The sequence below is a fragment of the Polaromonas sp. YR568 genome (assembly GCF_900116715.1).
In the GTDB taxonomy this organism is placed as follows: domain Bacteria; phylum Pseudomonadota; class Gammaproteobacteria; order Burkholderiales; family Burkholderiaceae_C; genus Polaromonas.
In genome coordinates, this window is record NZ_FPBM01000001.1 from 846,938 (window position 1) to 902,634 (window position 55,697).

The window sequence follows — 55,697 nt, forward strand, 5'->3', positions numbered from 1 at the left end:
CAGTGTCCCCGTTGGCCATCGCATCGATCCAGCTTATGACAGTGCCGCCTTCCAGCACCGGCAGCGCATGCCGCGTGCCCAGCCATTCGCGCCAGGCTTCGGGCATGGCGGCATCGTTGCCGTCCTGCCCTTTGCCTTGCGTCGGCATATCAAAAGCATCGCTGTAATGCGTGACCACCACGTGCGCCAGCCTCTCAGCAGGCGCCAGTTGCGCATTGGCATTGGCCAGCTCGGGCGCCAGGTCGGCGGTGGTGATGGCCACTTTGGCGTCAGGGTCGGTGATGTAGTGCTTGAGCTCTTCCGCCCGGTTCATCGGGTTGACCGGCACCACCACCGCATTGGCCCGCAGGATGGCAAAGTGCGCGATCACCCACTGCGGGCAGTTCTGCATGTTGAGCACCACACGATCACCTTGGCGCACGCCCAGGCGGTGCAGCGTGGCGGCCAGGCGTTCGGCCTGCCGCAGCACTTCGGCGTAGCTCAGCACGCGATTAAAGAAGACCAAGGCGGGCTTGTCCGGAAAGCGCAGTGCGCTGACCGCCAGGTTGTGCCACAGCGACGTAGCCGGCGGTGTGATGCTGTGCGGCAACCGCTTGGGCCAGACCTGATAGTGCAGGTTGTGCGGGGTGGGGATGGCGGGGGGAACAGCGGACAAGAAGGACTCCAGAAAGCACAGGCAAGAAGAAACTCCGGCACAGCCTACCCCGAGATTGTGCGGCTCACATCCGGGAAGCTCCCGATAAAACACTGTCACTTGAGCGACCCGCGCTCACTATGATGAAGCTGCACCCGCACGGCAGCCCGCGTGAGGCCACATGCTTTCGCTTGTACGGCGGAAATCATTGCGGCGTCACTGCTTACACGCCGAAACAAAAACAGAACACATCCAGGAGACTCCATGAACCGCTCGTTCGCATCTTTCACCCTTCGCCGCAAAACCCTGATGTCGGCTTGCGCGCTGGCCTTCACGGCACTGGCCTCCTCCGCAGCCATGGCGGCCTTCCCCGAAAAGCCCATCCGCGTGGTGATCGGCTTTCCGGCCGGCGGCCCGCTGGACCAGCATGCCCGCCTGCTGACGGAACGCCTGCAGGCCGTGCTGGGCCAGCCCATCGTGATCGACTACAAGTCCGGCGCCGGCGGCACCGTGGGCGCGCAAGACGTGATGAAGGCCGCACCCGACGGCTACACCCTGATGTTGGCCAACACCGGCGTGATGGTGATCAACCCTGCCCTCTACAGCAAGCTGCCCTACAACACGCTCAAAGACTTCACGCCGATTGCGCGCACCGCGATGCAGCCGCTGGCCTTGCTGGTCAACCCCAAGCTGCCGGTCAACAACCTCAAGGAATTCATCGCCTACGCCAAGGCCAGGCCCGGGCAGGTCAACTACGGCTCGGCCGGCAATGGCGGCATCAGCCACCTGGTGCCCGAGATGTTCAAGAATGCCGCCGGGCTTTTTATGGTGCACATCCCCTACCGCGGCAGCGCGCCCGCCTTTACCGATTTGATGGCTGGCCAGGTGCAGTTCATGGGCGAGTCGATTCCGCAGGCCGCCAGCTATCACAAGCAGGGCAAGGTGCGCGCCCTGGCAGTGACCAGCAAGGAGCGCAACCCGGCGCTGCCGGACATCCCGACCGTCATTGAATCAGGCATCAAGGGTTTTGAGGTGGTGGGCTTTTACGGCTTCCTCGCCCCCGCAGGCCTGCCCAAGGACGTGGCCGCCAAACTCAGCGACGCCTTCAAGCAGGTGATGAGCAGCCCGGACATCCGCAACCGCATGGTGACGCAAGGGGCCGACCCGGCCTTTATGGGCAGTGACGAGTTCGCGCAGTTTCTGACTGCCGAGATGCCGCGCTGGGCTGCAGCGGTAAAGGCTTCGGGCGCCAAGCTGGACTGAAGGCGCGGACCGAACGGCGGCGCTCCCCGTCCTGGTGCGGCGCGCCGCCCAAAAGCCGCAGCCCGGTGCACGGGAACGCCAGACAGGTGCGCAAAACTTGTATACCAGTTGATTAAACCAGCCACCAGGGCTGGCACGGCTTATGCACTACAGGGTGCATGGCCACCGCATCCGACATCAGCAACCGCATCATTGAAGCCGTGATGGCGCAAAAGCTCGCGCCGGGCGCACGCCTGGGCGAGCAGCAGTTGGCCATGCTGTTTGACTGCAGCCGCACCATCGTGCGCGAGGCCCTGACCCGGCTGGCGGTGCGCGGCATCGTCACCGTGAGCAGCCGGCGCGGCTGGTATGTGATTGAACCTTCGCAGGAAGAAGCGCGCGAGGCCTTTGAGGCGCGTCGCGTGATCGAGATGGGCCTGATCCGCTGCACCGGCGACGTGAGCAAGGCCGCTATCAAACAGCTCAAAAGCCACCTCACCCGTGAGAAAGCAGCGGTGAAGGGCGACGACGTGGGCCTGCGCAGTTTTTTGCTGGGCGACTTTCATGTCTGCCTGGCCGAATGCCTGGGCAACAGCCTGCTGGCCGACACGCTGCGTGACTTCACCGCACGCACCACCCTCATTGCCATGCTCTACCAGTCGTCGCACGACGCGGCGCAGTCTTGCGAAGAGCATGTGCAGATCGTTCAGGCGCTTGAAAAAGGCGACCTGGCGAAAGCCGAAAAACTCATGCAGGCCCATATCGGCAGCGTGCAGGCGGCGCTGAAGTTGCAGACCGGCGGCGGTGACCCGCTGTCGCATCTGCGCAGTGCTTTGAGCCCGCTGGACGCGCAGCCGCTCAAAACCGCGTCGCCCAAAGATTCATCCCGTGTTCGCAAAGCCGGCCGTGCTTCGGCCAAACCCACCGACGACTCTTCCACTTACCTAGGAGCCCTGCTATGAAGTCCAGCAAACGCGTTTTCTCTTTAGCCCTTGCCGCAGCCGCCGTGCTGGGCGCCGCCGGCGTCCATGCGCAAACCGCGCTCGACGACATCATGAAGGCCAAGGAAATCAAGATCGCCATTCCGACCGACTTTCCGCCCTACGGCATGGTTGGCACTGACCTGAAACCCCAGGGCCTGGACGTCGAGATGGCCGGCTACATCGCGCAAAAAATGGGCGTGAAGGTTGAACTGGTGCCGGTGACCAGCGCCAACCGCATCGCCTACCTGCAGACCAAAAAGGCAGATCTCGTGATCTCCACGCTGGGCAAAAACCCGGACCGCGAAAAAGTCATCGACTTCACCGCCGCTTATTCGCCCTTCTTCCAGGCCGTGTTCGGCCCCAAGAGCCTGAGCATCAAGTCCTTTGCCGACCTGAACGGCAAAACCATCAGCGTGACGCGCGCCGCCCTGGAAGACCAGGAACTGACCAAGGTCGCACCCAGCGGGGCCGACATCAAACGTTTTGAAGACAACAACACCACCGTGTCGGCCTACACCGCCGGCCAGGTGCAGCTGATTGCCACCGGCGCTTCGGTGGCTGGCAACATGATGGCCAAGAACCCGCAGCTCAATACCGAATACAAGCTGCTGCTCAGCGACAGCCCCAACTTCATCGGCGTGGCCAAGGGTGAAGACAAGCTGCGCCTGAAGGTCAATGAAGTGATTGCCGAAGCCAAAAAGAATGGCGACCTGGACAAGATCGCGATGAAGTGGCTGGGCCGCCCCGCCGGAAATCTCCCTTAACCCCCGTTGCGGTTCGCTTCGCGTAACCGCCTCCCCCCTTGCAGGGGGCGCCGCTGGTGGCCCGGCAAAGCCGGTTCCACTGCGGCTGCTGGTATGACAGAAGCAGGCAGCGCCTTATCAACAGGAATGTGATCCATGCGTATTGAGCTTGATTTCATGGCCGTCCTCAGCCAGTGGCCGTTGCTGGCTGTTGGCGTCGCGTGGACGCTGGGCCTGACGGCGATCTCGTCGGTGCTGGGCATGTTCATGGGCATGGCCTTTGCCTGGGCGCGGGCCAGTGGGCCGACGTGGTTGCGCTGGGTGGTGGGCACCTATGTGGAGCTGATCCGCAACACGCCTTTTATCGTGCAGCTGTTTTTTATCTTCTTTGGCCTGCCGGCAGCGGGCTTCAAGCTCTCACCTGAGACGGCTTCTGTGCTGGCGATGGTGATCAATCTTTCGGCCTATGCGACCGAGATCATTCGCGCCGGGGTCGAGGCCACACCGCGCGGCCAGATTGAAGCGGCCGAAAGCCTGGCACTCAACCGCGTGCAGATTTACACCCGCGTGGTGCTGCCACCGGCGCTCAAGAAAGTCTGGCCCGCCATGGTGAGCCAGATCATCATCGTGATGCTGGGCTCGGCCGTCTGCGGACAGATCTCGACGCAGGAACTGTCTTACGCCGCCAACCTGATCCAGGGCCGCAACTTCCGGGCGTTTGAAGCTTTCATCATTGCGACGCTGATTTACCTGGTGCTGTCCATCGCCGTGAGAAAGCTTCTCAACTGGATGGGCCCGAAATTCCTTTTTGGTCGCTAACTGGAAAGGCTGGGCAACACGATGATCGAATTCTCCATTTGGGACATCTTCCGCAACCTGCTGCTGGCGGCACGCTGGACTGTCGTGCTTTCACTCGTCGCCTTTATAGGCGGCGGCATTGTCGGCATGCTGCTATTGGTGGGCAGGCTCTCCGCCACCCGCGCTGTGCCGGGCGCACAAAAGGCCGCGCTCATCACGCGCCGCGCGCTGGACGGCTATGTGCTGCTGTTCCAGGGCACGCCGCTGCTGATGCAACTCTTCCTCGCCTATTTCGGCCTGGCGCTCTTTGGCATCAATGTGCCGGCCTGGGTGGCGGCTGCGGTGGCGCTGACGCTTTACACCAGTGCCTACCTGGCCGAGATCTGGCGCGGCTGCGTGGATGCCATTCCCAAAGGCCAGTGGGAAGCCGCACAAAGTCTGGCGCTCAACTTCGGCGAGCAGCTCAAATACATCGTGCTGCCGCAGGCCGTGCGCATTGCCGTGCCGCCCACTGTGGGCTTTCTGGTGCAGGTCATCAAGGGCACGGCGCTGGCCTCGGTGATCGGTTTTATCGAGCTGACCAAGGCCGGCACCATGATTACCAATGCCACCTTCAAACCCTTTGTGGTGTACAGCTGCGTCGCGCTGATGTACTTCGCGCTGTGTTTCCCCGTCTCCCTGTATGCCCGCAAGCTTGAGAGGAAAGCCCGCAATGGACGCTAATGTCGCACCATCCCCCGCCGCTACAACAACAGCGTCTGACCGCACACTGGTCGAGATCAACCAGCTGCGCAAGAGTTTTGGGGCCAATGAGGTTCTCAAAGGCATAGACCTCGAAGTCAAGGCCGGCGAAGTGATCGCCATCATTGGCAAAAGCGGCTCAGGCAAAAGCACGCTGCTGCGCTGCATCAACGGCCTGGAAGTGTTTCAAAGCGGCACGCTGCGTGTGGACGGCAAACACTTGCTGCACGACAACCCGCAGGTCATGCGTGAGCTGCGCCAGCGCGTGGGCATGATCTTTCAGAGTTTCAACCTGTTCCCGCATCTCACCGTCGGCAAAAACATCATGCTGGCGCCCACGCTGGTCAAAAAGACGGCCGGCGCGCCCGCTGCGGAACATGCGAAGGCCTTGCTGCAGCGCGTCGGCCTGGCTGAAAAATTCGAATCCTGGCCCGACCAGCTTTCCGGCGGGCAGCAGCAGCGTGTGGCGATTGCGCGTGCACTGGCCATGCAACCTTCGGTACTGCTGTGCGACGAGATCACTTCGGCGCTGGACCCTGAGCTCGTGGGCGAGGTGCTGCAGGTGGTGGAAAGCCTGGCCGCCGAAGGCATGACGCTGCTGATGGTGACGCACGAGATGAACTTCGCGCGCAAGGTCTGCGACCGGGTGGTCTTTATGCACCAGGGCCGCGTGCATGAGATCGGGCCGCCCGACGAGGTGTTCTCCAACCCGCAAACCGCCGAGCTCAAACAGTTCCTAGGCATGATCCAGTAAGCCCCTTATCCCATGACCGCATCCGCCCCCTCATCGGCTCCACCCCGAACACTCCACATTCCCGCCGGCCACGGCAAGGCCGTGCGCCTTCAGGCCGGCCAGGCCGTGAAGGTGGTCAACACCCACGGCACCCAGGTGGTCGATTGCTGGGCTTTCAACGCCTACGACCTGAACGAATTCATGTGCATGGAAAACACCCGCGTGTGGAACCAGCGCCTGAACCCCATCGTGGGGGATTCTTTCGTCACCAACCAGCGGCACCCCATCCTCACCGTGGTCGAAGACACTTCGCCCGGCGTGCATGACACCTTTATGGCCGCCTGCGACCGCCGCCGTTATGAGCTGCTGGGCGTGAAGGGCTACCACCGCAATTGCTGCGACAACATGTTTGAAGGCATGTTCGCGCTGGGCCTGACGCCACCGCGCGCCATCCTCGCCTCGTTCAACATCTTCATGAACATCCAGGTGCAGCCCGACGGCATCACACTCAAGACGCTGCCCACGGTGACCAAGGCCGGCGATTCGATCACACTGCGCGCCGAGATGGATTGTTTTGTGGCGTTTTCCGCCTGCCCGCAAGACATCGTGAAGATCCAGGGCGCGGGCGACAACACACCCAAACCGGCCGACCTGGAAATCCTGCACAGCGCGCCCGGCCTGCCGGTGAACGGGCCCTGGGTTCCGCAGCCCTGAGCCGGCGCGTGGCCGGGCCGGCTCAGGCGGGACGGGTTCTTACAATCGGGGCATGACACCTCAACACCAGCTGGACGCCATCAGCACCGCCTTGCAACAGTTGCGCAGTGACACCCTGGGCGCGGCCGCGTTCTCGCAACTGGCGGCGCAGCAGCACATCCTGGCGGCCGCCCTGCCCGGGCGCTTTAATGACGTGCTGTCGCAGTTGCTCAACGGGCTGGAGTCCAGTGCGCTGTTCTCCGAAGAAAGCTGCTCCTTCAGCCAGAAGGATTTGCTGGACAGCCTGCAGCTGTGGGTCGACAAGGCCGGGCTGCAGCTGCAAAAGAACTGAACAGCGTCCATTCGACAGGAACTTTTCCGGCCCACGCCGCTCAGTCATCACCATGCGCCACCTGCTCCTCGCCCTTTTGATTGCCCTGCTGCCTTTGCGCGGCTGGGTGGGCGACGCGATGGCCACGCAGATGGCGGCCGGACAGATACAGCATTCGCAATCCCAAGAACAGGGCCAGCACCACGGCGCCTTGGCGGCAGACCATTCTGGCCATGAAGAAACGGCGGAGGCGCCACAAGCGCCACAGGCAGCCGAGCCGGACTGCGCAGGCCACAGCTCGGGCGAAAGCACCCACATGGCCGACGGCCACTGCGAGTCCTGCGCTGCTTGCCAGGCTTGCAACACGGTGGCGCTGTCGCTGATGGAGACTAGCCCGAACCCCGTTTTCAAATCCACGGCCCAGCCCCGCCTGGCTGCCGACTCATTTGCCAGTGCCGACGCTGCACTGCGCCAAAAACCACCTATTTCCTGATCTCCAGGCCCGTAGTGGGTCTGTACTTGCCCTCCAGCGCAGCCCTTTGCGGCTAAACGCGCTGGCCCTGCGATGCCCGCCATCGCACCCGCATGTATTTCAGGAGATTTTTGTGAACACTCACGCCTCTATTTTTAACCCGCACGCATGGCTGCTGGCCGTGCTGCTGCCCGCGGGGGCTGCCCATGCGCAGACTCCCACAACCTATCCCCGGCTCGACCCCCGGCCCACCGAGCTGGCGGCCGACCCCGCCGCGCCGGCGCCGCCGGCCTTGTACACGTCGGCCTTTGCCGGCCTCCCCAGCGGCGTGGAGCCGGCCCTTGATGACTGGAAAAAAGCCAATGCCGCCGTGGGCCAGTTCCCGCGAGGCCATGCCGACCTGCTGAAGTGGGAGCAGGCCCAAAGCGCCCAGCCCGCGGCGCCCGCCGCCCAAAAACCATGAGGCCGGGCATGAATACCTTCTTCATTCGCGGCCGCACCAGGCTGCGGCAGCCCGGCGCGCTGGCCTTGCTGTTTCTGACACTCACGGCACGCGCGGCCGTGCCTTTCGACGGCGGCGTGAGTGGCCTGGAAGCGCTGGCCCAGGGCCAGGCGTCCGGCCCTGTGGCCATCGCGCGGCCGGGCATGGATTCTGGCGCGGCCATCGCACCCTTGCTGGCGGCCGGCCCGCTCAGCGCCGACACGGCGGTGCGCATTGCCCTGCTCAACAACCCCGGTCTGCAGGTTTCGCTGGCCGCGCAAGGTGTCAATATCTCGGATGCCGCGCTGCCCGGCAGCCCGGACAGGCGCAAGGCCGGCCAGGACATCCTTTTGCTGTCGGCACAGACGCGCAAAGCCTGGACACGCGCCGTGGCGGCCGCACAGATAGCCCGCCTGGCGGCCGAGGCCAAAGACAGCGCCGGAGCCGCAGGCGAACTAGCCCGCCGCATGGCGCGCGCCGGCAACTGGAGCAAGCTGCAGCAGGCGCGTGAACAACTGCTGCTGACCGATGCCGCGGCACAGCTCGCGCGCGCCCGGCAGGCGGCGTTCAGCGAGCGTGAAAAACTCATCGTGGTGCTGGGCCTGTGGGGCGCACAAACCGGCTTTGAGCTGCCGGACCGCCTGCCCGACCTGCCGGAACAGCCCCTGGAATTGCCAGGCGTGGAAAGCCGCGTGCTGCAGCAGCGCCTGGACCTGCAACTGGCGGCTGCGCAGTGGGCACAGCAACGCAGGGCCAGGCGCGAACCCGGCGCCGAGGCGCTGTGGGATGCAATGGGCAATGCAGCCCGCGTGCGCGAACTGGCGGTGAAAGCCCGCAGCGAGGCACGTGAGGCCTACCAGGCTTATCGCACGGCTTGGGACCTGGCGCAGCACTATGAAAAGCAGGTACTGCCTCTGTCGTCCTTCATCAAGGACGAGACCCTGCTGCGCTACAACGGCATGCTTGCCAGCGTCTTCGAGTTGCTGGCCGAGGCGCGCGCACAAACCCAGGCCGCGGGCGAAGCAGTCCAGGCCAGCCGCGACTTCTGGCTCGCCGACGCCGACTTGCGCGCCGTGCTGGCCGGTGCGCCTTACGACGCGGGTTCCGGCGTGCCGGCTGAGCGTCCATCCACCAACGCAGCGGCCGCGCACTGAAGCCGGGCGCCACCCACCGAATCCCAAGGACTTTTTATGAACCGACGACATTTTTTCAACCGCGCGGCGACGGCAGGCATGAGCGCCGTGGCCGCCGCCTCCGTCAGCAAGGCGGCCATGGCCGCGCTGCCCGAGCCGGCCGCCATGGCGCATGCCAACACCGCCGCACCCCTTATGCCGCCCAATGGCCGGCCTTACAACCCGGTCGTCACCCTCAACAGCTGGACCCTGCCCTGGCGCATGAACAAGGGCGTGAAGGAATTCCACCTGGTGGCCGAACCCGTGGTGCGCGAAATGGCGCCCGGCTTCAAGGCCAATATGTGGGGCTACAACGGCCAGAGCCCCGGCCCGACGATTGAGGTGGTGGAAGGCGACCAGGTGCGTATCTTCGTCACCAACAAGCTGCCCGAACACACCACCATCCACTGGCACGGCCAGCGCCTGCCCAATGGCATGGACGGTGTGGCCGGCTTGAACCAGCCGGCCATTCCGGCGGGCAAGACTTTTGTCTACGAGTTCACGGCGCGCCGCCCCGGCACTTTTATGTACCACCCGCACGCCGACGAGATGACGCAGATGGCCATGGGCATGATGGGTTTCTGGGTAACGCACCCCAAAGAAAAGCATCCGCTGATTGAAGAAGTGGACCGCGACTTTGTCTTTCTGCTCAATGCCTACGACATCGAACCCGGCAGCATGACGCCAAAAATCATGACCATGCTGGACTTCAACTTGTGGAGCTGGAACAGCCGCATCTTCCCGGGCATAGACCCGCTGGTGGTGCGCAAAAATGACAAGGTGCGCATTCGCGTGGGCAACCTCACCATGACCAACCACCCCATTCACCTGCATGGCCATGAATTCACCGTGACCGGCACCGATGGCGGGCCTACGCCCCGAGCGTCGCGCTGGCCGGAGGTGACGGCCGACGTCGCCGTGGGCCAGATGCGGCAGCTGGAGTTTCTGGCCGACGAGGAAGGCGACTGGGCCTTCCATTGCCACAAGAGCCACCACACCATGAACGCCATGGGCCACAACGTGCCCACCATGATCGGTGTGGACCACCGCGGCCTGGTCCGGCAGATCCAGAAATCCGCGCCCGACTACATGGTGATGGGTGAGCGTGGCATGGCCGACATGGGTGAGATGCAAATGCCCCTGCCCGACAACACCACACCCATGATGACGGGGACGGGCCCGTACGGCGGCGTCGAGATGGGCGGCATGTTCAGCATGCTCAAGGTGCGCAAGGACCAGAAGCCCGGCGACTACAGCAACCCGGGCTGGTACCGGCAGCCGCCCGGCACACAGGCCTTTGAATGGACAGGCGGTTTGCCTGAGCCAGAGCGCGCCAGGGCGGGCAGCGCCACAGCGGCGCCGGCTGCCGAAGTCCAGATACGCAAGCCTTCAGGCCATGGCAGCCACTGAACCGATTCATCCAACCGACTCATCCGCTCTATATTCATCACTGATCAAGGAACACCATGAAATTTCAATCCGCGCTCAAACTGATAACCGCATGTGCTTTATCCATCCTGGCTACGGCCGCTTTTTCTCATGGCGATGAAGCCCATCCGGCAAAACCGCCCGCCGCGGCCAAAAAAGAACAAAAGCCCTGGGGCATCGCCGGTGACGACAAATCGGTCACGCGCACTGTGACGCTGACCATGACAGACAACATGCGCTTTTCGCCTGACAAGCTGTCCTTCAAGCAGGGTGAGACCGTGCGCTTTGTAATCCGCAACCAGGGCAAGCTTTTGCACGAGCTGGTGATAGGCACCAAACCTGAGCTCGACGCGCACGCCGCGATGATGGTGAAGTTTCCGGGCATGGAGCATGACGAGCCCTATATGGCTCATGTGCCGGCCGGCAAGTCGGGCGGCTTGGTCTGGACTTTCAACCGCGCCGGCGATTTCGACTTTGCTTGCCTGATTGCCGGCCACTATCAGGCGGGCATGGTGGGCAAGATCACCGTGACGCCCCGCTGATTTCATAAAGAACAAGGAGTACACAAGATGCAAAGACGGCAACTTATTCAGGCGATGGCCGCCCTGACCGGCGCCACGGCCATCACCCCGACGCTCTTGGCCCAGGCCAAAACCCCGGTCGAAGTCTGGAAAGACCCCGACTGCGGCTGCTGCAAGGACTGGGTCGCGCACCTGGAGGCCAACGGCTTTGAGGTGCGCGTGCACGACAGCGGCAACACCGCCGCCCGCACCCGCCTGGGCATTCCGCAAAAGCTCGGCTCTTGCCACACCGCAGAAGTCGGCGCAAAAGGAAAGCGCTATGCGCTGGAAGGCCATGTACCGGCCCGCGAGATCCGCCGCCTGCTGAAAGAGCGCCCGCCAGCCATAGGTCTGGCCGTGCCCGGCATGCCGGTCGGCTCGCCGGGCATGGACGCGCCCATTTACGGCGGGCGCAAGGACCCGTATGACGTGCTGCTTGTCAGCCCCGACGGCAGCAGCCGTGTGTACCAAAGCTATCACCGCGGCTGAAAGGATTCACCATGAAACGTGTTCATCAAATCCTCGCCGCACTGCTGGCCACGCTGGCGGCATCTCTTGCCCTGGCGCAAGCCACGCTGCCGCCGACAGAAGGCGAAGTCCGCAAGGTCGACAGGGAGGCCGGCAAGGTCACGCTCAAGCATGGAGAAATCAAGAACCTGGACATGCCGGGCATGACCATGGTGTTTCAGGTGAAGGACACTGCGCTGCTGGAGAAGGTCAAAGCCGGCGACCAGGTGAGCTTCACTGCGGACAAGGTCAACGGCGCCTATACGGTGATGTCCATCGAACCCCGTCAGTAGCCAGACTCGCCAAAAGGGTCTCAGAACGATCTGGTTCATTTGCTATTCTTTTGGTAGCTGCTTACGCCTGTATCTATTGGTCTATGGGTCATTTTTACCAATAGAAAAGCTTTAAAAGCCCGGCTGACACCCCCGCATGCTATGGTTCAGCGCATGCCAAAAACCATACGCTACACCTTGCTGTCGCTGCGCGATCTGTGGGTCTCCGCCGGGCCTTTTATCCTGCTGGCCGTCGCCTTGCTGGCGCTGGCCTACTGGTGGCTGGACCCGAACCCGCCCAAGCGCGTCACCCTGGCCACCGGCCCGGCGCAAAGCGCTTATGAAGAATTCGGCAAGCGCTACGCCAAGGCGCTGGCGGTTGAGGGCATTGAAGTCGTCCTGAAACCCTCGGAAGGCTCGGCCGCCAACCTGCAGCTGCTGCGCGAAGGCAAGGTCGACGTGGGTTTTGTGCAGGGCGGCACCAGTGACTACACCGACCAGGACGAAGAAGACCTGGCCTCGCTTGGCAGCCTGTTTGTGGAGCCGCTGTGGCTGTTTTACCGCGAAGACGCCGCCCGCAAAGTGGCTGCGGCTGCGCGGGCCGCCAAAGCGCCCGGCGCCCGTGCGGCCGGCAAGGCCGATCCGGCCGAAGACGCCAGCCTCAGCGCGCTCACGCAACTGCAGGGCCTGCGCGTCAACCTGGGCACGCCGGGCAGCGGCGTCCCCAGCCTGATGGGCAAGCTGCTGGAAAGCAACCGCATCGATCCGGCGACGCTGAAGATATCGCGGCTGGAGCAAACGCCCGCCACCGTGGCCTTTCTGGGCGGCGAGCTGGATGCCATCGTGTTCGCATCAGCCCCCGAATCGCTGATGGTGCAGATGCTGCTGCAAACGCCCGGCGTGAAGCTGATGAACTTCTCGCAGAGCGAGGCTTACTCCCGGCGCTTTGCCTTCCTCACCCCCACCCGCCTGCCGCGCGGTGTGGTGGACCTTGCGGCCAATATTCCGCCCGACGACGTGCAACTGGTGGCGCCCACCACCTCGCTCATCACACGCACCGGCACCCATCCCGCTCTGCAGCAACTGCTGGCCCAGGCCGGCAATGACATCCATGGCGGGGCCGGCTGGTTCAAGAGCGCCCGCGAATTCCCCAACCGCGACAACAGCGAGCTGCCGATCGCCAAGGAGGCCGAGCGCGCCATCAAGAACGGCACGCCGGTGCTGCAGCGTTACCTGCCCTTCTGGGTGGCCAACCTGGTCGAGCGCATGTGGCTGGTGATGGGCATCATCATCGCCGTGATGCTGCCGCTGTCGCGCATCATCCCGCCGCTGTACGCCTTTCGTGTGCGTTCGCGCATCTTCCGCTGGTACGGCCAGTTGCGCGACATTGAAACCCGCGTGGACAGCAGCGGCGACAACAGCAGCACCAATAAAGCCCTGCTGGAAGAACTCAACAAGCTGGAGAGCCGGGCCGAAAAAATCACCGTGCCGCTGTCCTACACCGACGAGCTGTACGCGCTGCGCGCCAACATCCACCTGGTGCGCAAAAAACTGCTGAGACTTTGAGCCGGGGCGGGGCATCGCAGGCTGCGGCGCACCCGCACTGAAAAAGGCGGGGCGGCCCCGGCATGGGGCACGCGTGACAAATCAGAGACAAATCGGGCTGAAAACGAGGGTGAAAATTGCCGCGAAGGCGAGTTTCTTTAGCCTTGAAGTAAACCCTGTGTCGGCACAGCAATTGCTCTGCTAGCATCGTCCGATACTTTTTTCCTTGACTTCTAAGCTAATGTTTGCTTTTGTTTTGCGCCGGCTGATCCAGGCCGCGATCGTCATGGTCGTGGTCGCCCTGATTGCCTTCATGCTGTTTCAGTATGTGGGCGACCCGGTGGTGTTCCTCCTGGGGCAGGACGCCACACCCGCGCAAATCACGCAGCTGCGCGCCGACCTGGGCCTGGACCGGCCTTTCATCGTGCAGTTCTGGCATTTCCTGGTCAATGCGGCGCAAGGGGAGTTCGGCCTTTCTCTGCGGCAGGGCGCGAAGGTCTCGCGCCTGATTGCCGAGCGCTTTCCGGCCACGCTGGAGCTGGCGGCCGTGGCGGCCTTGATGGCGCTGCTGATCGGCATCCCGATGGGCGTGTATTCGGCGCTGCGCCGCGGCTCCTTCCTGAGCCAGGTGTTCATGACGGTCTCTTTGCTGGGCGTGTCGCTGCCGACCTTCCTGATCGGCATCCTGCTGATCCTGGTGTTTGCCGTGGGCCTGGGCTGGTTCCCGAGCTTCGGCCGCGGCGAGACGGTGCAGATCGGCTGGTGGACCACCGGCCTGCTCAAGGCCAAGGGCTGGCACCACATCGTGCTGCCGGCGGTGACGCTGGCCATCTTCCAGCTCACGCTGATCATGCGGCTGGTGCGCGCCGAAATGCTGGAAGTGCTGCGCACCGACTACATCAAGTTTGCCCGCGCCCGCGGCCTGCCCAACCGGGTCATCCATTTCGGCCATGCGCTGCGCAACACGCTGGTGCCGGTGATGACCATCACCGGCCTGCAGCTGGGCGGGCTGATCGCCTTTGCCATCATCACCGAGACCGTGTTCCAGTGGCCGGGCATGGGCCTGTTGTTCATCCAGGCCGTGACCTTTGCCGACATTCCGGTCATGGCGGCCTATCTGTGCCTGATTGCGCTGATTTTTGTGGTCATCAACCTGGTCGTCGACCTGCTGTACTTCGCGGTCGACCCCAGGCTGCGCATGACCACCGCCGCAGGCCACTGATTCAGGCCACTGATGCCGCCGGCCGCAAACCACCTTTTTTACCCCCGCAAGTCCTCAGCCTTTTCCATAGCTTCCATAAGGAGTTCCTGATGAAATTCAAGCCTAGCCTGTTCTCAGCCGCCGTGTTCTGTGCGGTAGCCGCTACAAGTTTTGTAGCGTCCGCGCAAACCCTGCGCGTCGCCAACCAGGGCGATTCGCTGTCGATGGACCCGCACTCGTTCAACGAGTCGCTGCAACTCAGCGTAACGGGCAATACCTATGAAGGCCTGGTCATCCGCAACAAGGACCTGAGCCTGGCGCCGGGCCTGGCAACGTCATGGAAGCAGACTTCGCCCACCGTGTGGCGCTTTGAATTGCGCAAGGGCGTGCTGTTCCACGATGGAACGCCGTTCACCGCCGACGACGTGGTGTTCAGCTTCAACCGCACGCAGGCGGAAGGCTCGGACATGAAGAGCTACACCAATGATTTCAAGGAAGTCCGCAAGATCAACGACCACGTGATCGAGATTGAAACCAAGACGCCCTTCCCCATCCTTCCGGACGTGATTTCACTGGTCTACATGATGAGCAAGAAGTGGTGCGAGACCAACCAGGCCACGCGCCCGGTGGACCGCCGCAAAGGCATTGAAAACGCCGCTTCCTTCCGTGCCAACGGCACCGGCCCCTACCGTGTACGCGAACGCCAGCCCAATGTGCGCACTACCTTTGTCCGCAACGGCAACTACTGGGGCAAGATCGAGGGCAATGTCCAGGAAGTGATTTACACGCCTATCGGCAACGACGCGACCCGCGTGGCAGCGCTGCTGTCGGGCGAGGTCGACGTGATGGAACCCGTGCCGGTGCAGGACATCGAGCGCGTGAACGCCAACGCGGCCACCAAGGTGCTGGTCGGCCCTGAAATGCGCACCGTATTCCTGGGCATGGACCAGAAGCGCGACGAGCTGCTGTACTCAAGCGTCAAGGGGAAAAACCCGTTCAAGGACAAGCGCGTGCGCCAGGCCTTCTACCAGGCCATCGACATCGACGGCATCAAGAGAACCGTGATGCGCGGCGCCTCCAGCCCGACAGCCCTGCTGATTGGCCCCGGCATCAATGGCTTCCAGCCCGAACAAAACAAGCGCCTGCCTTTTGACCCGGAAGCGGCCAAAAAGCTGATGGCGGACGCCGGCTACCCCAACGGTTTTGAGCTGACCATGAACTGCCCGAACGACCGCTACGTGAACGACGGCCGCATCTGCCAGGCCGTGGCGGCCAACCTGTCGCGCATCAACGTGAAGGTCAACCTGCTGGCCGAAACCAAGGGCACCTACTTTCCCAAGGTGCTGCGCCGCGACACCAGCTTTTACCTGCTGGGCTGGACGCCGGCCACCTATGACGCCCACAACGCGCTCAATGCGCTGGTCGCCTGCGTGGACGACAAGGGCGCCGGCCAGTTCAATCTGGGCGCGTACTGCAACCCCAAGGTTGACGAGCTGACGAAGAAGATCCAGTCCGAAACCGACAAGACCAAGCGCAACGCGATGATCAAGGAAGCCTTTGACATTCACAGCGCCGACGTCGGCCACCTGCCGCTGCACCAGCAGTCGCTGGCCTGGGGTACGACCAAGAAGGTCGAGCTGGTTCAGCTGGCCGACAACTTCATGTTCTTCAAGTGGATGACTATAAAAAAGTAACCCCTGAAAGGTAGCACCCCCCTGTTGCCTTTTCGCTTCGCGTAACGGCCTCTCCCCTACAGGGGACAACAGCTGCGGCCCGGCAAAGCCGGTTCCGCGCTGTTCTGGCACAGGTCTCGCTTTGCTCGACCCTTGATAACACGGACTGCTCTTCCTTTTGATGAAAAAAATTCTTGCACGCTGGCTTGACAGCGATGTGGGCCACAGCTTTCGCACCTCGCCGGTGGCGATGGTGGCGGCTGCCATTGCGCTGGTTTGCGTTTTCTGCTCGGTGTTTGCCGGCTGGGTGGCGCCGCATGATCCTTTCAACCTGGCCACGCTGGAGCTGAGCGATGCGCGCCTGCCGCCGGCCTGGAGCGCGCAGGGCAGCAGCAAGTACCTGCTGGGCACCGACGACCAGGGGCGCGACATTTTGTCGGCGCTGATGTATGGCGCCCGCATTTCTCTGGTGGTGGGTGTCGCGTCGGTCATCCTGTCGACGCTGGTCGGGGTCTCGCTGGGCCTGCTGGCGGGCTTTCGCGGCGGCTGGATAGACGCCGCCCTGATGCGTGTGTGCGACGTGATGTCGTCCTTCCCGCCCATCCTGGTGGCGCTGCTGATCGCCGGCGTGGGCCGCGCGGTGTTTCCGGATGCCAGCCAGTTGCTCGCCATGGGCGTGCTGATCCTGTCCATCTCTATGGGCCAGTCCGGCTGGGTGCAGTACGCGCGCACGGTGCGCGGCTCCACGATGGTGGAGCGCGGCAAGGAATATGTGCAGGCAGCCCGCGTGACGGGTGTGGCGCCCCTGCGCATCATGCGCCGCCACGTGCTGCCCAATGTACTGGGGCCGGTGCTGGTGCTGGCCACCATCCAGGTGGCCACAGCCATCATCACCGAAGCCACGCTGTCTTTCCTGGGCGTGGGTGTGCCGCCGACCTCGCCGTCGCTGGGCACGCTGATTCGCGTGGGCAACGACTACCTGTTCTCGGGTGAGTGGTGGATCACAGTGTTTCCGGGGTTGATGCTGGTGCTGATAGCGCTAAGCGTGAACCTGCTGGGCGACTGGCTGCGTGATGCCTTGAATCCGCGCCTGCGGTAATAGTGAATTCGAAAATGAGTCTTCTGCAAATCAAGAACCTGATCGTCGAGTTTCCGAACCGGCGCGGCACGCTGCGCGCGCTGGACGACATCTCGTTTGACATCGCGCCCGGTGAAATCCTGGGCGTGGTGGGCGAATCGGGCGCGGGCAAGTCATTGACGGGCGCCGCCATCATCGGCTTGCTGGAGCCGCCGGGCCGCGTGGCGAGCGGCCAGATCCTGCTGGAGGGCGAGCGCATCGACAACCTGCCCTATGAGCGCATGCGCCATATCCGGGGACGCAAGATAGGCGCGATCTTCCAGGACCCGCTCACCTCGCTCAACCCGCTCTACACCATAGGCCGGCAGCTGGTGGAAACCATTCAGGCCCACCTGCCGGTGACGGCGCAGGAAGCCAGGCGGCGGGCCATTGACCTGCTCAACGACACCGGCATTCCGGCGGCCGCACAGCGTATTGACCACTACCCGCACCAGTTTTCAGGCGGGATGCGCCAGCGCGTGGTGATCGCCCTGGCGCTGGCGGCAGAGCCCAAACTGATCGTGGCGGACGAGCCGACGACGGCGCTGGACGTGTCCATTCAGGCGCAGATCATCACGCTGCTCAAAAACATCTGCAAAGACCGCGGCGCAGCCGTCATGCTGATCACCCACGATATGGGCGTGATTGCCGAAACCTGCGACCGGGTGGCCGTGATGTACGCCGGGCGCATCGCCGAGATCGGGCCGGTGCACCAGGTGATCAACCAGCCCTCACACCCCTATACCGCCGGCCTGATGGCCGCGATTCCCGACATCACGGTGGAACGCGAGCGCCTCTACCAGATCGACGGCGCCATGCCGCGCCTGAACGCGATTCCACAGGGCTGCGCCTTCAATCCGCGCTGCCCCAAGGCCTTTGACCGTTGCCGGCAGGACAGGCCGGACCTGATGGCGGCCGGCGCCACCCGTGCGGCCTGCTGGTTGCATGACGTGCAGGCGGGGGTAGCCGTATGAGCGAGCGCCTGAACCCGGAAAACACGCAAAAGGCGGCAAGCACCGGCGCACCTTTGGTCCAGGCCCACGATCTGGCAAAAACCTTCGACGTATCGCCCCCCTGGCTCAACCGCGTGCTGGAACGCAAGCCAAGGCTCCTGCTCAAGGCCGTCGACGGCGTGAGCTTCGAGATTGAAAAAGGCAAGACGCTGGCGCTGGTGGGCGAATCGGGCTGCGGCAAAAGTACTGTGGCGCGGCTGCTGGTGGGACTTTATGAACCCACACGCGGCGGCCTGACATTTGACGGCCAGGATGCGCATGCGGTGTTCAAGACACCAGCCGGCCAGCAATTGCGCAGCCGCATCCAGATGATTTTTCAGGACCCGTACGCCAGCCTGAACCCGCGCTGGACGATTGAAGACATCATCGCCGAGCCGCTGCGCGAGCACGGCATCCTCAGCGAAGACGCAGCGCTCAAGGAACGTGTGGGCGAGTTGCTCAAGTCGGTTGGCCTGTCGCCGCTGGACATGCCCAAATACCCGCACCAGTTCTCGGGCGGGCAGCGTCAGCGCATCTCCATCGCGCGCGCGCTGGCCACCGAGCCGGAGTTCCTGGTCTGCGACGAGCCCACCTCCGCGCTGGATGTGAGCGTGCAGGCGCAGGTGCTCAACATCATGAAAGACCTGCAGCGCAAGCAAGGGCTGACTTATCTCTTTATCTCGCACAACCTGGCGGTGGTGCGCCATGTGAGCGACCAGGTGGGTGTGATGTACCTGGGACGCCTGGTCGAGCTGGCCGACAAGCACAGCCTGTTTGACAGGCCTCGCCATCCCTACACGCGCATGCTGCTGGACGCCATCCCCAAAATGCATGACACCGGCCGCGCCCGCACGCCGGTTTCAGGCGAGGTGCCCAACCCGCTTGATCCGCCCGGCGGTTGCACCTTTCACCCGCGCTGCCCGCACGCCAATGCGCGCTGCCAGAGTGAAAGGCCGGAGTTCCTGCACCTGGCCGGCGTTCGCGTGGCCTGCCATGCGGTTGAGGAAGGCCGGATCTAGAAATCAAAGGCTGGGGTGGCGCCTGCAAAACTGCGCCAGCTTGGTTACCATGACCCTTTAACGGAGAACATCGTGAAAATCATTGACTCCATCCTGGCAGAAACTGCCGAAATCGCGGCCATACGCCGCGACATTCACGCCCACCCTGAGCTGTGTTTCCAGGAAGTCCGCACCGCTGATGTGGTGGCCAAAAAACTGGAGGCGTGGGGCATTCCCATCCACCGCGGCATGGGCACCACCGGCGTGGTGGGCATCGTGCACGGGCGCGACGGCGGCGCCAGCGGCCGGGCCGTCGGCCTGCGTGCCGACATGGACGCCCTGCCGATGCAGGAATTCAACAAATTCGCGCACGCCAGCACGAACCCCGGCAAGATGCACGCCTGCGGCCATGACGGCCACACCGCCATGCTGCTGGCCGCGGCGCACCATCTCGCGAAGAACCGTGACTTTGACGGCACGGTCTACCTGATTTTCCAGCCGGCCGAAGAAGGCGGCGGCGGCGCCCGCGAGATGATCAAGGACGGTCTGTTCGAAAAATTCCCGGTGGAGGCCGTCTTCGGCATGCACAACTGGCCCGGCGCGCCGGTCGGCACCTTCGCCGTCAGCGCGGGGCCGGTGATGGCGTCGAGCAATGAATTCAAGATCACCATACGCGGCAAGGGCGGCCATGCCGCGATGCCGCACACCGGCACAGACCCGGTGCCGGTGGCTTGCCAGATGGTGCAGGGTTTCCAGACCATCATCAGCCGCAACAAAAAACCGGTGGATGCGGGCGTGATCTCGGTGACCATGATTCATGCGGGCGAAGCGACCAATGTCGTGCCGGATTTCTGCGAGTTGCAGGGCACGGTGCGCACGTTCAGCATCGAGGTGCTGGACATGATCGAAAAGCGCATGAAGGAAGTGGCCGAGCACACCTGCGCCGCCTTTGAGGCGCGCTGCGAGTTTGAGTTCACGCGCAATTACCCGCCAACCATCAACAGCCCCGCTGAAGCCGATTTTGCGCGGCAGGTGATGAAAGACATCGTGGGCGAAGGCAACGTGCTGGCGCAGGAACCCACCATGGGCGCCGAAGACTTTGCCTACATGCTGCAGGCCAAGCCGGGGGCCTATTGCTTTATCTCCAACGGCGACGGTGCGCACCGTGAAATGGGCCATGGCGGAGGGCCCTGCATGTTGCACAACCCGAGCTACGACTTCAACGACGACCTGATCCCGCTGGGCGGCACCTACTGGGTGCAGCTGGCCACACGCTGGCTGGGAACCAAGGCCTGAACGTCAACCCCATTTCCATCAAACCATGAACACACACGCGGCTTTTTCGGCCAGCTATGCGGCTGCGCGCGCCAAGTTTCTTGAGGCGGCAACGGCCGCCGGCATGACGCTTCGTTCCTACGAGCACCCACTGAAGGGCCGCGACGGCGAAACCCTGGCCATGGACGTGGCGCTGGACGGCTCGCCCGACGCCGAAAAGCTCTTTGTGATCAGCAGCGCCTGCCACGGCGTGGAGGGCTACTGCGGCTCTGGCGTGCAGGTGTATGCCGCCCACGACGCCGAATGGCGTGCCCAAGCCCGCGCGGGCGGGGTCGCGGTGCTCTACATTCACGCACTCAATCCCCACGGGTTCTCCCATGCCCGGCGCACCACGCATGAAAACGTGGATCTGAACCGCAACTTCCACGATTTCAGCAAGCCGCTGCCTGTCAACGAGCCCTACCGCGACGTCCATGCGCTGCTGCTGCCCGCGCAGTGGCCGCCCACAGCCGAGAACCAGGCCGCCATCGCGGCCCATATCGAGACCCAGGGCATGGCGCGTTACCAGGCCGCAGTGTCCCAGGGGCAGCATGAATTTGCCGATGGCATGTTCTTCGGCGGCACCGAGCCGAGCTGGAGCAACCGCACCCTGCGCCAGGTCTTGCAGACCTTCGGGCAAAGTGCGCGCCGCCTTGCCTGGATGGACTTGCACACGGGGCTGGGCCCCAGCGGTGTGGGCGAGCGCATCTTTGCCTGCAAGGACGACCCGCAAGCACTGGCGCGTACGCGCGCCTGGTGGGACGGCGGCGGCGCCACACCGGTGACGTCGTTTTATGACGGCTCCTCCAGCTCGGCGCTCCTCACGGGCCTGCTCTGGAGCGCCGTGTATGACGAATGCCCGCAGGCCGAGTACACCGGCATGGCCATGGAATACGGCACACTGCCCATCCTTGACATGATTGCCGCCCTGCGGGCCGACCACTGGCTGTACAAGCACCCTGAGGCGCCGGCCGCCCAGCACGCCGCAATCAAGCGCCAGATGATGAATGCGTTTTATGTCGATACGGACGAATGGCGAACACAAATCGTGACCCAGGCGCGGCAAGCCATGTTCCAGGCGGTGGACGGGCTGAACACGCCCTGAGCACCCAAAGGGCGGGCGACGCACCAAGGGAAAACCGCCACGATCAAGGCGCCGGACGGTCTTCTCAAGGCCGCATAATGAACTCGGGGGCTGCCACTGCGGCGGCCACTCTCCAACCCGAGGACGAAAGCCGCGCCATGCCTTCTGACGCCGACCTGCATGACCAGCTCAAGCAGCTGCAACAACAGCACCAGGCGTTGCAGGCCGACTACCGGGACCTGCAGCTTGAAAAGCAAAAGCAGGAGACGTCCGCCAACCTGTGGCTGGAGCAACGCACACGCGAACTCCAGGCCGAAGCGCGTGAGCAGAAAAAAGCCGAAACACTGCAAAGGGTTTTCTACCGCATCGCCGAACGGGCGGCGGCGGACCTCTCTTTCTACGACTTCCTGCAATCGGTGCATGGCTTGCTGGGCGAGTTGCTCTATGCGAAGAACTGCTATGTGTGCCTTTACGACGCGCAAAAACAGCTCAAGCATTTCCCGTACTACGTCGACGAACGCGACGGCGACACGCTGCAGCGCAACGACGTGCCGCGCAGCAAGGGCCTGACCGAATTTGTGCTCGACACCGCGCGTCCGCAGATCATCGACGCTGAGCGCCTGAGCGACCTCGCTGTCTCTGGCGACGTCACCCAGGGCCGCGGTGACATGACCTTCTCTTCATGGCTCGGCGTGCCCATGCATATCCGGGGCGCCGTGGGCGGCGTGCTGGCGGTGCAGGGCTATGAGCCGGGGGTGGCCTACGACGCCTCGGACGCGGACATCCTCTCCTTTGTCGCCAACCATGTCAGCAGCGCCATCGAACGCTATCAGGCGCTTGATGAGCTGCGCAAGTCAGAAGAGCGTTACCGCACGGTGATTGAAAACGTCGGCGTCGGCGTGGTGGTGGTGCAGGACGAACGCATGGTGTTCGTCAATCCCAGCCTGGAGCGCATCGTGGGCCACCCGCGGGAACACCTGCTGTCGCAGCCCTACACGGCAACGGTCCACCCCGACGACCTGCCGGTCATGCGCGAGCGACATGAACGCCGGCTGCGCGGTGACGATGTGGAATCGATGTACGGCTTTCGTGTGATCACGCAGGCCGGAGAGGTGCGCTCGCTGGAGCTTTCTGCTGTCCAGATCGAATGGGGCAAGCGCGAGGCCACGCTGATCTTCGTCGTTGACGCCACGGCACGGCTGCAGGCCGAGCTGACACAGCGCCAGACGCTGCAGCGGCAAACCGAGCTCAATGACATGAAATCGCGCTTCATCTCGGTGGCTTCACACGAATTCCGCACGCCGCTGGCTTTTATCCTGTCCTCGGCCGAGTTGCTCAAGCACTATGGCGATCGCCTGCCGGGGCCCGAAAAAGCCGAGGTGATAGACACCATAGAAACCGGCGTGCAGCGCATGACCCATATGCTGGACCGCGTCCTGCTGCTGGGCAAGGTGGAGGCGCAGATGCTGGAATTCCGGCCGGCGGAGATCAACCTGCAAGTGCTTTGCCAGAACCTGGTGGAAGACGCGCGCATCCAGCACTCCCAGGCAGGGTGCGAGCTGGCGCTGGAATTCGAGCTTCAGCCGGCGGTGGGGCTCTTCGATGAAAAGCTGCTGCGCCACATTTTCGGCAACCTGCTGTCCAACGCCATCAAGTATTCGCCGCAGGGCGGGAAAGTCCTGTTTCGCGTCTCTTCGCTGGACGAGCGGGTGGCCTTTGAAGTGGCCGACCAGGGCATAGGAATTCCGGCCGAAGAGCTTCCCCACCTGTTTGAATGGTTCCACCGGGCCAGCAATGTGGGCGAGATCCAGGGAACAGGCCTCGGTCTGGCCATCGTCAAAAACTCGGTCGACCTGCATGGCGGCAGCATTGAGGTGCGCAGCCAGGTGGGACAGGGAACCCGCTTCATGGTGAAGATTTAAGCCCGCACAGAGCAGATGCGCCGGCTGGCGCACCGGGAACGCCTTTGGAAAATCGCGGTAGCGCTATAAGATAAGCCACCAGCGCCGCCGGGATGCACCGGGATGCAAGTAGCGGCCTGGCGATTCAGGGAATATCGACCCCGCCGAAAAGAACGCGGGGCCTCCAATGCGAAAGAAAAATGGCGCGCATTCTGGTGATTGAAGACGAAGCCAACATACGAAGCAACTTGCTGCGCTTCGTCCGGCTCGAAGGCCACGAGGCGCTGGAAGCCTCGGATGGCGATACCGGCCTGCAGGTTGCCAAAGAACACCTGCCCGACCTGATTTTTTGCGACGTGATGATGCCGCGGATGAACGGCATGGAAGTCCTGGCGGCATTGCAGGCCGAACCATCCCTCAAGCAGGTTCCACTGATCTTCCTGTCGGCAAGCGCCGAGTCGGAACGGCTGGAAGAAGCATTGCGCCTGGGCGCCAGCGGCTATGTGACCAAGCCTTTTAACTTCGCGCAATTGCAGGCAGTGCTCAAGCAGTATTTGCCCAAATAGCACCGCCTCCTCGCAGTGCTACAGGTCCAGCGCCTTCCAGCCTTTGTGGCCGAGTTTTTCCAGCGTTGCGATGTTCTGCTCGAAGATGGCCTCGGCATCGGGAAAAGCCTCAACGGCCCGCTCCACACTTTCCTCCCGCAACAGGTGCAGGATGGCAAACGGCGCGCGGTTGGTGTAGTTGCTGATGTCGTCCGCCTCGGTGCCGTCAAACTGGAATTGCGGGTGAAAGCTGGCCAGCTGGATCACGCCCTCAAGCTCATGCTCGTCCACCACACCCTCAGCCACTTCAAGGAAGTCGTTGAAGTCCAGGAAGTCGTCGAACAGCGTGGGGTGGATCAGCAGCGTGGTGTCGACCTCATCGGCCGGCGTAGCGACCAGAAGATCCAGCTCTCGGTCAAGTTCCTCGAGCAGGTCGTCCGCGTGCCGAGCTTGGCTCACCACCAGGCGCACCTGGTTCTTGACGTACACCGCCTTGGCGAAGGGGCACAGGTTGAGCCCGATCACGGCTTTTTCGAGCCACAAGCGGGTTTTGTCCAGGACCTCCTGGTCTGTCATGACAGCGCCCAAGCCTAGTGCAATGCTTTAAAGCGCACGCGCTTCGGTTTGGCGCCTTCTTCACCCAGGCGCTTCTTCTTGTCAGCTTCGTACTCCTGGTAGTTGCCGTTAAAGAAGGTCCACTGGCTGTCGCCTTCGGCGGCCAGGATGTGGGTGGCGATGCGGTCCAGGAACCAGCGGTCATGGCTGATCACCAGTACCGAGCCGGCGAACTCCAGCAACGCGTCTTCCAGCGCGCGCAGGGTTTCTACGTCCAGATCGTTGGAGGGCTCATCGAGCATCAACACGTTGCCGCCCGCGATCAGGGTCTTGGCCAGGTGCAAACGCCCGCGCTCACCGCCGGACAGCATGCCAACGCGTTTTTGCTGGTCGGCGCCGTTGAAGTTGAAGCGGCCGGCATAAGCACGGCTGGGCATGGTGAACTTGCCGACAGTCAGCATGTCCAGGCCGCCTGAGATGTCTTCCCAGACGGTTTTTTCATTGGCCAGGTCGTCACGGTGCTGGTCGACGAAGGCCATGCGGGCGGTTTTGCCGATGGCGACTTCGCCGCTGTCAGGCTGCTCCTTGCCGGAGATCAGCTTGAACAAGGTGGATTTACCGGCGCCGTTGGGGCCGATGATGCCGACGATGGCGCCCGCAGGCACCTGGAAGCTCAGGTTGTCGATCAGCAGGCGGTCACCGAAGGATTTGCTGACGTTCTTGAACTCGATGACTTCATTGCCCAGGCGCTCGGCCACGGGGATGAAGATTTCCTGGGTTTCGTTGCGCTGCTGGTATTCATAGTCAGAGAGTTCCTCAAAACGGGCCAGGCGCGACTTGCTCTTGGCCTGGCGGGCCTTGGGGTTCTGACGCGACCATTCCAGTTCTTTCTTCAGGGCCTTGGCGCGAGCTTCTTCGCCCTTTTGCTCTTGCGCCAGGCGTTCGCCCTTCTGGTCCAGCCAGCTGCTGTAGTTGCCCTTCCAGGGGATGCCGTGGCCGCGGTCCAGCTCCAGAATCCATTCGGCGGCGTTGTCCAGGAAGTAGCGGTCATGGGTGATGGCCACCACAGTGCCCGAAAAGCGCTGCAGGAATTGCTCCAGCCAGTCCACAGATTCGGCATCCAGGTGATTGGTCGGTTCGTCAAGCAGCAGCATGTCGGGTTTGGACAGCAGCAGCGCGCACAGGGCGACGCGGCGCTTTTCACCGCCGGACAGCAGGCCGATCTTGGCGTCCCAGGGTGGCAGGCGCAGAGCGTCAGCGGCGATTTCCAGCTGGTGCTCGGAATCGGTGCCGGCCGTGGCAATGATGGCTTCCAGGCGGGCCTGTTCGGCCGCCAATGCGTCGAAATCGGCATCAGGCTCGCCGTAGGCCGTGTACACGGCTTCGAGCTGGGCCTTGGCGGCAAACACCGCGCCCATGCCGGCTTCCACGCTTTCGCGCACCGTGTGTTCAGGGTCCAGCTTGGGTTCCTGCGGCAGGTAGCCGATGTTCAGGCCCGGCATGGGGGTAGCTTCGCCCTCGATTTCCGTGTCCAGGCCGGCCATGATCTTGAGCAGGGTGGATTTGCCCGAACCGTTGGTGCCCAGCACGCCGATCTTGGCGCCCGGGAAGAAGCTGAGCGACACCTCTTTGAGGATATGGCGCTTGGGCGGCACGATTTTGCCGACCTTGTTCATGGTGAAAACGTACTGAGCCATCAGGATTACTTTGGTAAAAATGAAAAAACATTGCAAAAAAACGGGCTGCCGGCGGTCCGTAAAGGCTGTTTTACGGGCTGCCCTGCAGGTTTTCTTGCGGGCTGGAACCACACGCTGCGCCTTGGCGCAAACGCCTTTTGGCAAGGCGTGTTTTTCTGCGTGAATCCCCCATTATCGTTGCTGTGCGACAATACAGGGGTTGCTGGCTCCAGTTGCCTTCAACATTTGGGCACATCCGGGTACCGCAACAAGCGGCTGCTTACGATGTTTTCGGCCCGACTTTCTGACCCCATCTGCCTTTGACTGGCGGGTTGCCTTCCAGCAAGGCGCCCAACAGGCCGATCTAAAGCGCCCGAGCGGCGCAACATCATGACATTTGAAGAATTGAATTTGGCCCCGGCCATTCTGAAGGCCGTGCTTGAGCAAGGCTACGACACCCCTACCCCCATCCAGGCCCAGGCGATTCCCGCCGTACTCAAAGGCATAGACCTGCTGGGCGGCGCCCAGACCGGCACCGGCAAGACCGCTGCCTTCACGCTGCCCCTGCTGCAACGCCTGTCCACCGAAGCGCGCCTGACCAACCGCCGCGGCGTCAACGCCGTGCGCGCCCTGATCATGACCCCTACCCGCGAACTCGCGGCCCAGGTCGAAGAAAGCGTGCGCACCTACGGCAAATACACCGACCTCACCTCCATGGTGATGTTCGGCGGTGTCGGCATGGGCGCCCAGATTGAAAAGCTGCGCCGCGGCGTGGACATCCTGGTCGCCACCCCCGGCCGCCTGCTGGACCACGCGAGCCAGGGCACGCTGGACCTGAGCCAGGTGCAGATCCTGGTGCTGGACGAAGCCGACCGCATGCTGGACATGGGCTTCATCCATGACATCAAGAAGGTGCTGGCCCTGGTGCCCAAGCAAAAGCAGTCGCTGCTGTTCAGCGCGACCTTCAGCGACGAAATCCGCGAGCTGGCCAACGGCCTGCTGAAGAACCCCGAATCCATCCAGGTCACGCCGCGCAACACCACGGTGCAGCGCATCACGCAGACCATCCACCCCGTGGGCCGCGGCAAGAAGAAAGCGCTGCTGACCCACATCATCAACGAGCACAACTGGAGCCAGGTGCTGGTGTTCACCCGCACCAAGTTCGGCGCCAACAACGTGGCCGAGCATCTGACCAAAAACGGCATCCCCGCGATGGCGCTGCACGGCAACAAAAGCCAGACCGCCCGCACCCAGGCTTTGGCTGATTTCAAGAGCGGCACGATTCGCGCCCTGGTGGCCACCGACATCGCCGCCCGCGGCATCGACATCGACGAACTGCCGCACGTCGTGAACTATGAAATCCCTAACGTCAGCGAAGACTATGTGCACCGCATCGGCCGCACCGGCCGCGCCGGCAACAGCGGTGAAGCCGTCAGCCTGGTCTGCCTGGATGAAGAAGGTTTCATGCAGGATATCGAGCGTTTCACCAAACAAAACATCGAAAAAATCACCGTCCCCGGCTTTGAAGCCGAACCCGGCGAACGCGCCGAGCCGCTGGCCATGGGCCGCCAGACCATCTGGGGCGGCCTGGGCAAGCCGCCCAGCCGCGAAGTGATGCAGGCAGCCGCCAAGGCCGCACGCAGCGAAATGATGCAGCGCATCCGCGACACCAAGGGCGCACAGCCCGCACGCGGCGCAGGCGGCGGTAACGGTGGCGGCAACGGCGGTGGGCGCGGACGCGGCCCTGCCGGTGGCGGCAACGGTGGTGGTAACGGTGGTAACGGTGGTAATGGCGGCAACGGCAGCGGACGCGGCCCCCGCACACCCAACCCCGGCCAGCCGCGCCAGAATTCCGGTTATTCGCAAAACGGCCAGCCGCCACGGCAAGCCCAGGCGCCGCGCCACCGCGACGACCAGCAGCCGCGCGCACCGCGCAACGAGTCAAGGGAGCCACGCAATGACTTCGACAACCAGCAACCCGCCAGCCACGCCTCCTCAGGCTTCCCATCCTCAGGCCAACCCACCGGCGGCAACCGCGGCAACTACCGCGGCAACCGCTCCGGCGGCTCGGGTGGCGCTGGTGGCCGGGGCAACGGGCCTCGTCGGCCGGGCGGTCCTGGCTCATTTACTGGCCGGTAACAGCTATTCGGCGATCCACTGCGTGGGTCGCCGTGCACCAGCCCAGCGCGACGCGCGCTTGAGCGCGCATCTGGCCGGCTCCTTGACGGAGTTCACGGCCCCGCCGGTGAATGACGTCTTTATTGCACTCGGCACCACGATCAAAACAGCCGGCAGCCGGGCCGCTTTCAGGGCCGTGGATTTCGACGCCGTGCTGGCGATAGCCCGCGCCGGCCGCATTGCCGGCGCGACACGGCTGGGCCTGGTCAGCGCCATGGGCGCCGATGCGCACTCTGCCGTTTTTTACACCCGTGTCAAAGGCGAAGCGGAAGAAGCGCTCTCGCTGCTGGGATTTTCCACCCTGGTGGTGGTGCGCCCCTCATTCCTTGCGGGCGAGCGGGAGTCTCTGGGCCAGCCGCCACGCGCAGGCGAAAAAATCGCGCTGGGCCTGAGCCGCATGCTCAGCGGCGTGATCCCCGCCAACTACCAGTCCATTTCAGCGGACCGTGTCGCGCGCACGCTGGTGGAGGAAGTGGCTGTCCGCCAGGGCCATCACGTCATCCTGTCCGGCGAGATGCAGCACCGTTAGGCGCCGACCCGCGCCTCAGGCGGCTTTGAGCTGCTTGGCCGGCTCGTTCAGTTTGGGTAAACGGCGCCGGGAACCAAGCACCAATTCGATATCTTCACGCGCGCCGTCTATCAGCACCAGGATGGCTTTTTCAGCCTTGGCCGGGTTGCGGGCAATCACCGCATCCAGCACCGCGCGGTGCAAGGGCAATGAACGCTTGGGGCCGTCTTTGCGGCTGGTCGATATCTCAAAACTGGTGCGCAGCAATGCGCTCAGCGCCTTGTTCATCTGGATCAGCATGCGGTTGTGCGCGGCACGCAGCAAGCCCTGGTGAAAACGCAGGTCGTAGGTCACATAGTCGCCGCCGCCTTCCACGGCGCGCTTCATGCCTGCAAAGGCATCTTCAATCTCGGCAATCTCCTCGGCGGTGGCCCGCTCAGCGGCCATACGCACGGCGGCCGGCTCCACCAGACGGCGCAACTCCAGCAGGTCCCGTAAAAATTCGGGCGTAATGCCGGCTTTGGCCTTCCAGGAAATCACGTCGGGGTCAAACCAGTTCCAGTGCTCCTCGGTCAAAACGCGTGTGCCCACCTTGGGCCCGGTGGTGACCAGCCCCTTGGCAATCAGCGATTTGACCGCTTCGCGCACCACCGTGCGGCTCACACCCAGCTCTTCGCAGAGAACCGGCTCCGGCGGCATGGCCATGCCGGCGGCATAACGGCCGGCGACGATGGCTTCGCCGATGTGGTCGACCGTGTTGCCGTGAACGTTTTTCATGGTGGCCATGGTGTCGCCTCAGCCCCGTACAAACAGCGTGATCAAAGGCTCCGGCCCCGCCTGGCTGCTCCAGTGCCCGTGCAGCGCGGGGTCAAATGTGGCGCCGGCAGGCAGAACGTCGGCCGAGTAAAAATGCTGGCCCGGCTTGAAGATGCGGGATATGCCGCCCTGCAGGCCGATTTCCATTTCGCCGCCCAGGATGAACACCCACTGCGGATTCGGTGTGCAATGAAACTGGCTACGAAACCCCACCGGGCTGTGGCGCAACTGGTAGCCGCCCGAGGCGAACAGTTCCGACAGCATGGCCTGCGGCGAACCTTCGCCCAGCGGGATCGCCTCTTCCCGGAATTTGGCCCGGCCATCGGTGTCGGTGTAAAGAATGACTTTGGAGAAAACGGTCACAAGGGACTCCGGTAGAGGGATATAAAAAATGGAGCGAGCGGCAGAGGCTTCATGCAGTTTCGCCGTTGAAAGCAATTTGCACCTTCATGGATTGGCGTTTGTCGCCGGCGAGTGTAAAGGCATGTTTGGCCTGGTCGAAGGCCACGATGTCGGTGATCACCGGCCGGCCGTCGATCAGCCGCTGGTTCAAAAAGGCGACCGCCACGGCAAACTCAGGGTGAAAGCGGAAGGTGCCATGCAACTCAAGCTCCTTGGCCACCAGCGTATTGAGCGGCAAAGAGACGTTACCGCCCAGTCCGACCGTGACGATGACACCGCGCGGCGCCACAACGTCAAGACCGGCGATCAAAGCCTTTTCATTGCCCGAGGCTTCGAACATCACATCGAACTGCCCTTTGCCCACGGCAAAAGCGGCCAGACCATCCGGTTCCTGCGCCAGGTTGATGGTCTGGTCCGCTCCCATCTTTTTCGCGCAGGCCAGCGGCAGATCGGCAATGTCGGCCGCAACGATGCGGGCGGCGCCCGCACGGCGCAGGCCGGCAATCAGCAAGGCGCCAATAGGGCCGCAGCCGGTGACCAGCACCTGCTTGCCGAACACCGAGCCGGCCCGCGAAATCGCATGCAGGCCTACCGACAAGGGCTCGGCCAGTGCCGCCTCGGACAAGGGCAAGTCATCGGCCACGGGATGGGCCTGGGCCGCATCGATCACCAGGGTTTCACGGAAAGCGCCCTGGATGTGCGGAAAGCGCATGGCGCTGCCGTAAAAGCGCATGTCCATGCAGTGGTTGTGCAGGCCCTGCTGGCAAAAACGGCACACCCCACAAGGCCGCGACGGCGAAATCGCGATGCGCTGGCCTGCCCGCACGCCGGTGACTTCGCTGCCCACCGCCTCGACCACACCCGATACCTCGTGCCCCAGCACCATGGGCTCTTTAATACGCACCGTGCCAAAACCGCCGTGCTGGAAGTAATGCAGGTCAGAGCCGCAAATACCTCCGAAGGCCACCCGCACCCGCAGCTGTTGCGGGCCGAGGTGTTCGGTGTCCAGCGCGTCAAGGCGCAAATCGAGCGGTGCATGACAGACAAGTCCACGCATGATGTTGTTCCTTGTTTTCCTGATTTCGCGGACTGGCGGCGGCTTGTTCACAAAGTCGCCGTCACCCCGCCGTCGACATATAAAACATGGCCATTGACAAAACTGGAGGCATCGCTGGCCAAAAACACGGCCGCACCGGCCAGTTCAGCCACCTCGCCCCAGCGCCTGCTGGGTGTGCGCCCCGTGAGCCAGGCACTGAACTGCTCGTCCGCCACCAGCTTTTCCGTGAGTTCCGTCTTGAAATAACCGGGGCCCAGCCCGTTGACCTGGATGCCGTAAGGACCCCAGTCAATCGCCATCCCCTTGGTCAGCATCTTCACCGCGCCCTTGCTAGCCATGTAGGGGGCAATATTGGGGCGGCCGATCTCGCTTTGGACCGAGCAGATGTTGATGATCTTGCCGCGTCCGCGCGGGATCATCCGGCGTGCCACCGCCTGGCCGACGAGAAAGACACTGTCGACATTGGTACGCATGAGGCGGTGCCAGTCCTCTTCGGGAAACTCATGCAGTGGCATGCGCAGCTGCATGCCGGCGTTGTTGAACAGAATATCGATGGGGCCGATGTCCGTTTCGATTTTTTCAACGGCGGCCTGCACTGATGCGCCCTCCGTCACGTCAAACACGCAGGTGTGCACGCTAAGGCCCTCAGCGCGCAACACACCGGCGGCCTGCTCCAGTTTTTGGGTGTCGCGCCCGTTGAGCACGATGGCGGCGCCCGCCTCGGCCAGGCCGCGCGCCAGCGCCAGCCCGATACCCGCCGATGAACCCGTCACCAGCGCCAGCTTGCCGTCCAGCCTGAAAGCGTTCGCTGTCATCCGCGGCCTCAGTTGAGCCGTACGCCGGTGGCTTCGTCGAACACATGGGCCTTGCCCAATGCCACGTCGAGGTGGACGATGTCGTCGGGGCGCGCATCGGTGCGGCCGTGCATGACGATGATCACGCGTGCGCCGCCGACTTCCAGCAGGAGTTCGGTTTCCGCGCCGGTGGGCTCCACCACGATCACCCTGGCGGGAATGCCGGCTCCTGTGCCCGATAGCCTGATGTCCGTGGGCCTCACGCCATATGACACGGCCTGGCCATCGGCCGCATTTGACAGCGCCTGCGCCGGCCAGGCGTGGCCCTGGGCCTCCACCCACTGGCGGCCATCCGCGACGCGCCAATTGCCCTTGAGCACATTCATGGACGGTGAACCGATGAACTGTGCGACGAACAGGTTGCCGGGATGGTCAAACAGCTCCAGCGGCGTGCCGATCTGCTCGATGATGCCGTCATGCATGACAACGATACGGTCGGCCATCGTCATGGCCTCGATCTGGTCATGCGTGACATACACCGTGGTCGTCTTCAGGCGTTGGTGCAGCGCCTTGATCTCGGCGCGCATGGCCACGCGCAGTTTGGCGTCGAGGTTGGACAGCGGCTCGTCAAACAGGAACACCTTGGGGTCGCGCACGATGGCCCGGCCCATGGCGACGCGCTGGCGCTGCCCGCCCGACAGCTCGCGCGGAAAGCGCTCCAGCAGCGGGTCCAGGTTGAGGATGCGTGCGGCATCGCCCACCCGCTGGTTGATCAGTGCGGCGTCGGCCTTGCGCAGCTTGAGGCTGAAAGCCATGTTGTCGCGCACCGTCATATGGGGGTACAGCGCATAACTCTGGAACACCATGGCGATGTCGCGGTCCTTGGAGTCCAGGTCGTTGATGACCTTGCCGTCGATGGCGATTTCACCACCGGATATTTCTTCAAGCCCGGCCAGCATGCGCAACAAGGTGGACTTGCCGCAGCCGGACGGCCCGACCAGCACGACAAACTCGCCGTCGGCAATGTCAAAGCTGATGCCGTGGATGATCTTGACCTTGCCGAAGGACTTTTCGATGTTCTGGAATGAAACGGATGCCATGGGATTCCTGTTTTTTTGTCTCTTTGCGTTCTTTCAAGGCCGGCCGGGCAGCCCTGTCAACTCTTGACGGCACCGGCGGTGAGACCGGAGACCATGTAGCGTTTGAAAGCGTAATAAATCGCCGCAGGCGGCAAGGCGTAGATCAGGCCGGTGGCCATCAGCAGCTCCCAGGGCGAATCATCCGCGGCGAGGAAGTTGCCCAGCGCCACCGCCAGCGTCACGCTGGTGTCCTTCGAGAGCAACAGGAAGGCGTAAAGGTATTCGTTCCATGCGAGCAACAGGGCATAGGTGCCCACAGCAACCAGCGAAGGCACCATCAGCGGCAGGTACACAAGGCGAAACAGCTGCAGCGCCGTGGCGCCGTCCATCCTGGCGGCTTCATCCAGCTCCCACGGCAGCTTGTCGGACGCCTGCTTGAGCACCCAGATGCAATAGGGGGAAGCGATGGTCACCATGGCCAGGACCAGCGATACCTGGTGGTTCAGCAGGCCATAGTTACCCATGGTCTTGTACATGGGCACAGCCAGGAAGGCGGCGGGAATGAAATAGGTGAACAAGGCGAGGTTCATCACGGTGCGCCCACCCGGCACCCGCAAACGGCTGATGGCAAACGCCGCGCAGGTCGACACAAAAAGCGTCAGCACCCCAACCGAGATGGCAATCACGAAAGAGTTGCCGAGCTGCTCCCAGAAGTGATCAAGGTAGAAATGCTTTTGCTCGAAAACAAACTCGAAATTGCGCAGCGTCGGATTCTGCGGCCACAGCCGGCCCGACGTGGCCTGGTCCTTGGCGGAGATCGAGAACAGGAACATGTGGTAAATCGGGATCATGGTCCAGATGAACACGGGAATACCGATCAGCAGCAGCCTGGCCTCGGTCGTCGCCGCCTTGAGTACGGATCGGCTCATTTGGACAATCTCCTCATCATGAAGTACACCAGCGGCAACACCAGCGGCATGGCCACCACAATGGACGCCAGCGACAGGTCAACCTGGTCCAGCCGCAAATAGCGTATGCCCAGCGTGGCCAGCACATGTGTCAGGTCGGCAGGCCCGCCACCCGTGAGGAGGTAGACGCTGTTGAAGTCACCCAGCGTCCAGATCATCGACAGGATGGTGGAGGTCAGGTAAAGCGAACGCATGGACGGCCAGGTGATGAAGCGGAACTTCTGCATCATGGTGGCGCCATCCACCGACGCCGCCTCGTACTGCTCGCCGGGAATCGCCATGCGGCCGGCCAGCAGGATCAGCGTCCAGAAAGGCAGCGACTTCCAGATATGCGCCAGCATGGAGAAGGTCAACGCCAGCGTCGGGTCGTTGAGCCAGTTGGGGCCATCCAGGCCGGTCAGGCGGAAGATCAGCGCATTGACCACGCCCCACTCCGGGTTGAGCATGAAGCGCATGGAAAGAATGGTCGGGATGGACGGGACGGCCCACGGCAGAATGAAGATCACCGACAGCATCTTGACCCACCAGCGCGTGTTGAGGAAAAAACCCGACAGGCCCAAAGCCAGCAGCATCTTGACGTTGACGGCCACCACCACAAACACCACAGTGTTGATGACGGTACGAAAGAAAATCGGGTCGGCAAAGAGCCGTTCGTAGCTCGCCGGATGGCGCGCCAGCCACAGGCCGTAACCCACCGGGTAGATCACAAAAACCACAAAAACCAGAAGATAAGGAACCACCAGCAGCAGGCCCCACTTTTCCCATGAGGTCAGCGCCCGGGGGGCAGCCCTGGCGAGCGATCGAGGCGCTTCTATGACAGTAGTGCTCATGTAAGGAACGCGAATAAAGCGCAGGTTGGCAACAAAAACAGGAACGGCGGAAAAACTGCGGAGACAGCGGGAAATGCGCGCCGCCGCCCGGCCAAATCCGGGTCAGCGGCACAACACTTCCTCAGCGAACGGGCATCAGCTACCCGCCACGGTCTTGATACGGGCGATCATCTCGTCAACCGCCTTGTCGACGGGGATCTTCTCGTTGATCACCCGGTTGGCCGCCTTGGCCCAGACGTTCTCGTTGTTGAGGATGGTGAACTTGTAGTTCTTCACAAACTCGAAGCTCACGGTGCCGGCGGCGTACTGGTTGTAGACCGACAGGCGGTGCGAGTCCGCCTTCCAGAACGGACGTTCCTGCGCGGCCTTCATGACCGGGAACCAGCGGCCGAGCGAACCTTCAACGTAAGGCGTGAGGTTCTCTTCCTGCATCAGGAAGTTCACGAACTCCTTGGCGCGCGTCTTGTTCTTGGCCTGGCTGAACACGACGCCGGTCTTGACGGCCGTGCGATAGACCATCTTGCCGCCGTCAGGCTTGGCCGGAAAGCCCGCCGTACGGATGCGCTCGGTGTAGTTCTTTTTCGCGTTTTCGCGTTCTTCGGGCTTCAGGGCCGCGTTGTTCATATCGTCCAGCCACTTGGCGGGCAGCGAAATGGTCGCATTGTGTGTGAGCACCGTCGTCTTGTTGTGGAAGGCGACATTGTTGTCCGGGTCCTTCCAGCTGGTGGACGACGGCGGCGAGCAGCCCTTGGTGTACGGCGCCACATAGTCGGTCAACGCATTGATCAGGCCGGCGCGCACGCTCGGGTCGTCGACCAGCAGCTTGCCGCTGTCATTGACGAGCTTCACGTTGTAGGCGTCCATGAAGGTCAGGAAGGAAAAGAAGGAATCACTGGAGTCCACACCCAGTGGCTGTCCGATGCCGTAGGTGCGCTGGCCAGTCTTCTGGCGGCTGGCAGGCTGCACCTTGTCGCACCAGAAGGACCAGTAGCTCTTCCAGTCCTTGGGAATGTCGGATTCCTTGAACCCCGCGTCCGCCAGCATGTCGATCCAGTATTCGATGTGCATCGTCTGCTGCTTGATCGGGAAGGCGTAATAGGCGCGGTTTTTGGCCACGTCGTTATAGAGGAAGGTAGTCTCCGCCGTGTTAGGCGCAAAGCGGGCCCGCATGGGACTGATCACGCTGCTCAGGTCTTCGAGCTTGCCGTCGAAGGCCCATTTGCCAGTCACCTGGAAGTCATAGACGTCGGCATAGGCCACGTCGGGCGGGTTGCCGGAGTCGAGCGCCGCGACCGTCTTCGGGATCATGTCCTGCACGGGGTACTGCGACAGGTCGATCTTGACGCCCTTGTGCTTTTCTTCGTATTTCTTGATGGCGGCGAACAGCGCATCGTCTTCGGCTTTGTAAAAGCCTTTGACCCACCAGACGGTGAGTTTTTCCTGCGCGGCGGCCTGACCGCTCGCGATGAGGCCTGCCGCGACCATCGCGGCGGCCAGGATTGTCTTGAGTCTCATTTGGCTTGTCTCCTCTGCGGGTTGATTGTTGAACTGGCACAAACTCGGAGTCTGCGTTCCTTGACGCATTGTTATCATATGATGATTAAATACCGGGCTTTCTATGGAAAACCCGGAGCGCCGGGGCCTGAACCTGGACCCGATTCAATGCCATTCGGGCACCGGGGTAAAGAGGGCTTGCCCGGCAAAATGCGCGCGCAGGTTGTTGACGGCCAGGTTGGCCATGGCATGGCGCGTCTGCACGGTGGCGCTGGCCATGTGCGGCGTCAGCACCACGTTGTCCATGACCCACAGCGCTTCGCTGGGATGCGGCTCCTTCTCAAAGACGTCCAGCGCCGCCCCCGCAATCACGCCTTGCTGCAGCGCATCAACCAGCGCCGCCTCATCCACCACCGAACCGCGCGCCACGTTGATGAGATAGCCTTCAGGTCCCAGGGCCTTGAGCACCTCGGCATTGATCAGGTGGCGCGTGCCGGCGCCGCCCGGCGTGATCACAATCAGGAAATCGACCTGCGCCGCCAGCGCCTGTGCCGAGGGGTAAAAGGTGTAAGCAAGCTCCGCCTTCGCGGTGCGCCCGGTGTAAGCGATGGACATGCCGAAGGCTTCAGCCCGGCTGGCGATGGCCTGGCCAATACGGCCCAAACCGACAATCCCCAGCCGCGCGCCGGTGACTTTGCGCGCCAGCGGCATGGGCCCTTCCTTGGCCCAGCGCCCGGCCCGCACATAGCGGTCTGCCAGCGGAATGCGGCGCGCCACGGAAAGCATGAGGCCTATGGCCAGGTCCGCCACCTCGTCATTGAGCACGCCGGGCGTGTGGGTGACGGGGATGCGGCGCTCCAGCGCGGCGGCAACGTCGACGCCGTCATAACCCACACCCATGATGGAAACCATCTCCAGCGCAGGCAACTGGTCCATCAAGGCGCGAGGCACCTTGGACTCCCCTCCGCCCGCAACGGCCCGGATCAGCGGAGCCACTTTGGCAAACGCCGCCGGATCGCTTTCATGCAGCCGGTCATGGACTTCATAAGACGCCTGAAGCGGCTCCATCAGGAAAGGCGGAAGCTTGGCAACGGTGAGGATGTGCGGACGATTTGACGAGGCGGACAAAGGTGACTCCTGTGGTCATGGTTTTTACTGAGGCGGTGATTTCAATGGTATGACGATAATATGATTGAAAATTAAGGATTTTCCCGCATGAGCACACCTCCGAAGAAAAAACCCGCCCACGAACTGCGCAGCCAGCAATGGTTCGGCCGCCAGGACCGCGACGGTTTTGCCTACCGCAGCTGGGTCAAGGGCAAGGGCGTTCCGCATGACCAGTTTGATGGCCGGCCGGTCATCGGCATCTGCAACACCTTCAGCGAACTCACCCCCTGCAACTCGCACTTTCGCACGATTGCCGAGCAGGTCAAGATAGGTGTTTACGAGGCGGGCGGTTTCCCGCTTGAGTTCCCGGTGATGTCGCTGGGCGAAACCCTGCTGCGCCCCACCGCCATGCTGTACCGCAACCTGGCGAGCATGGACGTGGAAGAAAGCATTCGCGGCAACCCCATCGACGGCGTGGTGCTGCTGATGGGCTGCGACAAGACCACACCCTCGCTGGTGATGGGAGCCTCGAGCGTCGACCTGCCCACGGTGGGCGTCAGCGGCGGGCCCATGCTCAGCGGCAAATGGCGCGGCCAGGAACTGGGCTCGGGCACCGGCGTCTGGAGCATGAGCGAGCAGGTGCGCGCAGGCACCTTGAAGCTGCAGGACTTTTTTGAAGCCGAAAGCTGCATGCATCGCAGCCACGGCCACTGCATGACCATGGGCACGGCCTCGACGATGGCCAGCATGGTCGAAGCCCTGGGCATAGGCCTGCCGGGCAACGCGGCCTACCCGGCGGTGGACGGCAGGCGCAATGTGCTGGCCCGCATGGCCGGCCGCCGCGCCGTCGAGATGGTGCATGAAGACCTCACGCTCTCCAAAATCCTCACGCGCCAGGCATTTGAAAACGCCATCAAAACACTCGCCGCGATCGGCGGCTCCACCAACGCCGTGATTCACCTGATCGCGATTGCCGGCCGCATCGGCGTGAAGCTGACCGTGGACGACTTCGACCGGCTGGCCAGCGAACTGCCCTGCCTCGTCAACTTGCAACCCTCGGGCAAATACCTGATGGAAGATTTTTGCTACGCCGGCGGCCTGCCGGTGGTGATGAAGGAAATCGCGCAACACCTGCACACCGGCGCCATCACAGCCAACGGCAAAACCATTGGCGAGAACATTGCCGATGCGGAAAACTACAACGCCGACGTCATCAAGCCGCTCAGCGCGCCGTTCAAAGACAAGGCCGGCATAGCAGTGCTGCGTGGCAATCTCTCGCCGCGCGGCGCCGTCATCAAGCCCAGCGCCGCCACGCCCGCGCTCATGGTGCACAAGGGCCGGGCCGTGGTGTTTGAAACCATTGAAGACTTCCACGCCCGCATCGACGACGAAAACCTGGACATCGACGAAAACTGCGTGATGGTGCTGAAAAACTGCGGGCCCAAAGGCTATCCCGGCATGGCCGAGGTCGGCAACATGCCGCTGCCGCCCAAGGTGCTGCGAAAGGGCATCACCGACATGGTGCGCATCAGCGACGCGCGCATGAGCGGCACCGCCTACGGCACCGTGGTGCTGCACACCGCGCCTGAAGCGGCGGCCGGCGGCCCCCTGGCGCTGGTGCAAAACGGCGACATCATTGAGCTGGACGTGCCGAACCGCCGCCTGCACCTGCATGTGAGCGATGAAGAACTGGCCAAACGCATGGCCGGCTGGAAGGCGCCCGAGCCCCCGCTGTCTTCAGGCTACTGGAAGCTCTACATCGACCATGTACTACAGGCCGACGAGGGCGTCGACCTGGATTTCCTGGTCGGCAAACGCGGCTCTTTTGTGCCGCGCGACAACCACTGAGCCGGATAGGCCGGGGTACAGTCCGGGTACCAAGCCCCGCAGCAGCGGGGGTACCATTGAGGGTTTGAGGCGCGGCGTGTTTTCCCTGGTTTTCCTCTTTCGGAAAGGCCCACGCCGGGACGCCCGAAGCAGCCAGGAAACCCAATGCAAGCCAGAAAATTCGATGTCGTCGCGCTCGGCGAAGCCATGGTGGAGTTCAACCAGACCCAGGCCGGCCAACCCAATTACCTGCAAGGTTTTGGCGGCGACACCAGCAATGCCGTGATTGCCGCCGCCCGCGCGGGCGCCAGCACCGCCTACCTGACACGCCTGGGTGGCGACACCTTCGGCCAGTCGCTGATGGCCTTGTGGGCCGCTGAAAATGTCTCTACCTCTGCGGTGCAGCAAGACGCCGAAGCCAGCACCGGCCTTTACTTTGTCACGCACGGCAAAAACGGGCATGAATTCAGCTACCTGCGTGCAGGGTCGGCCGCCAGCCGCATGACACCGGCCTGGCTGCAAGCCGGTGCGGCCGATGCAGTCCGCCAGGCCAAGGTTTTGCACGTATCGGGCATCTCGCTGGCTATCTCCGCCAGCGCCTGCGACACGGCCTTTGCCGCGATGAAGCTGGCCAAAGAGTCAGGCACGCTGGTGTCGTTTGACTCCAACCTGCGGCTCAAGCTCTGGCCACTGGACCGGGCCCTGGCCTGCACCCGCCACGCGGTTTCGCTGTGCGATATCTTTTTGCCCAGCCTGGAAGACATCACTACCCTCAACGGCATGACAGACCCCGATGGAGTGGTCGACTGGGGCCACACCCTGGGCGCCAAAACCGTGGTGCTGAAGCTTGGCGGCGACGGCGCGCTGGTGAGCGACGGCACGCGGCGCGAACGCGTGCCGGTGCACCGCGTCAAGCTGGTCGACGCCACCGGCGCCGGTGACTGTTTTTGCGGCAACCTGCTGGCGCGCATCGCGCAGGGCGACACGGTGTTTGACGCCACGCGCTATGCCAACGCGGCCGCCGCGCTCACCGTGCAAGGCTATGGCGCCGTGGCGCCGCTGCCGCGCCCCGAGCAGGTCAGGGCTTTGTTGTGAGTGTGGGTGTGGGTGTGAGTCGCATTGTTGCCGTTGACTGGGGAACATCCTCGCTGCGAGGCGCATTGCTGGATAGCGACGGGAAAGCGCTGGAAGAACGCTCTTTTGCACGCGGCATCCTCACGGTGCCCACCGGCGGATTTCCCGAAACCTTCGAAGCCTGTTTTGGCGACTGGATGACGCCCGGCACGCTGTGCCTGATTTCGGGCATGGCCGGCAGCAAGCAAGGCTGGCGCGAAGCCCCTTATTGCGCTTGCCCCGCCGGCTTTGATGCCATTGCCGCCCAACTGGAGTGGGTGGAGGCGGGCCGCATCGCCATCGTGCCCGGCCTTAGCATTGAACGCAGCGGCGTGCCCGACGTGATGCGCGGCGAAGAAACGCAGATCTTTGGCGCCTTGCAGTTGCTGGGTCTGGACAACGCCCGCCTGGTGCTGCCCGGCACCCACAGCAAATGGGTCACGGTATCCGATCGCAAGGTGACGGATTTTTCAACCTGGATGACCGGCGAGTTTTATGCGCTGCTGCGCCAGCACTCACTGCTGGCGCGCATGATGCCCGAAGCCGACCCGGCGCACGACGCCGCTGCCTTTGACCAGGGCGTGGCCCACGCGCTGGCCGGCCCCGGCTTGTTGAACACCGCCTTCAGCACCCGCACCCTGTCGCTATTCAACCGCATGGCGGCGAGCGCCCTGCCCAGCTACCTGTCGGGCCTGGTCATCGGCGAAGAACTCAAATCCCAGACCTTGCCGCGCGGCGAGCCCGTGGTGGTGATGGGCGCCGAAGCCCTCACGGCCCGCTACGAGCAGGCGTTGGCCCAGCTCGGCGTGCCGGTCCAGCGCGTGGGCGCGGGCGCCACCTGGCGCGGGCTGCGCGCCATTGCCGATACCCTGAGCTGAGCTCGCGCACCTCAACGAACTCCACACCATGAACGCACACGAAAAATTCTCCCAGGCCCTCACCACCCTCCCCCTGGTGGCCATCTTGCGCGGGCTCACACCCGCCGAAGCACTGCCCGTCGGCCAGGCGCTTGTCTCCACAGGCTGGACGCTGATTGAAATCCCCTTGAACTCGCCGCAGCCGCTGGACAGCATCGCCGCCATGGCCAACGCCTACCCGCGAGCCCTGATAGGCGCGGGCACGGTGCTGACACCCGAAGACGTGCGCAACGTGCAAGCCGCCGGCGGCCAGCTCATCGTGTCGCCCAACTTCAACCCGACGGTGGTGCGCGAAGCCGCCCGCCTCGGCATGGTCTGCCTGCCCGGCGTGATGACGGCCAGCGAAGCCTTTGGCGCGCTGGAAGCAGGCGCCACCGGCCTGAAGATTTTCCCGGCCGAAATGATCACACCGGCCGTGGTGAAGGCCCTGCGCGCCGTGCTGCCGGCGGACACCGTGGTGATGCCGGTCGGCGGCGTCACACCCGACAACATGGGCGCCTACCGTGTGGCGGGCGCCAGCGGCTTCGGCATCGGTTCAGCCCTCTACAAACCCGGCATGACCGCCGCCGAGGTAGCCGACAGCGCTATGAAATTTATAGCTACTTACGCTGGTACGATCAGGGCATGAGCACGATTTCACCTCAGGAATCAGCACAGGTCTCGTTTGGCCTGGCCGGCCGCGTCTGCATCGTCACCGGCGGCGCCCAGGGCATAGGCGAAGCCTGCGTGCGCCGCTTTGCGCGCGAAGGCGCCAAGGTCGTGATTGCCGACATTGACGACGCCCGCGGCAACGCACTGGCCGCCGAGCTGAGCGCTCTTTACGTGCATTGCGATGTGGGCGACAAAACCCAGGTCGATGCGCTGGTGGCGCAGGCGGTGGCAGCACATGGCCGCATCGACGTGCTGGTCAACAATGCCGGCATCTTCAAGGCCGCCGAATTTCTGGAAGTCACCGAAGCCGATTTCGACGCCGTGCTGCGCATCAATCTCAAGGGCTCGTTCATGGTTGGGCAGGCCGTGGCGCGCGTGATGGCTGCCGCCGGCAAGGGCAGCATCGTCAACATGAGTTCGGTCAACGGCGTGCTCGCCATCCCGACGATTGCCAGCTACAACGTCAGCAAGGGCGGCATCAACCAGCTCACGCGCGTGATGGCGCTGTCTTTGGCCGGCCAGGGCGTACGCGTCAATGCGGTGGCGCCCGGCACCATCGCCACCGAGCTGGCCGCCAAGGCCGTGCTCACCAGCGATGAAGCCAAAGCCAAGATCATGAGCCGCACTCCCATGAAGCGCCTGGGCGAGCCTTCCGAGATCGCCGACACGGTGGCCTACCTGGCCAGCGATGCGGCCAGCTACATCACCGGTGAGATCGTGGTGGTGGATGGCGGGCGCATGACGCTGAATTACACCGTCCCGGTTTAAAGCGGCGCCTAATCAGGCCAGACTTTGCCCGGTTTGAGGGGCAAACTGCTGTGGCAAGGCGCCACACCGGTGCCGCACTGGAGGCACCATGACCACGATCTACAAGGAATTCACCGTCGAGGCCAGCCTGGAGAGCGCCTGGGATGCACTGCGCGATTTCAACGCCGTGCACCAGCGCCTGGCGCCGGGCTTTGTTGTTGACTGCAAACCTGGCGAAGGCAGCCGCACCGTCACCTTCGCCAACGGCTTTGTCGCGCATGAAGTGCTGATGGGCATTCATGAAGCCGCGCACCGCCTCAGCTACACCGTGGTCGGCGGCAAGGCCAGCCACCATCTCGCGTCAGCGCAGCTGTTTGCCGAAGGCGAAGGGCGTACCCGCGTTGTCTGGATCACCGACGTGCTGCCTGATGCACTGGGAGACTACATCGACGGGATGATGACCCAGGGCGCGGCAGTCATGCAGAAGGCCCTTTCTGCGCCCCCAAAAAATCCTGCGTGACATGAGCGCCAGCACAAACGAAGACATCTACCGAGTGGTCAAGCGCTACGCCGAGGCCTGGGCCGCCAACGATCTCAAGGGCATCATCGACAGCTATCACGATGAGGTGGTGTTTCACTATGCCGGCAACAACCCGTTGTCAGGCACGCATCGCGGCAAGCCCGCATGCCTGGCGGTTCTCAAGCAGGTGAAGCAGAAAACCGACCGAAAACTGATCGCCATCCGCGACGTGCTGGCGGGCGAGGTATTTGGCCTGATCGTAGCGGTGGAAGAGTTTCAGCACCAAGGCCGCGCGATCCAGTTGGAACGCCTGCTGCGCTACACCGTCAGGGACGGCAAACTCTCGGAATGCTGGATTCACGACGCCGACCAGGCCCTCATCGATGAGATGCTGGCCTGAGAGCCCGGCTCAGACCGGGCGCTTGGCCAGCAAGGCCCAGACACCGGCTGCAGACAGCAATGAGCCGCCCGCAAAGTTAAAACGCCGCTGGGCGCGCGGTGAAGCCAGCAGCGCGCGCGCTGATGCGGCAAACACGGCATACAGCGTCGCGTTCAGGCTGGCCATCACTACAAAAGTCACCGCCAGCACCCACAGCTGCCGCGTCACATCGGCGGCCGGGTTGATGAATTGAGGCAGGAAGGCTACAAAAAAGACAATGCCCTTGGGGTTGAGCGCGGTGACCAGATAGGTATTGCCGAACAGCTTCCACAAGGAGCCCGGCGCATCAGGCACCGCAGCGTGCATGGGCGAAATGCCGGCCCGCAACAGCTTGATGCCCAGGTACAGCAGGTACAAACCGCCCGCCCACTTGACCACCGTAAACCAGAAGGCCGATGCAGCCAGCAAGGCACCCAGGCCGAACAGCGACACCACCAGCGCCGTCGAATCACCCAAGGCCACGGCAGCGACCAGCGGAATATTGGCCCGCTTGCCATGCGCCATCGAATAGCTGATGACCGTCAGAATGGTGGGGCCCGGAATGATGAGCAGGACGGCGGTTGCCGCGACAAAAGCAAGCCAGAGCTGGATGGACATGGTGTGTTTTTCCGAAGTTGCAGGTCGAGGGGAAGGTCGTGCTTCATGATACCGCCGGCCGCCCAATCATGAATCCTCCCGTCCGCACACCGGCAAACACATCTGCCTAGAATTGCCCATGTCCACCGCCAGCCTGCTCAAATCCGCCAAAGTCGCAGCCTCACCGGCTGCAGGCCTTTTCACCGACGACAGTCACACCACGCGCTGCGCCTGGTGCCAGGCAACGCCGTTCTACCGCCATTACCACGACAGCGAATGGGGCTTTCCGGTGGACGATGAGCGCCGGCTGTTCGAGAAGATCTGCCTGGAAGGCTTTCAGGCCGGCCTGAGCTGGCTGACCATTTTGAATAAACGCGAATCCTTTCGAAGCGCGTTCGCCAATTTCGATGCCGAACAGGTAGCCCGCTTTGGCGCACGCGACGTCAAGCGACTGGTTAACGACGCCGGCATCGTTCGGCATGCGGGAAAGATCGCTTCGACCATCAACAATGCACAGCGCGTGATCGAGCTGCGCAAAGAATTCGGCTCACTGGGTGCGTTTGTCTGGCGGCTGGAGCCCGAGGCCAAGACCCGGCCTGCGCGCATCACGCATGAGGCCGTGAAAGCCATGCCGACTTCGCCGGCCTCCATCGCGCTCTCCAAAGACCTGAAAAAACGTGGCTGGACGTTTGTGGGCCCGACCACGATGTATGCCTTTATGCAGGCCATGGGCCTGGTTAATGATCACATCGAAGGGTGTGCGAGCCGCAAAGCGGCGCTTGCGGCGCGCAAGGCTTTTACCCCGCCGCGCGTATCCTGATTTCTACAACCACTTGGCGCGCCTGAAGCGCCAGTACAGCAGCGAGCATGCCACCACAATCATGCTGATGGCCATCAGGTAGCCGTAGCGCCATTTCAGTTCGGGCATGGCTTCGAAGTTCATACCCCATATGCCGGCAAACGCCGTGCAGACCGCAAAGATACTGGCCCAGGCGGCGAGCTTTTTGGTCACTTCACTTTCTTCAATCGTCACCATCGCCAGGTTCACCTGGATGGCGGTTCCTATGGTGTCGCGCATGTTTTCGATCAGCGCATTGATGCGCGACAAATGGTCGACCACATCGCGGAAGTAGTCCTGCACGCCGCTGCAGATCTGCGGCACCCGGCCACCATACAGTTTGCTGGCGCCTTCAAGCAGGGGCGCCACCGCATGCTTGAGTACCATCACGCTGCCCTTGAGCTCGTAGAGCCGCTCGATGTTCTTGCGGGCAGCGCCCGGTGTGAAGATTTCTTTCTCGATCAGTTCCAGCTCGGTCTCAAGATCGTCAAGGATGGGAAAGTAACGGTCGACCACCGCGTCCATCAAGGCATACAGCACAAAACCCGAGCCATGGCGCAGCAGTTCGGGCTCCTGCTCGCAGCGTTCACGCACACCCAGAAAGCCTTTGTTGCTGCGGTTGCGCACCGAGAGCACATAGTTTTTGCCGGTGAACACATCGACCTCGCCGACGTGGAGCTCGCCCGGTTTCTCGGTAGAAGTCTCAATCAGGTGCAACACCGAAAACAGCGAAGAACCGTACTCCTCGATCTTGGGCCGCTGGTGGCCGTGCCGGGCATCTTCAACCGCCAGCTCATGCAGGCCGAACTCTTCCCGCATTTCCTCGAGCTCTTCCGGCGTGGCGTCTTGCAGCGCCACCCAGACAAAAGCATCGGGGCGGCAGATGTAGTCGCTGATCTCGGTGACCGGGATGTCGGCGAGCTTGGTGCCGTTTTGGTAGACCACACAATTGATAAGCATCTGATGTATCCCGCAAGTTAGCTACCTGCATCGATTCTGTCACACCAGTACACCAGCGCAACCGGGAAGCCGGGAAATCGCCCCAGTCAATCCTCAAGGAGTCCGGCGCGGAACCACCAGGTTGTAAAGCGACTGCTGCAGCACGTCGCCATGCTGGTTGATCGTCTGGCTGCGCACCACCACCCGGCCCCGGTCGGGCCGCGAGGCGGAGGGCGTCACGCTCACCACTTCGCTTTCGACATGCAGCACATTGCCGGGTCGCGTGGGCTTGGGCCAGCTGATTTCGCCGCCCGCGCCAATGATGCCGCCGGCCAGCGGCAGGCCGCCGCCCACCAGCAGCCGCATCGTGAGGGCCGCCGTGTGCCAGCCGCTGGCGGCCAGGCCGCCAAACAGGGTGGATTTGGCAGCTTCATCGCTCAGGTGAAAGGGCTGTGGGTCAAACTGCCCGGCAAACGAGGTGATCTGCGCCTCGTCGAGTGCGTGTTCGCCGCTGACAAAGCGGTCACCAGGTTTCAGGTCGTCGAGGTAGCGCAGCGCAGTAGCGGCTTCGGAACTTGTACTCATGCTTTTCACCTTTCACTGTTTTGTTCAGGCGGGCCTGATACGCCGCAGCAGCGTCGCCGTGCTGCAAGGCCATCCGACGCGGCCAAACCATGCGCCGCCGGCAATGGCCGCAGCAATCACCACACCATAGACCACCAGCGCCGCACCCTGCGCCATAAACACCTGCGCCAGCCCGCCGCCCCAGCGGATCACGAGCCACCCGCCCACAGCCGCCACCACCAGCCGCGCGATGTTGGCAGCCACCGGCCACAACAAGCGCCCTGCCCCTTGCGAGGCAAAGTAAAGCACCAGGCCGACGCCGAAGAAACCATACAGCGGCCCGACGGCACGCAGGTACAAGGTGCCAGCCTCCAGCATGGCGGGGTCGGTGCCAAACAGCGAGAGCCACGCCCGCGGAAACACCGCAGCCGCCAGCCCGATGGCCTCGGTCATGGCAAAGGCCATACCAGCGCCTATCCAGGTCGCCTTGAGGGCCCGCTCATGCAGGCCCGCACCCATGCAGGTGCCGACCATCGCGACCAGCGGCGCACCCAGGCCAAACACCAGCGGCACCAGCAAGTACTCCAGCCGCGAAGCCGTGCCATAGCCCGCAATGGCGGCAGGCCCAAAGCCACCGGCCAGCGAGGTGGCCACACCGATGGACAAATTGGTGGCCACGGTAGAGATGGAGCCCACCAGACCAATGCGCAGAATGTCGCGGAACAAAGGCCAGCGCAGTTTCACAGTCGCCAGCGAAGGCTTGAGCAGGCTGCTCTCCGACCACAGGTAAGCGGCCAGCGCCAGCGTGCCGGCCAGGTAATACAGCAGCAGCGCAATGGCGCCGCCGGCGATGCCCAGCGCCGGCACCGGGCCCCAGCCGAAGATCAACAAGGGCGACAGCGGCACCAGCAACACCACACCCGCCACCGTCACATTGGCCGGCACCGACATATTGCCTGTGCCGCGAATCACGGCCGCCAGCGAATTGAAGAGCCACACCAGCACGGCGCCGGCAAACACCCAGTGCGAATAACTCAGAGCGGCTTCCAGCGAAGCGCCGCTGCCGCCCATCTGGCTGTAAAGCCAGCGGCCGCCAAGCAGCAGCGCCAGTGAAAAGACCAGGCCAAAGCCCAACGCAATCACCGCAGCGTGCAGTACCAAAGCGTTCGCATCATCACGCCGCCCCGCACCCAGGGCGCGCGCCACCGACGACGCAATGCCGCCGCCCATGGCGCCGGCCGATGTCATCTGCATCAGCATCACCACAGGAAACACCAGCGCCATGCCGGCCAGGGCATCGGTGCCGAGCTTGCCGACGAAGTAGGTTTCGATGAGGCCGACAGATGCCTGCGCCACCATGACCAGCACATTGGGCGCGGCCAGGCGCAGCAAGGTGCGGCCTATGGGCGCCTCAAGCAGCAGGCGCGTGCGGCCGTCCAGCGTGCTCATGTGCCGGCGCGCAGTGGCGCCGTGGCCACAGCCGGCTGCGGTTTGCGAATCGCCATGATGATGATGGCTGCGACCAGGCAGGCGCCGCCTGCCGCATACAGCGCCGGCGTGTAGGTCAGCAGCACGGTGCGGGTGAGGCCCGCGCCGTAGGCCGCGGTCGCCGCGCCTATCTGGTGCGCCGCGAAAATCCAGCCGAACACCAGACCGACCTTTTCTTTGCCGAAGGTCGCGCCCGCGAGCTTGACGGTGGGCGGCACGGTGGCGATCCAGTCCAGCCCGTAAAACACCGCGAACAGCGACAGGCCATAGAGCGAGAAGACCGAATGCGGCAGCCAGAACAGTGAGAGCCCGCGCAGGCCGTAGTACCAGAACAGCAGCTTGCGGTTGTCATAACGATCCGACAGCCAGCCCGAAAGAATCGTGCCGAAGAAGTCGAAAGCGCCCATCATCGCGAGCACCGATGCGGCCGGCACTGCCGTCATGCCGTAGTCGCCGCACAGCGAGATGAAGTGCGTCTGCACCAGGCCATTGGTACTCAGGCCGCAGATGAAAAAGGTACCCGCCAGGATCCAGAAGGTCTTGTTGCCTGAGGCTTCACGCAGCGCGGTGAAGGGCGTGCGGAAGTTCATCACCGGCGGCGGCGGAGTCACGGTGCCCGGCACAAAGGTTTCACCTAAGGGCGCCAGGCCGATGTCCGAAGGCCGGTTGCGCACCAGGCACAGCGCCAGCACGGCAATCAGCAGGCAGCCTATGAAGAGCGGGATGACCGCATAGCGCCATCCCGCATGTTCGATGATCCAGGCCGCCAGCGGCAGGAAGGCCAGTTGGCCTGTCGCCGAGCTTGCCGTGAGCACGCCAATCACCAGGCCGCGCCGCGCGGTGAACCAGCGGTTCGCGACGACGGCGCCCAGCACCAGCGCTGTCATGCCGGTGCCCAGGCCCAGCACCACGCCCCAGAGGATGAAAAGGTGCCAGAGCTGTGTCGCCTGCGTCGCCAGCGCCATGCCCAGGCCCACCATCGCCAGGCCGGTGAACATCACGGCGCGCAGGCCGTAGCGCTCCATCAACACGGCCGCGAACGGCCCCATGAGGCCGAACAGCGCAAAACGCAAAGCCAGGGCGGACGAAATCTGCTCATTGGACCAGCCGAACTCCTGGCTCAGCGGTTGCAGGATGGCGCCGGGCAGGCCCAGCGCGGCCGACATCGTCAGCATGGTCAAAAAGGTGACCGCTGCGATGACCCAGCCGTAGTGAATGCCGCGCCGCTGCAGCCAGGCGGAAAGTTGTGAGGCGAACATGAAAATCCTTGTGAGGTGTTGTTATGGGGTTTTGGTGTCGGGTAACGAGAGGTGGAGAAACTCAGATGTCGCCGGCCGGAAGCTCCTCGGGCGAAAGAATGCCCATGGCCTCTTCAATCATGTTGTGCAGTGCCAGCACGCGTGACGCGCCCAGTTGCACGTTGAGCGCGTCCTGCGCGGCGCGCCAGTGATGGCGCGCCTCCTCGCGCTTGTCTTTGCCCGCATCGGTCAGGCTGACAAGGCGGCTGCGCGCGTCGGTGCCGGCCGAGAGTTCGAGCCAACCCGCATCGACCAGCGGCTTGAGGTTGCGCGACAGCGTCGACGCGGTGAGCTTGAGGCCCTGCGCGAGCTCACCCGGCCGCAGCGGGCCGGAGCGCAGGACATAGGTCAGCAGCGAATACTGGGTGGTCTTGAGGCCCGCCTTGGCCATTTCGAGGTCGTAGTGCTGGTCGACACGGCGCACCAGCTGGCGCAGCCGCACGTTGGTGCAGCCGCGCGTCTTGAGCTCGGCCAGCGCGGCCGTTTCGCTGGCGGCACTGGTCTTTTTGGGGGGCGGTGTTTTATCTGGCATAATTTAATTGTACCTACAATTATTGTATCTACAACTATATTTGAACGCCATGACCCTACAAGACACATTGACTCAATGGATGGAACAAAGCGCCGCAGTGCGCGCCCGCATGACGGACGGCGGCGGCAGGCCCGGCCTGGCACGGCCGCAAGACGTGGCCAACAAGACAGGCATGGAAGTCATGCAGGCCATGCTGGCGGGCGAACTGCCCTACCCCCACATTGCCGAAACGCTGGATTTCGCCTTGATCGAGGTCGAGCCCGGCAAGGCCACCTTCCAGGGCACGCCCCAGCTCAAGCACTACAACCCGCTGGGCACGGTGCACGGCGGCTGGTACGCCACGCTGCTCGACTCGGCCGTAGGCTGCGCCGTGCACACCATGATGCCGGTGGGCCGCGCCTACACCACGGCAGAGCTCAGCATCAACATCGTGCGCGCCGCGTCTCACAAGACCGGGCCGCTGCGCGCCATCGGCACCGTCATTCACTGCGGCCGCCAGCTGGCCACCGCCGAAGGCCGCATCGTCGGCCCCGACGGCAAGCTGTATGCGCATGCAACAACGACTTGCCTGGTGTTTGAGGTGCCGGCGCAGAAGTAGCCTGCAACGCCCGTCCAAGTAAAGTCTGCTGATGCAGAATCCATGGATTTGCACTCAAACCTTGCCGCCTTGTGAACCGCTGACTGCACATGTTGCGCGCTGTTGGCGGGAATCAGTCTGCTATTCAATTTCAGGACAGGTTGATGAAAAAGCTGCTCATCGGTCTCGCTGTTGGCATCGCATCTATTGCTCATCCAGTCATTGCCCAGCCTTACAAAGCGGACTCGATCCCTGTTTCGAGCCGAACCGAGGCCGTCACATTGGCATCCCACTACACCTACCCGTTCAAGCCTGCGGCGTGGCCGGTCGGTGCAGGACTGCTGGCGGGCGTGTACAAGCCGGAGCGCGAAGACGAGAACGGCGTTTTTTACCGCGGTGAAAATCGCTCAGTGGTGGTGAGAGGACTGGAAGGAAAAACATCCGTCAAACGCTATGCACTCATGATCGGCGGCTTTTGGATGCCCAAGAACAGGCAGGCTAGCCCCAAGCTTTACTTCTACGTTGAGAAGGCTTATCCATCTGTCGACGAACTGACTGAGCTGGCTTTGCCCACCCCTGCGCCCGAGAACATGAACGGAGCAAAGGCGCTGGGTCTGTCGGGCAACAACAATGCCCCGAACACCATAGCGGACGCGGTATCCGCGAATCCCAACCTGACCGGGGCGCCTCTAGGCCGGACGGTGTTTGGTGCGACGGTGGGTACCGCACTGGTGGATTTGATTGTGCTCTCGTCGGTGACGGGCAATGAGGGCAAGATCAATTTTTGGTGGATGCCCATGGACGACAAGGAGTTTCTTGCCAACCTGTCTCAGATACATGCGCAAGCCGTCAAGGATCGACCCTGGCCGTAGGCGCTGTTTCCAGGCAACAACTGCCTGCAGACTTTTCCCACCCGCACGATAATCCGCCCATGCGACTCCTACACACCATGCTGCGCGTTGGCAATCTCCAGCGCTCCATTGATTTTTATACCCAGGTGCTCGGCATGAAGCTGCTGCGCACCTCGGAAAACCCCGAGTACAAATACAGCCTGGCCTTCGTCGGCTATGAAGGCAATCCGGCGCAGGCCGAGATCGAGCTGACCTACAACTGGGGCACCGAAAGCTACGACATGGGCACGGCTTTCGGCCATGTCGCGCTGGGCGTGCCAGACGCCTATGCGGCCTGCGACAAGATCAAGGCGGCGGGCGGCAACGTGACGCGTGAAGCCGGCCCGGTGAAGGGCGGCACCACGGTGATCGCTTTTGTGACGGACCCGGACGGCTACAAGATTGAGTTGATACAGCGCGACGAAGGCGCTGGCGGCGCGGGCTTGCGTTAAGCCGCCTTGCGCGCAAGCTGACTGGCCTGCTGTGCCAGCGCCGTGATTTGAGCCCAGTCACCACGCGCCACCGCGTCGGAAGGCGTGAGCCACGAGCCGCCCACGCACACCACATTGGGCAGGCTTAAAAACTCCGCTGCGTTGGCAGTAGACACGCCGCCCGTGGGGCAAAACCGCACATCGCCAAACGGGCCGCCCCAGGCCTTGAGCATGGCCGGGCCGCCCGCCTGCATCGCCGGGAAAAATTTCAGCTCGGTCAGGCCGTCTTCCTGCGCCATCATGATTTCGCTGCCTGTAGCCACGCCGGGCAGCAGCGGCAAACCGGCATCGCGGCAAGCCTGGCCCACCGCGTGGGTGTAGCCCGGGCTCACCGCAAAGCGTGCACCGGCCATGGCGCAGGCCTGGGCGTCGGCGGCGCTGCGCACTGTGCCTGCGCCGGTCACGGCCTCGGGCACGTCACGCGCAATCGCCTCGATACAGGCCAGCGCCTGCGGCGTGCGCAGTGTGACCTCAAGCATACGAATGCCGCCAGCCACCAGCGCGCGCGCCAACTGCACCGCCTGTTTCACGTCGCTCAGTACGATGACGGGAATCACCGGCGCATCCTGCATCACCTGCAGGGCCGTCAGCTTGCCGCTGACATTCAAATTTACATCCACGATAAAGCTCCTTCTTCAGCCGTCAGCGCGTGGCGGCGCATACCGGCAAACAATTCACGGCCCATGCCGATGCCGTTGGCGGCACGCAAATCGGCAGGCATGGTGTCCACCGGCCGCGCGGCCCATTCAGCCTCAGCCACCAGCACGTTCAATTCCCCAGTGACGGCGTCCACACGAATCACGTCGCCGTCGCGCACCTTCGCCAGCGGGCCGCCTGCTGCGGCTTCGGGCGAGACATGGATGGCGGCCGGCACCTTGCCCGAGGCGCCGCTCATGCGGCCGTCAGTCACCAACGCCACTTTAAAGCCCTTGCCCTGCAACACCGCCAGCGGCGGCGTGAGCTTGTGCAGCTCGGGCATGCCGTTGGCTTGCGGGCCCTGCCAGCGCACCACGCACACCACGTCGCGGTTCAGCTCGCCGGCGCTGAAGGCAATGTGCAAGGCCTCTTGCGAATCAAACACCCGCGCGGGCGCCTCGATGAGATGGCGGTCATCGGGCACAGCCGAGACCTTGATCACGCTGCGGCCCAGATTGCCCTGCAGCAGCTTGAGACCGCCCGTGGCGCTGAAAGGTTTGGCGGGCGTACGCACGATGGCTTCGTCTTTGGAGACGCCCAGCTCATGCCAGGCCAGCGCCGCGCCGGCCAGTGCGGGCTCACGCGTGTATTCACGAATGCCGCCTTCGCGCACCGTGAGCACGTCTTCATGCATAAAGCCCGCGTCGAGCAGCTCGCGAATGATGAAACCCGGGCCGCCCGCGGCCTGGAACTGGTTCACGTCGGCGCTGCCGTTGGGGTAAACATGGGCCAGCGTCGGCACCACATCGGAGAGATCGGAAAAATCATTCCAGTCGATCACGATGCCGGCCGAATGTGCCACCGCCACCCAGTGGATCAGGTGGTTGGTGGAGCCGCCCGTGGCGAGCAAGGCCACCATGGCATTGACGATGGCCTTCTCGTCGACGATCTGACCTATGGGTGCAAAGCGTTTGGCCTTGATGATGCCCAGCACCGTGCGCGCCGCCTCGCGCGTGAGTTCTTCACGCAGCGCATTGCCCGGGTTCACAAACGCCGTGCCGGGCACATGCAGGCCCATGGCTTCAAGCAGCAACTGGTTGCTGTTGGCCGTGCCGTAGAAGGTGCAGGTGCCGGGGCTGTGATAGGACTTGAACTCGGACTCGAGCAAGGCATCGCGGCCGACCAAACCCTGCGCGGCCTGCTCGCGCACCAGGGCTTTTTCCTTGTTCGGGATGCCCGAGGGCATGGGCCCGGCGGGCACAAACACGGTGGGCAGATGCCCGAACTGCAGCGCGCCTATCAGCAGGCCCGGCACGATCTTGTCGCACACGCCCAGCATCAGCGCGGCGTCAAACATGTCGTGCGACAGCGCGATGGCTGTGCCCATGGCAATCACGTCGCGGCTGAAGAGGCTGAGCTCCATACCGCTGGTGCCTTGCGTCACGCCATCACACATCGCAGGCACACCGCCGGCCACCTGCGCCGTGGCGCCCAGTTTGCGGGCTTCGTCTTTAATGAAAGCCGGGTAGGCCTGCAGCGGCGTGTGGGCCGACAGCATGTCGTTATAGGCGGTGACGATGCCGATGTTGGGCTTGCGCTCAGTCACGACCTTGAAGCGGTCGTCCAGCGGCATGCCGGCAAAGGCATGGGCCACGTTGGCGCAACCCATGCGGTCCAGGCCCGGCTCACGCGCCGAAGCGGCATGCAGATGGGCGAGGTAGGCGCTGCGCGACGGGCCGCTGCGCTCGGCAATGCGGGCCGTGATGTCTGAAACTTTGGAATGGAGGGCCATGGTGGAGCTTTAGGTCTGGTGGCTGTCGGTCTGGCTACAGATTGGCATCGCTGGCGCGGCTGGGTTGCAAACCGCGAGCCTGACGTTCAATTGATGTTTGATGTAACTTTATTACTGACTCTATGGTAACGGGTTACCGGCTCTTTTCACGCGCTTGTGGTTACAGGGCGGTTACTAAACTTGCCCGGCACGATTCCGTAAATCAGTTTCAGGGCGGCGCCGCGCAGCCGGCGTCGGCGGGACGCCTCTCCACCTGTCAGCGCGGCGCTACTTGCCTGGCCGCGGGCCGCGCTTTTTTACTGCAGCGTGATTTCCACGCGCCGTGCTTCGGCGTTGCTGCCCCCGCCGGCCAGTTGCTCGGGTTTTTTCAGCTCGATCTGCCGCTCGGCAACGCCGGCCGCCTTCAGTGCGTCACGCACGGCGACGGCACGCTGCTTGGCCAGCGCTGCGTTTTTGGCCGCGTCACCGGTGGCGTCATGAAAGCCCGAGATGACCACCGTGCGGCCGGCCTTGGCGGCTTTCACCACATCGACCAGGGCGTTGGCGGCGCCGGCTGCCAGGTCGGCTTTGCCGGATTCGAAGTAGAAGCGCACCACGCCCTGCTCCACCGTCACGGTGGCGGCGTCTGTGGCGGCTTGCGAGGGTTGGCTGGCCGGGGGCGTGACCGCCGGGCTGACGGCGGATGCTGCCGCCGAGGAGACGGGCGCAGGCGCTGCTGCGGCTGCTGCAGCTCCGGTCGCTGCCGGCGTGGCGGGTGGCTGGCCCTTGTGAAGCCGGTGCAGGCTGATGCCAATGACCAGCGCCAGCACAAAGGCGATCAGGCCGAAAACAATCGCCAACACCAGGCCTTGCTGGCCATCATCGTCCTGAGAAAACATTGCCCGACTCCCGTCACAAAAACTCTGCGCATTGTAAAGTGCGGCTGTGGAAAAAACAGCCAAACAACTCGCCGGCCCCGGCGCGAGCGTTTCGCGCAACCCGGCGCACATGCTGGAGACCGTCATCCGCGAGTGGGGCGGCAAAAGCGACCTCTGGATCTTTGCCTACGCCTCGCTCATCTGGCGGCCCGAGTTTGAACACGCCGAGGAACGCTTTGCCACCATCCACGGCTATCACCGCGCACTGAAGATGTGGAGCCGCCTGAACCGCGGCACGCCGGAATGCCCAGGCCTCGTCTTTGGCTTGCTGCATGGCGGCAGCTGCAAGGGCATGGTGTTTCGCATCCCCCGGGCGCAAGT

The 55,697-nt window shown here is 63.3% G+C and carries 60 protein-coding genes (2 of these 60 running past the window's edge); 39 read left to right on the forward strand and 21 right to left on the reverse strand.

Going from position 1 to position 55,697, the window contains the following annotated elements; all coding sequences use genetic code 11:
• On the reverse strand, window positions 1–655 hold the 5' end (the start) of the coding sequence (locus tag BM408_RS04100) for a long-chain fatty acid--CoA ligase (RefSeq protein ID WP_254774697.1). The gene continues 1,103 nt to the left of window position 1, outside the view; the window shows 655 of its 1,758 coding nt (coding positions 1–655); the start codon lies at window positions 653–655; its stop codon lies off the left edge, out of view.
• A gap of 288 nt (window positions 656–943) precedes the next feature.
• Between BM408_RS04100 and BM408_RS04105 the strand changes: the two genes are divergently transcribed.
• The 25 genes from BM408_RS04105 to BM408_RS04225 all read left to right on the forward strand — a co-directional run bounded on the left by BM408_RS04105 (window position 944) and on the right by BM408_RS04225 (window position 24,181).
• Window positions 944–1,897: a Bug family tripartite tricarboxylate transporter substrate binding protein gene (locus tag BM408_RS04105; RefSeq protein ID WP_092127383.1), complete on the forward strand. Its 954-nt coding sequence runs from the start codon at window positions 944–946 to the stop codon at window positions 1,895–1,897.
• A 158-nt stretch (window positions 1,898–2,055) separates the two neighbouring features.
• A complete protein-coding gene (locus BM408_RS04110; RefSeq protein ID WP_092127081.1) occupies window positions 2,056–2,838 on the forward strand; it encodes a GntR family transcriptional regulator in 783 nt (260 codons plus the stop codon).
• Window positions 2,835–3,623: a transporter substrate-binding domain-containing protein gene (locus BM408_RS04115; protein ID WP_092127083.1), complete on the forward strand. Its 789-nt coding sequence runs from the start codon at window positions 2,835–2,837 to the stop codon at window positions 3,621–3,623. Before BM408_RS04110 ends, BM408_RS04115 begins: the two co-directional genes overlap by 4 nt.
• 135 nt (window positions 3,624–3,758) lie before the next feature.
• Window positions 3,759–4,421 carry an amino acid ABC transporter permease gene (locus BM408_RS04120; RefSeq protein WP_092127085.1) on the forward strand — a complete coding sequence of 221 codons (663 nt, stop codon included), beginning with the start codon at window positions 3,759–3,761 and terminating at the stop codon, window positions 4,419–4,421.
• A 21-nt stretch (window positions 4,422–4,442) separates the two neighbouring features.
• On the forward strand, window positions 4,443–5,123 hold the full coding sequence (locus BM408_RS04125) for an amino acid ABC transporter permease (RefSeq protein WP_092127087.1): 681 nt from the start codon (window positions 4,443–4,445) through the stop codon (window positions 5,121–5,123).
• The gene (locus BM408_RS04130) at window positions 5,113–5,895 is read left to right on the forward strand and encodes an amino acid ABC transporter ATP-binding protein (RefSeq protein WP_305790669.1); all 783 of its coding nucleotides are present in this window, start codon (window positions 5,113–5,115) and stop codon (window positions 5,893–5,895) included. The genes BM408_RS04125 and BM408_RS04130 overlap by 11 nt, the downstream gene beginning before the upstream one ends.
• A 12-nt stretch (window positions 5,896–5,907) precedes the next feature.
• A complete protein-coding gene (locus BM408_RS04135; RefSeq protein ID WP_092127089.1) occupies window positions 5,908–6,588 on the forward strand; it encodes a DUF1989 domain-containing protein in 681 nt (226 codons plus the stop codon).
• Window positions 6,589–6,640: 52 nt separating this feature from the next.
• On the forward strand, window positions 6,641–6,919 hold the full coding sequence (locus BM408_RS04140) for a hypothetical protein (RefSeq protein ID WP_092127091.1): 279 nt from the start codon (window positions 6,641–6,643) through the stop codon (window positions 6,917–6,919).
• A gap of 52 nt (window positions 6,920–6,971) precedes the next feature.
• Window positions 6,972–7,391, forward strand: coding sequence for a hypothetical protein (locus BM408_RS04145; protein ID WP_092127093.1), 420 nt, complete (start codon window positions 6,972–6,974; stop codon window positions 7,389–7,391).
• Between the two features lie 112 nt (window positions 7,392–7,503).
• On the forward strand, window positions 7,504–7,833 hold the full coding sequence (locus tag BM408_RS04150) for a hypothetical protein (RefSeq protein ID WP_092127095.1): 330 nt from the start codon (window positions 7,504–7,506) through the stop codon (window positions 7,831–7,833).
• Window positions 7,834–7,841: 8 nt separating this feature from the next.
• Entirely contained in the window at window positions 7,842–9,005 is a 1,164-nt protein-coding gene (locus BM408_RS04155) for a TolC family protein (RefSeq protein ID WP_092127097.1), read from the forward strand.
• Window positions 9,006–9,041: 36 nt separating this feature from the next.
• Complete coding sequence (locus tag BM408_RS04160) at window positions 9,042–10,433, forward strand: multicopper oxidase family protein (RefSeq protein ID WP_092127099.1); 1,392 nt, start codon at window positions 9,042–9,044, stop codon at window positions 10,431–10,433.
• Between the two features lie 56 nt (window positions 10,434–10,489).
• On the forward strand, window positions 10,490–10,993 hold the full coding sequence (locus BM408_RS04165) for a cupredoxin domain-containing protein (RefSeq protein ID WP_092127101.1): 504 nt from the start codon (window positions 10,490–10,492) through the stop codon (window positions 10,991–10,993).
• 27 nt (window positions 10,994–11,020) lie between these two features.
• The gene (locus BM408_RS04170; RefSeq protein ID WP_092127103.1) at window positions 11,021–11,500 is read left to right on the forward strand and encodes a DUF411 domain-containing protein; all 480 of its coding nucleotides are present in this window, start codon (window positions 11,021–11,023) and stop codon (window positions 11,498–11,500) included.
• 11 nt (window positions 11,501–11,511) lie between these two features.
• The gene (locus tag BM408_RS04175; RefSeq protein ID WP_092127105.1) at window positions 11,512–11,811 is read left to right on the forward strand and encodes a copper-binding protein; all 300 of its coding nucleotides are present in this window, start codon (window positions 11,512–11,514) and stop codon (window positions 11,809–11,811) included.
• Between the two features lie 153 nt (window positions 11,812–11,964).
• On the forward strand, window positions 11,965–13,356 hold the full coding sequence (locus BM408_RS04180) for a TAXI family TRAP transporter solute-binding subunit (protein WP_092127387.1): 1,392 nt from the start codon (window positions 11,965–11,967) through the stop codon (window positions 13,354–13,356).
• Window positions 13,357–13,576: 220 nt separating this feature from the next.
• Complete coding sequence (locus BM408_RS04185) at window positions 13,577–14,557, forward strand: ABC transporter permease (RefSeq protein ID WP_092127107.1); 981 nt, start codon at window positions 13,577–13,579, stop codon at window positions 14,555–14,557.
• A gap of 89 nt (window positions 14,558–14,646) precedes the next feature.
• Window positions 14,647–16,230, forward strand: a complete 1,584-nt coding sequence (locus BM408_RS04190) for an ABC transporter substrate-binding protein (RefSeq protein ID WP_092127109.1) — start codon at window positions 14,647–14,649, stop codon at window positions 16,228–16,230.
• Window positions 16,231–16,390: 160 nt separating this feature from the next.
• Window positions 16,391–17,308: an ABC transporter permease gene (locus tag BM408_RS04195; RefSeq protein WP_092127111.1), complete on the forward strand. Its 918-nt coding sequence runs from the start codon at window positions 16,391–16,393 to the stop codon at window positions 17,306–17,308.
• Window positions 17,309–17,322: 14 nt separating this feature from the next.
• Window positions 17,323–18,300 (forward strand): ABC transporter ATP-binding protein, encoded by a 978-nt coding sequence (locus BM408_RS04200; protein WP_092127113.1) that lies wholly within the window; start codon window positions 17,323–17,325, stop codon window positions 18,298–18,300.
• Complete coding sequence (locus BM408_RS04205; protein WP_092127115.1) at window positions 18,297–19,337, forward strand: ABC transporter ATP-binding protein; 1,041 nt, start codon at window positions 18,297–18,299, stop codon at window positions 19,335–19,337. Before BM408_RS04200 ends, BM408_RS04205 begins: the two co-directional genes overlap by 4 nt.
• 72 nt (window positions 19,338–19,409) lie before the next feature.
• The gene (locus BM408_RS04210) at window positions 19,410–20,612 is read left to right on the forward strand and encodes a M20 aminoacylase family protein (RefSeq protein WP_092127389.1); all 1,203 of its coding nucleotides are present in this window, start codon (window positions 19,410–19,412) and stop codon (window positions 20,610–20,612) included.
• 25 nt (window positions 20,613–20,637) lie between these two features.
• A complete protein-coding gene (locus BM408_RS04215) occupies window positions 20,638–21,735 on the forward strand; it encodes a M14 family metallopeptidase (RefSeq protein WP_092127117.1) in 1,098 nt (365 codons plus the stop codon).
• Between the two features lie 77 nt (window positions 21,736–21,812).
• On the forward strand, window positions 21,813–23,636 hold the full coding sequence (locus BM408_RS04220; protein ID WP_175541674.1) for a sensor histidine kinase: 1,824 nt from the start codon (window positions 21,813–21,815) through the stop codon (window positions 23,634–23,636).
• Window positions 23,637–23,815: 179 nt separating this feature from the next.
• The gene (locus tag BM408_RS04225) at window positions 23,816–24,181 is read left to right on the forward strand and encodes a response regulator transcription factor (protein WP_175541675.1); all 366 of its coding nucleotides are present in this window, start codon (window positions 23,816–23,818) and stop codon (window positions 24,179–24,181) included.
• A gap of 18 nt (window positions 24,182–24,199) precedes the next feature.
• Here the strand turns inward: BM408_RS04225 and BM408_RS04230 are convergent, their stop codons facing one another.
• Both BM408_RS04230 and ettA read right to left on the reverse strand, forming a co-directional pair.
• A complete protein-coding gene (locus BM408_RS04230) occupies window positions 24,200–24,736 on the reverse strand; it encodes a DUF1415 domain-containing protein (protein ID WP_092127391.1) in 537 nt (178 codons plus the stop codon).
• Between the two features lie 14 nt (window positions 24,737–24,750).
• Window positions 24,751–26,412, reverse strand: coding sequence for an energy-dependent translational throttle protein EttA (gene ettA / locus BM408_RS04235; protein ID WP_092127393.1), 1,662 nt, complete (start codon window positions 26,410–26,412; stop codon window positions 24,751–24,753).
• 369 nt (window positions 26,413–26,781) lie between these two features.
• On the opposite strand from ettA, the gene BM408_RS04240 reads away from it, so the two are divergent.
• Together BM408_RS04240 and BM408_RS04245 are read left to right on the forward strand one after the other, a co-directional pair.
• A complete protein-coding gene (locus tag BM408_RS04240; RefSeq protein ID WP_092127123.1) occupies window positions 26,782–28,530 on the forward strand; it encodes a DEAD/DEAH box helicase in 1,749 nt (582 codons plus the stop codon).
• A 22-nt stretch (window positions 28,531–28,552) separates the two neighbouring features.
• The gene (locus tag BM408_RS04245) at window positions 28,553–29,098 is read left to right on the forward strand and encodes a Rossmann-fold NAD(P)-binding domain-containing protein (RefSeq protein WP_217649410.1); all 546 of its coding nucleotides are present in this window, start codon (window positions 28,553–28,555) and stop codon (window positions 29,096–29,098) included.
• A gap of 15 nt (window positions 29,099–29,113) precedes the next feature.
• Here the strand turns inward: BM408_RS04245 and BM408_RS04250 are convergent, their stop codons facing one another.
• The 9 genes from BM408_RS04250 to BM408_RS04290 all read right to left on the reverse strand — a co-directional run bounded on the left by BM408_RS04250 (window position 29,114) and on the right by BM408_RS04290 (window position 37,645).
• The gene (locus BM408_RS04250) at window positions 29,114–29,863 is read right to left on the reverse strand and encodes a FadR/GntR family transcriptional regulator (protein ID WP_092127125.1); all 750 of its coding nucleotides are present in this window, start codon (window positions 29,861–29,863) and stop codon (window positions 29,114–29,116) included.
• 9 nt (window positions 29,864–29,872) lie between these two features.
• Window positions 29,873–30,256: a cupin domain-containing protein gene (locus tag BM408_RS04255; RefSeq protein ID WP_092127127.1), complete on the reverse strand. Its 384-nt coding sequence runs from the start codon at window positions 30,254–30,256 to the stop codon at window positions 29,873–29,875.
• Window positions 30,257–30,305: 49 nt separating this feature from the next.
• Entirely contained in the window at window positions 30,306–31,352 is a 1,047-nt protein-coding gene (locus BM408_RS04260; RefSeq protein ID WP_092127129.1) for an L-idonate 5-dehydrogenase, read from the reverse strand.
• Window positions 31,353–31,399: 47 nt separating this feature from the next.
• Window positions 31,400–32,167, reverse strand: coding sequence for a glucose 1-dehydrogenase (locus BM408_RS04265; protein WP_092127131.1), 768 nt, complete (start codon window positions 32,165–32,167; stop codon window positions 31,400–31,402).
• Window positions 32,168–32,175: 8 nt separating this feature from the next.
• Complete coding sequence (locus BM408_RS04270) at window positions 32,176–33,246, reverse strand: ABC transporter ATP-binding protein (RefSeq protein ID WP_092127132.1); 1,071 nt, start codon at window positions 33,244–33,246, stop codon at window positions 32,176–32,178.
• Between the two features lie 56 nt (window positions 33,247–33,302).
• Entirely contained in the window at window positions 33,303–34,154 is an 852-nt protein-coding gene (locus BM408_RS04275) for a carbohydrate ABC transporter permease (protein WP_092127133.1), read from the reverse strand.
• Window positions 34,151–35,023, reverse strand: coding sequence for a carbohydrate ABC transporter permease (locus tag BM408_RS04280; RefSeq protein ID WP_092127134.1), 873 nt, complete (start codon window positions 35,021–35,023; stop codon window positions 34,151–34,153). The genes BM408_RS04275 and BM408_RS04280 overlap by 4 nt, the downstream gene beginning before the upstream one ends.
• Window positions 35,024–35,158: 135 nt before the next feature.
• Window positions 35,159–36,538: an ABC transporter substrate-binding protein gene (locus BM408_RS04285; RefSeq protein WP_092127135.1), complete on the reverse strand. Its 1,380-nt coding sequence runs from the start codon at window positions 36,536–36,538 to the stop codon at window positions 35,159–35,161.
• Between the two features lie 144 nt (window positions 36,539–36,682).
• Window positions 36,683–37,645 (reverse strand): 2-hydroxyacid dehydrogenase, encoded by a 963-nt coding sequence (locus tag BM408_RS04290; protein ID WP_092127136.1) that lies wholly within the window; start codon window positions 37,643–37,645, stop codon window positions 36,683–36,685.
• An 87-nt stretch (window positions 37,646–37,732) separates the two neighbouring features.
• On the opposite strand from BM408_RS04290, the gene BM408_RS04295 reads away from it, so the two are divergent.
• The 7 genes from BM408_RS04295 to BM408_RS04325 all read left to right on the forward strand — a co-directional run bounded on the left by BM408_RS04295 (window position 37,733) and on the right by BM408_RS04325 (window position 43,799).
• Window positions 37,733–39,472, forward strand: a complete 1,740-nt coding sequence (locus BM408_RS04295) for an IlvD/Edd family dehydratase (protein ID WP_092127137.1) — start codon at window positions 37,733–37,735, stop codon at window positions 39,470–39,472.
• A gap of 144 nt (window positions 39,473–39,616) precedes the next feature.
• Complete coding sequence (locus tag BM408_RS04300) at window positions 39,617–40,546, forward strand: sugar kinase (RefSeq protein ID WP_092127138.1); 930 nt, start codon at window positions 39,617–39,619, stop codon at window positions 40,544–40,546.
• A 14-nt stretch (window positions 40,547–40,560) separates the two neighbouring features.
• On the forward strand, window positions 40,561–41,442 hold the full coding sequence (locus BM408_RS04305; protein WP_092127397.1) for a 2-dehydro-3-deoxygalactonokinase: 882 nt from the start codon (window positions 40,561–40,563) through the stop codon (window positions 41,440–41,442).
• Between the two features lie 28 nt (window positions 41,443–41,470).
• Window positions 41,471–42,109 carry a 2-dehydro-3-deoxy-6-phosphogalactonate aldolase gene (locus BM408_RS04310; RefSeq protein ID WP_092127139.1) on the forward strand — a complete coding sequence of 213 codons (639 nt, stop codon included), beginning with the start codon at window positions 41,471–41,473 and terminating at the stop codon, window positions 42,107–42,109.
• Window positions 42,106–42,900 (forward strand): SDR family NAD(P)-dependent oxidoreductase, encoded by a 795-nt coding sequence (locus BM408_RS04315; RefSeq protein WP_092127140.1) that lies wholly within the window; start codon window positions 42,106–42,108, stop codon window positions 42,898–42,900. The genes BM408_RS04310 and BM408_RS04315 overlap by 4 nt, the downstream gene beginning before the upstream one ends.
• A gap of 88 nt (window positions 42,901–42,988) precedes the next feature.
• Entirely contained in the window at window positions 42,989–43,399 is a 411-nt protein-coding gene (locus BM408_RS04320) for an SRPBCC family protein (RefSeq protein WP_092127141.1), read from the forward strand.
• 1 nt (window position 43,400) lies between these two features.
• Window positions 43,401–43,799 carry a nuclear transport factor 2 family protein gene (locus tag BM408_RS04325; protein ID WP_092127142.1) on the forward strand — a complete coding sequence of 133 codons (399 nt, stop codon included), beginning with the start codon at window positions 43,401–43,403 and terminating at the stop codon, window positions 43,797–43,799.
• A 9-nt stretch (window positions 43,800–43,808) separates the two neighbouring features.
• On the opposite strand, the gene BM408_RS04330 is transcribed toward BM408_RS04325, so the two are convergent.
• Window positions 43,809–44,435 (reverse strand): LysE family translocator, encoded by a 627-nt coding sequence (locus BM408_RS04330; RefSeq protein WP_092127143.1) that lies wholly within the window; start codon window positions 44,433–44,435, stop codon window positions 43,809–43,811.
• Window positions 44,436–44,553: 118 nt separating this feature from the next.
• On the opposite strand from BM408_RS04330, the gene BM408_RS04335 reads away from it, so the two are divergent.
• Window positions 44,554–45,234 (forward strand): DNA-3-methyladenine glycosylase I, encoded by a 681-nt coding sequence (locus tag BM408_RS04335; protein ID WP_092127144.1) that lies wholly within the window; start codon window positions 44,554–44,556, stop codon window positions 45,232–45,234.
• Window positions 45,235–45,237: 3 nt separating this feature from the next.
• Here the strand turns inward: BM408_RS04335 and BM408_RS04340 are convergent, their stop codons facing one another.
• From BM408_RS04340 to BM408_RS04360, 5 genes are all read right to left on the reverse strand, one after another.
• Window positions 45,238–46,212 (reverse strand): magnesium and cobalt transport protein CorA, encoded by a 975-nt coding sequence (locus tag BM408_RS04340; RefSeq protein ID WP_092127145.1) that lies wholly within the window; start codon window positions 46,210–46,212, stop codon window positions 45,238–45,240.
• 93 nt (window positions 46,213–46,305) lie between these two features.
• Window positions 46,306–46,776, reverse strand: a complete 471-nt coding sequence (locus tag BM408_RS04345) for a MaoC family dehydratase (protein ID WP_092127146.1) — start codon at window positions 46,774–46,776, stop codon at window positions 46,306–46,308.
• Between the two features lie 24 nt (window positions 46,777–46,800).
• Window positions 46,801–48,204, reverse strand: coding sequence for an MATE family efflux transporter (locus tag BM408_RS04350; protein ID WP_092127147.1), 1,404 nt, complete (start codon window positions 48,202–48,204; stop codon window positions 46,801–46,803).
• Window positions 48,201–49,502 carry an MFS transporter gene (locus tag BM408_RS04355; protein WP_092127148.1) on the reverse strand — a complete coding sequence of 434 codons (1,302 nt, stop codon included), beginning with the start codon at window positions 49,500–49,502 and terminating at the stop codon, window positions 48,201–48,203. The genes BM408_RS04350 and BM408_RS04355 overlap by 4 nt, the downstream gene beginning before the upstream one ends.
• 61 nt (window positions 49,503–49,563) lie before the next feature.
• Window positions 49,564–50,073 carry a MarR family winged helix-turn-helix transcriptional regulator gene (locus BM408_RS04360; protein ID WP_092127149.1) on the reverse strand — a complete coding sequence of 170 codons (510 nt, stop codon included), beginning with the start codon at window positions 50,071–50,073 and terminating at the stop codon, window positions 49,564–49,566.
• A gap of 49 nt (window positions 50,074–50,122) precedes the next feature.
• Here BM408_RS04360 and BM408_RS04365 point away from each other — a divergent pair, with 49 nt between their 5' ends.
• The 3 genes from BM408_RS04365 (at window position 50,123) to gloA (ending at window position 51,992) form a co-directional block, all read left to right on the forward strand.
• Complete coding sequence (locus BM408_RS04365) at window positions 50,123–50,671, forward strand: PaaI family thioesterase (protein ID WP_092127399.1); 549 nt, start codon at window positions 50,123–50,125, stop codon at window positions 50,669–50,671.
• A gap of 143 nt (window positions 50,672–50,814) precedes the next feature.
• Window positions 50,815–51,522 (forward strand): hypothetical protein, encoded by a 708-nt coding sequence (locus BM408_RS04370; RefSeq protein WP_092127150.1) that lies wholly within the window; start codon window positions 50,815–50,817, stop codon window positions 51,520–51,522.
• 59 nt (window positions 51,523–51,581) lie between these two features.
• Entirely contained in the window at window positions 51,582–51,992 is a 411-nt protein-coding gene (gene gloA / locus BM408_RS04375; protein ID WP_092127151.1) for a lactoylglutathione lyase, read from the forward strand.
• On the opposite strand, the gene eda is transcribed toward gloA, so the two are convergent.
• From eda to BM408_RS04390, 3 genes are all read right to left on the reverse strand, one after another.
• Window positions 51,989–52,651, reverse strand: coding sequence for a bifunctional 4-hydroxy-2-oxoglutarate aldolase/2-dehydro-3-deoxy-phosphogluconate aldolase (gene eda / locus BM408_RS04380; RefSeq protein WP_256375245.1), 663 nt, complete (start codon window positions 52,649–52,651; stop codon window positions 51,989–51,991). The genes gloA and eda overlap by 4 nt on opposite strands.
• The gene (edd, locus tag BM408_RS04385) at window positions 52,642–54,459 is read right to left on the reverse strand and encodes a phosphogluconate dehydratase (RefSeq protein WP_092127152.1); all 1,818 of its coding nucleotides are present in this window, start codon (window positions 54,457–54,459) and stop codon (window positions 52,642–52,644) included. The genes eda and edd overlap by 10 nt, the downstream gene beginning before the upstream one ends.
• A 296-nt stretch (window positions 54,460–54,755) precedes the next feature.
• A complete protein-coding gene (locus BM408_RS04390; RefSeq protein WP_092127153.1) occupies window positions 54,756–55,337 on the reverse strand; it encodes an OmpA family protein in 582 nt (193 codons plus the stop codon).
• A gap of 109 nt (window positions 55,338–55,446) precedes the next feature.
• On the opposite strand from BM408_RS04390, the gene BM408_RS04395 reads away from it, so the two are divergent.
• Window positions 55,447–55,697, forward strand: the 5' end (the start) of a protein-coding gene (locus tag BM408_RS04395) for a gamma-glutamylcyclotransferase (RefSeq protein ID WP_092127403.1). Its footprint extends 298 nt past the window's final position; only the first 251 of its 549 coding nucleotides appear in the window; it begins with the start codon at window positions 55,447–55,449; its stop codon lies off the right edge, out of view.

Coding starts and splice junctions, on each gene's coding strand:
- BM408_RS04335 (WP_092127144.1), top strand. CDS start 44,554: ATGTCCACCGCCAGCCTGCTCAAATCCGCCAAAGTCGCAGCCTCACCG.
- BM408_RS04195 (WP_092127111.1), top strand. CDS start 16,391: ATGAAAAAAATTCTTGCACGCTGGCTTGACAGCGATGTGGGCCACAGC.
- BM408_RS04140 (WP_092127091.1), top strand. CDS start 6,641: ATGACACCTCAACACCAGCTGGACGCCATCAGCACCGCCTTGCAACAG.
- BM408_RS04275 (WP_092127133.1), bottom strand. CDS start 34,154: ATGAGCCGATCCGTACTCAAGGCGGCGACGACCGAGGCCAGGCTGCTG.
- BM408_RS04265 (WP_092127131.1), bottom strand. CDS start 32,167: ATGACAGCGAACGCTTTCAGGCTGGACGGCAAGCTGGCGCTGGTGACG.
- edd (WP_092127152.1), bottom strand. CDS start 54,459: ATGGCCCTCCATTCCAAAGTTTCAGACATCACGGCCCGCATTGCCGAG.
- BM408_RS04230 (WP_092127391.1), bottom strand. CDS start 24,736: ATGACAGACCAGGAGGTCCTGGACAAAACCCGCTTGTGGCTCGAAAAA.
- BM408_RS04325 (WP_092127142.1), top strand. CDS start 43,401: ATGAGCGCCAGCACAAACGAAGACATCTACCGAGTGGTCAAGCGCTAC.
- BM408_RS04170 (WP_092127103.1), top strand. CDS start 11,021: ATGCAAAGACGGCAACTTATTCAGGCGATGGCCGCCCTGACCGGCGCC.
- BM408_RS04320 (WP_092127141.1), top strand. CDS start 42,989: ATGACCACGATCTACAAGGAATTCACCGTCGAGGCCAGCCTGGAGAGC.
- BM408_RS04180 (WP_092127387.1), top strand. CDS start 11,965: ATGCCAAAAACCATACGCTACACCTTGCTGTCGCTGCGCGATCTGTGG.
- BM408_RS04105 (WP_092127383.1), top strand. CDS start 944: ATGTCGGCTTGCGCGCTGGCCTTCACGGCACTGGCCTCCTCCGCAGCC.
- BM408_RS04205 (WP_092127115.1), top strand. CDS start 18,297: ATGAGCGAGCGCCTGAACCCGGAAAACACGCAAAAGGCGGCAAGCACC.
- BM408_RS04300 (WP_092127138.1), top strand. CDS start 39,617: ATGCAAGCCAGAAAATTCGATGTCGTCGCGCTCGGCGAAGCCATGGTG.
- BM408_RS04200 (WP_092127113.1), top strand. CDS start 17,323: ATGAGTCTTCTGCAAATCAAGAACCTGATCGTCGAGTTTCCGAACCGG.
- BM408_RS04390 (WP_092127153.1), bottom strand. CDS start 55,337: ATGTTTTCTCAGGACGATGATGGCCAGCAAGGCCTGGTGTTGGCGATT.
- BM408_RS04165 (WP_092127101.1), top strand. CDS start 10,490: ATGAAATTTCAATCCGCGCTCAAACTGATAACCGCATGTGCTTTATCC.
- BM408_RS04155 (WP_092127097.1), top strand. CDS start 7,842: ATGAATACCTTCTTCATTCGCGGCCGCACCAGGCTGCGGCAGCCCGGC.
- BM408_RS04225 (WP_175541675.1), top strand. CDS start 23,816: ATGGCGCGCATTCTGGTGATTGAAGACGAAGCCAACATACGAAGCAAC.
- BM408_RS04145 (WP_092127093.1), top strand. CDS start 6,972: ATGCGCCACCTGCTCCTCGCCCTTTTGATTGCCCTGCTGCCTTTGCGC.
- BM408_RS04280 (WP_092127134.1), bottom strand. CDS start 35,023: ATGAGCACTACTGTCATAGAAGCGCCTCGATCGCTCGCCAGGGCTGCC.
- BM408_RS04285 (WP_092127135.1), bottom strand. CDS start 36,538: ATGAGACTCAAGACAATCCTGGCCGCCGCGATGGTCGCGGCAGGCCTC.
- BM408_RS04110 (WP_092127081.1), top strand. CDS start 2,056: ATGGCCACCGCATCCGACATCAGCAACCGCATCATTGAAGCCGTGATG.
- ettA (WP_092127393.1), bottom strand. CDS start 26,412: ATGGCTCAGTACGTTTTCACCATGAACAAGGTCGGCAAAATCGTGCCG.
- BM408_RS04345 (WP_092127146.1), bottom strand. CDS start 46,776: ATGAGTACAAGTTCCGAAGCCGCTACTGCGCTGCGCTACCTCGACGAC.
- BM408_RS04185 (WP_092127107.1), top strand. CDS start 13,577: ATGTTTGCTTTTGTTTTGCGCCGGCTGATCCAGGCCGCGATCGTCATG.
- BM408_RS04120 (WP_092127085.1), top strand. CDS start 3,759: ATGCGTATTGAGCTTGATTTCATGGCCGTCCTCAGCCAGTGGCCGTTG.
- BM408_RS04220 (WP_175541674.1), top strand. CDS start 21,813: ATGAACTCGGGGGCTGCCACTGCGGCGGCCACTCTCCAACCCGAGGAC.
- BM408_RS04315 (WP_092127140.1), top strand. CDS start 42,106: ATGAGCACGATTTCACCTCAGGAATCAGCACAGGTCTCGTTTGGCCTG.
- BM408_RS04350 (WP_092127147.1), bottom strand. CDS start 48,204: ATGAGCACGCTGGACGGCCGCACGCGCCTGCTGCTTGAGGCGCCCATA.
- BM408_RS04130 (WP_305790669.1), top strand. CDS start 5,113: ATGGACGCTAATGTCGCACCATCCCCCGCCGCTACAACAACAGCGTCT.
- BM408_RS04250 (WP_092127125.1), bottom strand. CDS start 29,863: ATGGCCACCATGAAAAACGTTCACGGCAACACGGTCGACCACATCGGC.
- BM408_RS04360 (WP_092127149.1), bottom strand. CDS start 50,073: ATGCCAGATAAAACACCGCCCCCCAAAAAGACCAGTGCCGCCAGCGAA.
- BM408_RS04215 (WP_092127117.1), top strand. CDS start 20,638: ATGAACACACACGCGGCTTTTTCGGCCAGCTATGCGGCTGCGCGCGCC.
- BM408_RS04310 (WP_092127139.1), top strand. CDS start 41,471: ATGAACGCACACGAAAAATTCTCCCAGGCCCTCACCACCCTCCCCCTG.
- BM408_RS04270 (WP_092127132.1), bottom strand. CDS start 33,246: ATGGCATCCGTTTCATTCCAGAACATCGAAAAGTCCTTCGGCAAGGTC.
- BM408_RS04260 (WP_092127129.1), bottom strand. CDS start 31,352: ATGCGTGGACTTGTCTGTCATGCACCGCTCGATTTGCGCCTTGACGCG.
- BM408_RS04175 (WP_092127105.1), top strand. CDS start 11,512: ATGAAACGTGTTCATCAAATCCTCGCCGCACTGCTGGCCACGCTGGCG.
- BM408_RS04355 (WP_092127148.1), bottom strand. CDS start 49,502: ATGTTCGCCTCACAACTTTCCGCCTGGCTGCAGCGGCGCGGCATTCAC.
- BM408_RS04160 (WP_092127099.1), top strand. CDS start 9,042: ATGAACCGACGACATTTTTTCAACCGCGCGGCGACGGCAGGCATGAGC.
- BM408_RS04370 (WP_092127150.1), top strand. CDS start 50,815: ATGAAAAAGCTGCTCATCGGTCTCGCTGTTGGCATCGCATCTATTGCT.
- BM408_RS04340 (WP_092127145.1), bottom strand. CDS start 46,212: ATGCTTATCAATTGTGTGGTCTACCAAAACGGCACCAAGCTCGCCGAC.
- BM408_RS04190 (WP_092127109.1), top strand. CDS start 14,647: ATGAAATTCAAGCCTAGCCTGTTCTCAGCCGCCGTGTTCTGTGCGGTA.
- BM408_RS04115 (WP_092127083.1), top strand. CDS start 2,835: ATGAAGTCCAGCAAACGCGTTTTCTCTTTAGCCCTTGCCGCAGCCGCC.
- BM408_RS04295 (WP_092127137.1), top strand. CDS start 37,733: ATGAGCACACCTCCGAAGAAAAAACCCGCCCACGAACTGCGCAGCCAG.
- gloA (WP_092127151.1), top strand. CDS start 51,582: ATGCGACTCCTACACACCATGCTGCGCGTTGGCAATCTCCAGCGCTCC.
- BM408_RS04125 (WP_092127087.1), top strand. CDS start 4,443: ATGATCGAATTCTCCATTTGGGACATCTTCCGCAACCTGCTGCTGGCG.
- BM408_RS04240 (WP_092127123.1), top strand. CDS start 26,782: ATGACATTTGAAGAATTGAATTTGGCCCCGGCCATTCTGAAGGCCGTG.
- BM408_RS04365 (WP_092127399.1), top strand. CDS start 50,123: ATGACCCTACAAGACACATTGACTCAATGGATGGAACAAAGCGCCGCA.
- BM408_RS04330 (WP_092127143.1), bottom strand. CDS start 44,435: ATGTCCATCCAGCTCTGGCTTGCTTTTGTCGCGGCAACCGCCGTCCTG.
- BM408_RS04135 (WP_092127089.1), top strand. CDS start 5,908: ATGACCGCATCCGCCCCCTCATCGGCTCCACCCCGAACACTCCACATT.